At 38.4% G+C, this 57,671-nt stretch carries 49 protein-coding genes, 4 tRNA genes and 2 pseudogenes (1 of these 55 running past the window's edge); 35 read left to right on the top strand and 20 right to left on the bottom strand.

The genetic code is table 11. The features are described from left to right. The 3 genes in view from H5092_RS17295 to H5092_RS17285 are tightly spaced (at most 2 nt apart) and all read right to left on the bottom strand, a layout consistent with a single transcriptional unit that may run on beyond the window. A protein-coding gene (locus H5092_RS17295; RefSeq protein WP_182716761.1) for a class I SAM-dependent methyltransferase crosses the window boundary here: on the bottom strand, window positions 1–228 show its beginning. The gene continues 711 nt to the left of window position 1, outside the view; 228 of the gene's 939 nt are visible here — the first part of the coding sequence; its start codon is at window positions 226–228; its stop codon lies off the left edge, out of view. Between the two features lie 2 nt (window positions 229–230). Continuing rightward, entirely contained in the window at window positions 231–2,225 is a 1,995-nt protein-coding gene (uvrB, locus tag H5092_RS17290; protein WP_039487290.1) for an excinuclease ABC subunit UvrB, read from the bottom strand. After that, a complete protein-coding gene (locus H5092_RS17285; protein ID WP_138489356.1) occupies window positions 2,222–3,601 on the bottom strand; it encodes an MATE family efflux transporter in 1,380 nt (459 codons plus the stop codon). Before H5092_RS17285 ends, uvrB begins: the two co-directional genes overlap by 4 nt. A gap of 1,051 nt (window positions 3,602–4,652) precedes the next feature. Here H5092_RS17285 and H5092_RS17280 point away from each other — a divergent pair. From H5092_RS17280 to nth, 12 genes are all read left to right on the top strand, one after another. Then, window positions 4,653–4,729, top strand: a tRNA-Asn gene (locus H5092_RS17280). A gap of 21 nt (window positions 4,730–4,750) precedes the next feature. Then, window positions 4,751–4,827: transfer RNA gene (locus H5092_RS17275), tRNA-Asn, on the top strand. A gap of 21 nt (window positions 4,828–4,848) precedes the next feature. Next, window positions 4,849–4,925 (top strand) — tRNA-Asn (locus H5092_RS17270). 29 nt (window positions 4,926–4,954) lie between these two features. Beyond that, a tRNA-Asn gene (locus H5092_RS17265) sits at window positions 4,955–5,031 on the top strand. Window positions 5,032–5,179: 148 nt separating this feature from the next. Next, the gene (locus tag H5092_RS17260) at window positions 5,180–7,123 is read left to right on the top strand and encodes an EAL domain-containing protein (protein ID WP_182696126.1); all 1,944 of its coding nucleotides are present in this window, start codon (window positions 5,180–5,182) and stop codon (window positions 7,121–7,123) included. Window positions 7,124–7,335: 212 nt separating this feature from the next. Beyond that, complete coding sequence (gene rsxA / locus H5092_RS17255) at window positions 7,336–7,917, top strand: electron transport complex subunit RsxA (protein ID WP_008172491.1); 582 nt, start codon at window positions 7,336–7,338, stop codon at window positions 7,915–7,917. A gap of 1 nt (window position 7,918) precedes the next feature. Continuing rightward, entirely contained in the window at window positions 7,919–8,473 is a 555-nt protein-coding gene (rsxB, locus tag H5092_RS17250) for an electron transport complex subunit RsxB (RefSeq protein ID WP_007585357.1), read from the top strand. A gap of 8 nt (window positions 8,474–8,481) precedes the next feature. Next, a complete protein-coding gene (gene rsxC, locus H5092_RS17245; protein ID WP_182734220.1) occupies window positions 8,482–11,064 on the top strand; it encodes an electron transport complex subunit RsxC in 2,583 nt (860 codons plus the stop codon). After that, window positions 11,061–12,119, top strand: coding sequence for an electron transport complex subunit RsxD (rsxD, locus tag H5092_RS17240; RefSeq protein WP_182734218.1), 1,059 nt, complete (start codon window positions 11,061–11,063; stop codon window positions 12,117–12,119). Before rsxC ends, rsxD begins: the two co-directional genes overlap by 4 nt. Further along, window positions 12,116–12,757 (top strand): electron transport complex subunit RsxG, encoded by a 642-nt coding sequence (gene rsxG, locus H5092_RS17235; RefSeq protein WP_182721257.1) that lies wholly within the window; start codon window positions 12,116–12,118, stop codon window positions 12,755–12,757. Before rsxD ends, rsxG begins: the two co-directional genes overlap by 4 nt. Next, window positions 12,754–13,452, top strand: a complete 699-nt coding sequence (locus H5092_RS17230) for an electron transport complex subunit E (protein ID WP_182721258.1) — start codon at window positions 12,754–12,756, stop codon at window positions 13,450–13,452. Before rsxG ends, H5092_RS17230 begins: the two co-directional genes overlap by 4 nt. Before the next feature lie 49 nt (window positions 13,453–13,501). Next, window positions 13,502–14,164 (top strand): endonuclease III, encoded by a 663-nt coding sequence (gene nth, locus H5092_RS17225; protein WP_182734216.1) that lies wholly within the window; start codon window positions 13,502–13,504, stop codon window positions 14,162–14,164. 461 nt (window positions 14,165–14,625) lie between these two features. On the opposite strand, the gene H5092_RS17220 is transcribed toward nth, so the two are convergent. From H5092_RS17220 to H5092_RS17205, 4 genes are all read right to left on the bottom strand, one after another. Further along, window positions 14,626–17,826: an efflux RND transporter permease subunit gene (locus H5092_RS17220; RefSeq protein WP_004588883.1), complete on the bottom strand. Its 3,201-nt coding sequence runs from the start codon at window positions 17,824–17,826 to the stop codon at window positions 14,626–14,628. Window positions 17,827–17,837: 11 nt separating this feature from the next. Continuing rightward, complete coding sequence (locus H5092_RS17215; protein ID WP_010388432.1) at window positions 17,838–19,094, bottom strand: efflux RND transporter periplasmic adaptor subunit; 1,257 nt, start codon at window positions 19,092–19,094, stop codon at window positions 17,838–17,840. A 64-nt stretch (window positions 19,095–19,158) separates the two neighbouring features. Beyond that, on the bottom strand, window positions 19,159–20,376 hold the full coding sequence (locus H5092_RS17210; protein WP_010388430.1) for a TolC family protein: 1,218 nt from the start codon (window positions 20,374–20,376) through the stop codon (window positions 19,159–19,161). Window positions 20,377–20,457: 81 nt separating this feature from the next. Beyond that, complete coding sequence (locus tag H5092_RS17205; RefSeq protein ID WP_227006932.1) at window positions 20,458–20,817, bottom strand: hypothetical protein; 360 nt, start codon at window positions 20,815–20,817, stop codon at window positions 20,458–20,460. A 156-nt stretch (window positions 20,818–20,973) separates the two neighbouring features. Between H5092_RS17205 and H5092_RS17200 the strand changes: the two genes are divergently transcribed. The 5 genes from H5092_RS17200 (at window position 20,974) to H5092_RS17180 (ending at window position 27,727) form a co-directional block, all read left to right on the top strand. After that, entirely contained in the window at window positions 20,974–21,873 is a 900-nt protein-coding gene (locus H5092_RS17200; RefSeq protein ID WP_002962256.1) for a cation transporter, read from the top strand. Window positions 21,874–21,958: 85 nt separating this feature from the next. Then, window positions 21,959–22,255: a hypothetical protein gene (locus H5092_RS17195; RefSeq protein ID WP_232007049.1), complete on the top strand. Its 297-nt coding sequence runs from the start codon at window positions 21,959–21,961 to the stop codon at window positions 22,253–22,255. Between the two features lie 73 nt (window positions 22,256–22,328). Continuing rightward, the gene (locus H5092_RS17190; protein WP_182734214.1) at window positions 22,329–23,621 is read left to right on the top strand and encodes a TolC family protein; all 1,293 of its coding nucleotides are present in this window, start codon (window positions 22,329–22,331) and stop codon (window positions 23,619–23,621) included. A gap of 70 nt (window positions 23,622–23,691) precedes the next feature. Beyond that, a complete protein-coding gene (locus tag H5092_RS17185) occupies window positions 23,692–24,588 on the top strand; it encodes an efflux RND transporter periplasmic adaptor subunit (RefSeq protein ID WP_002962254.1) in 897 nt (298 codons plus the stop codon). Between the two features lie 10 nt (window positions 24,589–24,598). Beyond that, the gene (locus H5092_RS17180) at window positions 24,599–27,727 is read left to right on the top strand and encodes an efflux RND transporter permease subunit (RefSeq protein WP_002962253.1); all 3,129 of its coding nucleotides are present in this window, start codon (window positions 24,599–24,601) and stop codon (window positions 27,725–27,727) included. 84 nt (window positions 27,728–27,811) lie between these two features. On the opposite strand, the gene H5092_RS17175 is transcribed toward H5092_RS17180, so the two are convergent. Both H5092_RS17175 and H5092_RS17170 read right to left on the bottom strand, forming a co-directional pair. Further along, the gene (locus H5092_RS17175) at window positions 27,812–28,699 is read right to left on the bottom strand and encodes a cation diffusion facilitator family transporter (RefSeq protein ID WP_002962252.1); all 888 of its coding nucleotides are present in this window, start codon (window positions 28,697–28,699) and stop codon (window positions 27,812–27,814) included. Then, window positions 28,686–29,416 (bottom strand): annotated as a pseudogene (locus H5092_RS17170) (transglutaminase family protein). The gene H5092_RS17175 and the pseudogene H5092_RS17170 overlap by 14 nt, the downstream one beginning before the upstream one ends. A 78-nt stretch (window positions 29,417–29,494) precedes the next feature. On the opposite strand from H5092_RS17170, the gene cadR reads away from it, so the two are divergent. The 3 genes from cadR (at window position 29,495) to H5092_RS20895 (ending at window position 30,649) form a co-directional block, all read left to right on the top strand. Then, complete coding sequence (gene cadR, locus H5092_RS17165; RefSeq protein WP_002962247.1) at window positions 29,495–29,884, top strand: Cd(II)/Pb(II)-responsive transcriptional regulator; 390 nt, start codon at window positions 29,495–29,497, stop codon at window positions 29,882–29,884. 51 nt (window positions 29,885–29,935) lie between these two features. Next, a complete protein-coding gene (locus H5092_RS17160; protein WP_028834999.1) occupies window positions 29,936–30,304 on the top strand; it encodes a MerR family transcriptional regulator in 369 nt (122 codons plus the stop codon). Window positions 30,305–30,406: 102 nt separating this feature from the next. Continuing rightward, window positions 30,407–30,649: a MerC family mercury resistance protein gene (locus H5092_RS20895; protein WP_327077832.1), complete on the top strand. Its 243-nt coding sequence runs from the start codon at window positions 30,407–30,409 to the stop codon at window positions 30,647–30,649. Window positions 30,650–30,878: 229 nt separating this feature from the next. Here the strand turns inward: H5092_RS20895 and H5092_RS17155 are convergent, their stop codons facing one another. From H5092_RS17155 to H5092_RS17145, 3 genes are all read right to left on the bottom strand, one after another. After that, window positions 30,879–31,247 (bottom strand): hypothetical protein, encoded by a 369-nt coding sequence (locus tag H5092_RS17155; protein ID WP_182734212.1) that lies wholly within the window; start codon window positions 31,245–31,247, stop codon window positions 30,879–30,881. Between the two features lie 357 nt (window positions 31,248–31,604). Then, the gene (locus H5092_RS17150; protein ID WP_182734210.1) at window positions 31,605–33,323 is read right to left on the bottom strand and encodes an AIPR family protein; all 1,719 of its coding nucleotides are present in this window, start codon (window positions 33,321–33,323) and stop codon (window positions 31,605–31,607) included. 103 nt (window positions 33,324–33,426) lie between these two features. Next, entirely contained in the window at window positions 33,427–34,317 is an 891-nt protein-coding gene (locus H5092_RS17145) for a hypothetical protein (RefSeq protein WP_182734207.1), read from the bottom strand. A gap of 544 nt (window positions 34,318–34,861) precedes the next feature. Between H5092_RS17145 and H5092_RS17140 the strand changes: the two genes are divergently transcribed. Beyond that, window positions 34,862–35,671 (top strand): toll/interleukin-1 receptor domain-containing protein, encoded by an 810-nt coding sequence (locus H5092_RS17140; protein WP_002962239.1) that lies wholly within the window; start codon window positions 34,862–34,864, stop codon window positions 35,669–35,671. 142 nt (window positions 35,672–35,813) lie between these two features. On the opposite strand, the gene H5092_RS17135 is transcribed toward H5092_RS17140, so the two are convergent. Together H5092_RS17135 and H5092_RS17130 are read right to left on the bottom strand one after the other, a co-directional pair. Beyond that, on the bottom strand, window positions 35,814–37,211 hold the full coding sequence (locus H5092_RS17135; RefSeq protein ID WP_010388405.1) for a heavy metal sensor histidine kinase: 1,398 nt from the start codon (window positions 37,209–37,211) through the stop codon (window positions 35,814–35,816). Next, on the bottom strand, window positions 37,201–37,887 hold the full coding sequence (locus H5092_RS17130; RefSeq protein ID WP_010388408.1) for a heavy metal response regulator transcription factor: 687 nt from the start codon (window positions 37,885–37,887) through the stop codon (window positions 37,201–37,203). Before H5092_RS17130 ends, H5092_RS17135 begins: the two co-directional genes overlap by 11 nt. A gap of 166 nt (window positions 37,888–38,053) precedes the next feature. On the opposite strand from H5092_RS17130, the gene H5092_RS17125 reads away from it, so the two are divergent. From H5092_RS17125 to H5092_RS17085, 9 genes are all read left to right on the top strand, one after another. Beyond that, on the top strand, window positions 38,054–39,877 hold the full coding sequence (locus H5092_RS17125; protein ID WP_010388409.1) for a copper resistance system multicopper oxidase: 1,824 nt from the start codon (window positions 38,054–38,056) through the stop codon (window positions 39,875–39,877). Beyond that, window positions 39,874–40,737: a copper resistance protein B gene (locus H5092_RS17120; protein ID WP_002963237.1), complete on the top strand. Its 864-nt coding sequence runs from the start codon at window positions 39,874–39,876 to the stop codon at window positions 40,735–40,737. Before H5092_RS17125 ends, H5092_RS17120 begins: the two co-directional genes overlap by 4 nt. 22 nt (window positions 40,738–40,759) lie before the next feature. After that, window positions 40,760–41,167, top strand: a complete 408-nt coding sequence (locus H5092_RS17115) for a copper resistance CopC family protein (RefSeq protein WP_010388411.1) — start codon at window positions 40,760–40,762, stop codon at window positions 41,165–41,167. An 11-nt stretch (window positions 41,168–41,178) separates the two neighbouring features. Beyond that, a complete protein-coding gene (locus tag H5092_RS17110) occupies window positions 41,179–42,087 on the top strand; it encodes a copper resistance D family protein (RefSeq protein WP_010388414.1) in 909 nt (302 codons plus the stop codon). A 23-nt stretch (window positions 42,088–42,110) separates the two neighbouring features. After that, on the top strand, window positions 42,111–42,599 hold the full coding sequence (locus H5092_RS17105; RefSeq protein ID WP_002963057.1) for a DUF4440 domain-containing protein: 489 nt from the start codon (window positions 42,111–42,113) through the stop codon (window positions 42,597–42,599). A gap of 10 nt (window positions 42,600–42,609) precedes the next feature. After that, window positions 42,610–43,128: a DUF411 domain-containing protein gene (locus tag H5092_RS17100; RefSeq protein ID WP_002963058.1), complete on the top strand. Its 519-nt coding sequence runs from the start codon at window positions 42,610–42,612 to the stop codon at window positions 43,126–43,128. Between the two features lie 133 nt (window positions 43,129–43,261). After that, entirely contained in the window at window positions 43,262–43,774 is a 513-nt protein-coding gene (locus tag H5092_RS17095; RefSeq protein WP_010388415.1) for a DUF305 domain-containing protein, read from the top strand. Between the two features lie 28 nt (window positions 43,775–43,802). Then, window positions 43,803–44,534, top strand: a complete 732-nt coding sequence (locus H5092_RS17090; protein ID WP_002963060.1) for a MauE/DoxX family redox-associated membrane protein — start codon at window positions 43,803–43,805, stop codon at window positions 44,532–44,534. A gap of 566 nt (window positions 44,535–45,100) precedes the next feature. Then, window positions 45,101–45,508, top strand: a complete 408-nt coding sequence (locus tag H5092_RS17085; protein ID WP_024598543.1) for an energy transducer TonB — start codon at window positions 45,101–45,103, stop codon at window positions 45,506–45,508. A 672-nt stretch (window positions 45,509–46,180) separates the two neighbouring features. Here the strand turns inward: H5092_RS17085 and H5092_RS17080 are convergent. Next, the gene (locus tag H5092_RS17080; RefSeq protein ID WP_002963063.1) at window positions 46,181–46,378 is read right to left on the bottom strand and encodes a hypothetical protein; all 198 of its coding nucleotides are present in this window, start codon (window positions 46,376–46,378) and stop codon (window positions 46,181–46,183) included. Between the two features lie 807 nt (window positions 46,379–47,185). Between H5092_RS17080 and H5092_RS17075 the strand changes: the two genes are divergently transcribed. Next, a complete protein-coding gene (locus H5092_RS17075; protein ID WP_002962291.1) occupies window positions 47,186–48,064 on the top strand; it encodes a hypothetical protein in 879 nt (292 codons plus the stop codon). 35 nt (window positions 48,065–48,099) lie between these two features. Here the strand turns inward: H5092_RS17075 and H5092_RS17070 are convergent, their stop codons facing one another. The 3 genes from H5092_RS17070 to H5092_RS17060 form a co-directional block, all read right to left on the bottom strand. Then, window positions 48,100–49,053 carry a replication initiation protein gene (locus tag H5092_RS17070; RefSeq protein WP_002962290.1) on the bottom strand — a complete coding sequence of 318 codons (954 nt, stop codon included), beginning with the start codon at window positions 49,051–49,053 and terminating at the stop codon, window positions 48,100–48,102. Between the two features lie 714 nt (window positions 49,054–49,767). After that, the gene (locus H5092_RS17065; RefSeq protein WP_002962289.1) at window positions 49,768–50,052 is read right to left on the bottom strand and encodes a hypothetical protein; all 285 of its coding nucleotides are present in this window, start codon (window positions 50,050–50,052) and stop codon (window positions 49,768–49,770) included. A gap of 129 nt (window positions 50,053–50,181) precedes the next feature. Beyond that, window positions 50,182–50,574: a hypothetical protein gene (locus tag H5092_RS17060; protein ID WP_010558040.1), complete on the bottom strand. Its 393-nt coding sequence runs from the start codon at window positions 50,572–50,574 to the stop codon at window positions 50,182–50,184. 567 nt (window positions 50,575–51,141) lie between these two features. On the opposite strand from H5092_RS17060, the gene H5092_RS17055 reads away from it, so the two are divergent. Continuing rightward, window positions 51,142–51,345: a hypothetical protein gene (locus tag H5092_RS17055; RefSeq protein ID WP_002962287.1), complete on the top strand. Its 204-nt coding sequence runs from the start codon at window positions 51,142–51,144 to the stop codon at window positions 51,343–51,345. Between the two features lie 77 nt (window positions 51,346–51,422). Here the strand turns inward: H5092_RS17055 and H5092_RS17050 are convergent, their stop codons facing one another. Further along, window positions 51,423–53,084 (bottom strand): recombinase family protein, encoded by a 1,662-nt coding sequence (locus H5092_RS17050; protein WP_002962286.1) that lies wholly within the window; start codon window positions 53,082–53,084, stop codon window positions 51,423–51,425. Between the two features lie 67 nt (window positions 53,085–53,151). Here H5092_RS17050 and H5092_RS17045 point away from each other — a divergent pair. Then, window positions 53,152–53,400: pseudogene (locus H5092_RS17045) on the top strand (endonuclease III); the annotation flags it as partial. A gap of 319 nt (window positions 53,401–53,719) precedes the next feature. Here H5092_RS17045 and H5092_RS17040 read toward each other — a convergent pair. Further along, window positions 53,720–54,322 (bottom strand): glutathione S-transferase family protein, encoded by a 603-nt coding sequence (locus H5092_RS17040; protein WP_182734205.1) that lies wholly within the window; start codon window positions 54,320–54,322, stop codon window positions 53,720–53,722. Between the two features lie 136 nt (window positions 54,323–54,458). Here H5092_RS17040 and H5092_RS17035 point away from each other — a divergent pair, with 136 nt between their 5' ends. Further along, window positions 54,459–55,193, top strand: a complete 735-nt coding sequence (locus H5092_RS17035) for a YafY family protein (RefSeq protein WP_182734203.1) — start codon at window positions 54,459–54,461, stop codon at window positions 55,191–55,193. A 392-nt stretch (window positions 55,194–55,585) separates the two neighbouring features. Next, on the top strand, window positions 55,586–57,496 hold the full coding sequence (locus H5092_RS17030; RefSeq protein ID WP_033021837.1) for an aminotransferase class V-fold PLP-dependent enzyme: 1,911 nt from the start codon (window positions 55,586–55,588) through the stop codon (window positions 57,494–57,496). Window positions 57,497–57,671 lie beyond the last annotated feature (175 nt).

Below are 57,671 nucleotides of genomic sequence, written 5' to 3'. Positions count from 1 at the left end.
CTGGTTTTCTTGTGCCCACTGCCACACAACATTGGTGAGCTCGCTTAGTGTTTGCTCGTCAATTTCATCGTACGAAACCAAAAATAAACTGGGCGGGTAAAAGTCTAAATTAACATGGCTTAATGCTTCGACACTGTGGCCTCGGCCATGAAAAACACGACACAGTTCATTTTTTAAAATTGGTGCGTCTTCAAGCGCAGTAATAAGAGGTGTAAAGTTTGCTGTCATTTTTAATTAATCAACTGTTGTTGTAGTTCATGTATTTCATCGCGAACAGAGCCCGCTTTTTCAAATTCTAGGTCGCTTGCGTATGCATGCATTTTGGTTTCAAGCTGCTTAATTTGCACGGCAATTTCTTTCGCACTAAGAACCTTTTTAGACTCTTTACGTATAAGTTTAAGGTTGTCTTTAGGAGCCGCTTCCTCGCCTACATCCATTACATCAAGTATTTTTTTAGCCAGAGCATGAGGCTCTATACCGTGCTCAACGTTGTATGCATGCTGAATTTCGCGCCTGCGTGCTGTTTCGTCCATGGCTTTTGCCATTGATTTTGTAATTCTGTCACCATATAAAATAGCGCGGCCATCTAAGTGACGCGCAGCACGGCCAATGGTTTGTATCAGCGAGCGAGCCGAGCGTAAAAAACCCTCTTTGTCAGCATCAAGTATGGCAACAAGTGCCACTTCTGGCATATCAAGGCCTTCTCGCAGTAAGTTAATACCCACTAACACATCAAACACGCCTGCTCGTAAGTCACGAATTATTTCTACGCGCTCAACGGTATCAATGTCTGAATGTAAGTAACGTACTTTTACATTATGCTCGCTTAGGTAGTCTGTTAAATCCTCAGACATACGTTTAGTAAGTGTAGTTACCAGTACGCGTTCGCCCTTCTCCACACTTTTGTATATTTCTGAGAGTAAATCATCAACCTGATCGCCCACAGGACGTACTTCTATAAGTGGGTCGAGCAGCCCTGTTGGGCGAATTACTTGCTCTGCTATTTCGCCCGCGCAGCGCTCTAACTCAAAGTCGCCAGGCGTTGCCGATACATAAATAGTTTGTGGTGCTATGGCTTCAAATTCTTCAAAACGCAGTGGCCTATTATCCATTGCTGAGGGCATTCTAAAACCATACTCAACAAGGTTTTCTTTACGGCTTCTGTCGCCTTTATACATTGCACCAATTTGCGATACGGTTACATGCGATTCATCAATAATCATTAATGCGTCATCAGGTAGGTAATCAAGCAATGTTGGCGGCGGATCGCCTGGTGTACGACCCGATAAATAACGGCTGTAGTTTTCTATACCCGAGCAATAACCAAGCTCGGTCATCATTTCTATATCGTATTGCGTTCGCTGAGCTACACGTTGCTCTTCTACTAATTTGTTTGCACTGAGTAACTGGGCGCGTCGCTCTTTTAGTTCTTCTTTTATTTTTTCGATAGCGCCAAGTATTTTTTCACGCGGGGTAACATAGTGCGTTTTAGGATAAATAGTAGCGCGCACTATGTGCTTTTCAATTGCACCGGTAAGCGGGTCAAAAATACTTAAGCGCTCTATTTCATCATCAAACATTTCTACACGTACAGCAAAAGTGTCTGATTCTGCTGGGAATATATCAACTACTTCGCCACGTACGCGGTATGTACCTCGGCTAAAATCTATATCATTGCGGGTATATTGTATTTCAGCAAGGCGGCGTAGCATGTCGCGTTGATCTACTTTTTCGCCCACTTTTAAAAGCAGCATCATTTTCATGTACGATTTAGGGTCACCCAAACCATAAATAGCCGATACCGATGCCACAATAATGGTGTCGCGACGCTCAAGCAATGCTTTGGTCGCACTTAAACGCATTTGCTCTATGTGCTCATTTATCGAAGCATCTTTTTCAATAAATGTGTCGCTAGATACAACATAGGCTTCTGGCTGGTAGTAATCGTAATACGATACAAAGTATTCAACCGCGTTTTTAGGAAAAAACTCTTTCATCTCGCCGTATAGCTGCGCAGCCAATGTTTTATTGTGCGCCATTATTATTGTTGGACGGTTTAAATCGCTAATAATATTGGCCATGGTAAAGGTTTTACCTGTACCGGTGGCACCTAATAACGTTTGGTGTGCAAGCCCCGCTTCTAACCCTTCGCATAGCTGTTTAATGGCGGTAGGCTGATCGCCTGCTGGTTTGAAATGTGATTTTAACTGAAAATGGTCGCTCAATTATTGCACTCCTGTAACGATTCGCCGCTCAGCGCTTCTAGTTTTTTCATAAACCATTTATATGCCACTATTGCTGTAAATAAATTACCTATGGCAGCGCCTATAAATAACCCTAATAATCCGGCTATTTCGTTGCCGATATAAGCAAATGGTACATAAAATATGAATAAACGAATAACGCTTAGTACCAATGCGTTCATTGGTTTGTGTAAAGCATTAAACGATGAGTTTGATAATATGATCACCCCTTGTAAGCCATAGCTTAGTGGGATGGTATAAATAAAGAGCTTAATTACATCTATTACGGCTTGTTCTTTACCAAATAATTGGCTTATAACACCTGAAAATGCAATTAGTAATACGTAAATGGCAAATTGCCATACCATCACAAATTTTAGTGTGCCGGTATACGCTTCTTTGACACGGCATAATTTGCCAGCCCCAAAGTTTTGACTCACAAATGGCGGTAATGTCATCGATAGCGCAAGCACTAATATACTTGCAATAGATTCTATCCGGCTTCCTACTCCAAATGCGGCCACGGCTTCTGGCCCATGATGCGCTACTAAGGCGGTCATTACAGCCATTGCAACGGGTGTAAGCATGTTTGCACCTGCAGCAGGTAAACCAATTTTTAATATTTTACGAATAGCGCCAGTTACAGTTTGCTTGCCCGCTTTGAGACTCAACAAACGTTTTTTAACCGCTAATATATATAAAATAATAACCACAGCGACCGACCATGCAACAACACTTGCTATGGCAGCGCCTTGAATTCCTAACGCGGGTACCGGCCCAAAGCCAAATATAAGTATTGGGTCAAGTACGGCGTTTATCAGCCCGGCTCCGCCCATTACTATACTTGGCGTTTTGGTATCACCACTGGCACGCAGTACCGAATTACCAATCATTGGGGTTATTAAAAATACGCTACCGATAAACCATACATTCATGTATTCGTGTATTAACGGCAATACTTGCGCGCCCGCTCCTAGCAAAGTAAATATGGGGTCAATCAGTAAATATCCAACAGATGACAACACAATAACCAAAACCACACCAACCATTAAAGAAATACTGGCATCAAAACGTGCTTCATCAATTTTATTACTGCCGAGCGCTTTCGCTATTACTGCTGATGTACCGATCCCCAGCCCTATTGCTAAGCTGATAACGGTAAAAGTAACTGGAAATGTAAAGCTCACGGCAGCTAATGGTTCGGTGCCAAGTAAACTTATAAAAAAGGTGTCTACAATGTTGAACATCATTAGTGTGATCATGCCGAATATCATCGGTATGGTCATCGTCTTTAATGTAGGCAAGATAGGATCGTTTAGTAAATCTGGGCGAGTCTGAGATTTTGAAATTGCGCGCATGAAATAAATAGGCCTCTTTTACTGAACGAATCATTTTAAAGCATCAAGACAGTTCAAGCCACGGATTTATCACTACAATTGATGTAATTACGTAAGTAAATATTCTAAAAAATAGTAAAACTTGGTTTTTACATCTTTTTGTTAAAATAGAGCCTAAACACGCCAAAAAACAATTAAAACACATTTTTATAACTTTTATTACAAACACCCTGTGTTATCTGATGCTTTTTTACACAAAGCAACTACTTGGTTTATCGTTACGAAAAAATTCATTCATGGAGTTACATCTATTAGCCACCAAAACATAACCTACTGTTTTACAATAAATAAAAAATAGTGATTTAAAAGCTTGAAATCGTTGTAGCACCCTAAAACATTGGTGCCGATGATGTTCTTAAAGTTTCATAAACAGAGTTATCCACAGAAACCGTGGATAACTCATTCAAAGCCGCATTTATAAAGGCCTTGAGAGACTCGCAATTTTCGCTGAGGTCCAACCAATTGTTGATTTGCTAATTGTGGCATTTTTATAAACTCACACTGAAAACGCAAGCTTGCCGATTTTTCTTCTTAACATAGTTATACGTTAATAAATAAAAAACGTTTAATACAAAGTTAAGTTATTGATTGTTCTATTTTTGAGCGAAGATAATAAATGCTCAATTTATAGATAAAAATTGGATCACTATTAAGGGGAAAAATACTTTTATGACTATTCGTGCAGGTATATTTTTAGAAAATTAAAATAAAAAAGTAAATAAATACGAAGAATACCCCAAAGTAAAAAATGAAATTTTATGTTTTTGAGTTGTTTTTTAATTACAAGTGGCTTTAATGGCGTGTTTAATTTAACCAATTTAAAGACTCAACAATAATAAAACTCGCATTAGTATTCTTAAATTCTTAAAAAAACAGCTTTAATAGAGCTATAAATCACGCAGATCGAACACAAAAACAACGAATAAACCTCTTTTTTCAATTTATGACTTTTATATGTTGACACTTTGCGGCTCGGTCATTAATATTTCGCCCCGTTGAAAGGCAAGACGCTTCCCCCTTAGCTCAGTTGGTTAGAGCGACGGACTGTTAATCCGCAGGTCCCCCGTTCGAGTCGGGGAGGGGGAGCCAAGTTTTTCAACCATAAACGATTCCCCCTTAGCTCAGTTGGTTAGAGCGACGGACTGTTAATCCGCAGGTCCCCCGTTCGAGTCGGGGAGGGGGAGCCAAGTTTATGTTTATGATGTAGTTCCCCCTTAGCTCAGTTGGTTAGAGCGACGGACTGTTAATCCGCAGGTCCCCCGTTCGAGTCGGGGAGGGGGAGCCAAATCATCATAATAATATCAGTACTTTAGTTCCCCCTTAGCTCAGTTGGTTAGAGCGACGGACTGTTAATCCGCAGGTCCCCCGTTCGAGTCGGGGAGGGGGAGCCAATTCTAAGAATTTCATAGACATTCCAAGCTATTTCCACTACTCTTCCTTATATAACTAAAGCATTAGTTTAATTCTTTAATGCGCTGTACTTAGTTTATTAATCAAGGACTTGATTCCTTCCCTTTTGATTATTAAAAGACTGAAAACATGGCTGGATTTAAAAAACTTATTTTTATACAAATTATCTCTTGGTTATTGTGTGTTGCAGCAGGAAGCTACTTCATATCTATAAGCTTTGATACTGCGGTAAGTGATGCACAAAAAAATGCACAAACAACTGTTACTAAGTATATTAATGACCTTTCTTTAGACGATATTTCTGCTCAAAATTTAAAACAATCAATTGCAGATGGTAATACGTTTTCAAGCTTTACCCTAAGAGATTACCAAGGTGCTGAAGTATTTAGCATTAACCCCCCTACTCAATTACCAATGTTTGCTGATTTTGTACTCTCTAACTTTAACTCTGTACGCCCACAGTTTGCTGTAAACGATGCCGCAGATATAAAAGTTGAATTTGTACTTAACATTGAGCATTTAGCATCGCAGCTACAAACTTCCCTTTTTATTGTTATTTTGATTTCTGCCATTTTAGTTATTATTCCAATAATTCTAATGAAATCTATTTTTTATCATTTAAATAAAAATATAAGTACAACAGTTGCTGACATTATCGATATTTATATCAATCAAAACCAAGTTGATAATGATTTAGAAACAGCATTAGATGGCACTCGATTGAAAAAAATGGGAAAAGATTTAGTACCTAGCTTTAATCGGTTATCACATTTTTTAAAAAACAAGAACGAAGACATACAAAGCGCTGCTATGACTATCAAGCATGAAGCGTACAAAGATGTAATTACCTCGCTTGGTAATCGTAATATGTTTGTTGAGTACTACGAAAAAAATATTGAAAACACTGAGCAAAGTACATTTGGCTCTTTAGCTATGGTTCGTTGTAGCGAACTACAAGCTATAAACCAAAGCCGTGGTTATCAAAAAGGTGACGAGTACGTTAAAGGCGTTGCCGATATTATTAAGCACATAAGCGGCACTTACACGGGTAGCCAAGTATTTAGATTAAACAGCTCTGATTTTGCGGTAGTACTCCCCCACATTCCTTTAAAAGAAGCTGAGCGCTTTGGTGAAAACCTGCAATCGCGCTTCACGCAGTACCAACAAAACCAAGAGTTAAGCTCGGTAGCTAATACGGGTATTGTAGGTTACGAAAAAGGTAAACCGTTAGGCGAACTGCTTTCTGTTGTTGATAACGCGATGAGCATGGCGCAGTCAAAGCAAGTTAATGCATGGCACGTACAACGCGAAACCGATTTAGTTAATAACGTAAGTGCGGGGTTTGGTAATCAAAACTGGCGTAAGGTTATTAAGGAAGTTATAGAATCTAAGCGTGTGCATTTAGTGATGCAAAACATTATGCCGCTTGGTAAAAGCATAAAAGCCTACGCTGAAGTACAAGTTCGATTTAAAACAGAAGACAATCAAGTACTGCCTACCGCTTCTTTTTTAGCAATGGCCGAAAAACTTGATATGGCAATAGAAATTGATCGCCTGATCATCGACTCTTCTCTTGAAAAAGTTAAAAGCCGTAATTTATCTGAAAAGTTTTTTGGTTTAAACGTAACAGCCTCAAGTGCACACAACGATCAGTTTGTAATTTGGCTAGAGCGCCGATTATTGAAAGATACGCATATTGCATCTAAACTAGTATTTGAGGTAAGCGAGTTTGGTTTACAGCAAAACATCAAAGCTAGTAAGCGCTTTATCGACATGGTTCACCGTGTTGGCGCACGCGTTACAGTTGAACGTTTTGGTGTTGGCTTAACTTCATTTAAGTTTTTCCGCGATTTAAAACCTGATTTTATTAAAATGGATGCAAGTTATACTCGCGGCCTAGAAGATGATAAAAATAATCAGTACTTTATGCGCTTAATGGTCGATTTAGCCCACCGCATTGGTGTTAGCGTATTTGCTGAAGGCGTTGAGAGCCAAGAAGAGAAACACATTATAGAAACGTTGTGTTTAGATGGCGTTCAAGGTTATTACATAGAAAAACCTAAAGACATTTAATTAGTTTTCAATTAATACAAAAAAGAGCATTCGTTGCTCTTTTTTTGTTTCTGCTATTTGACTAATTCCTTACATCAAAATCACATTAATTTTACAGCCTTGTGATCAATATGTTTGTCCTTGCGTTTATTTAACTGATAACGACTCGCAAATGTTGTTTATCGGGGCAGAAAAAAGGATAATAAGCAGGACTTTAATAGCGTGAGGCACACATGACAGAATATGTCTTGTTATTGATTGGAACTGTTCTGGTTAATAACTTTGTATTAGTACAATTTTTAGGCTTATGTCCGTTTATGGGCGTATCAGGTAAGCTTGATACGGCGATTGGTATGTCTTTGGCAACCACGTTTGTGCTTACCCTTGCCTCTGTAACTAGCTATTTAGTTAATCAATATATTTTAATCCCTCTGGATATCGCCTTTTTACGCACCATGAGCTTTATTTTAGTGATTGCCGTTGTAGTGCAATTTACCGAAATGGTTGTGCGTAAAACCAGCCCTACCCTATATCGTTTATTAGGCATATTTTTACCGCTGATCACCACTAACTGTGCTGTATTAGGTGTGGCTTTATTAAATATCAAAGAAGATCATTCGTTTTTACAATCTGCGGTATATGGTTTTGGTGCTGCGGTTGGTTTTTCTTTAGTGCTTGTATTGTTTGCAGCACTACGAGAGCGTTTAGCAGCTGCTGACGTTCCTACGCCTTTTAAAGGCGCCTCTATTGCAATGATCACTGCAGGCTTAATGTCGATGGCGTTTATGGGTTTTACTGGATTAGTGAAGTTTTAATATGACCTTGTTTTATGCCTTGATAGCGATTGGTTCGCTAGCACTCATTTTTGGACTTATTTTAGGGTTTGCAGCAATTCGCTTTCGCGTTGAAGGTAACCCTATTGTTGAGCAAATTGATACTATTTTACCGCAAACTCAATGCGGACAATGTGGCTACCCGGGTTGTCGCCCTTACGCCGAAGCCATAGCTAATGGCGATGAAATAAATAAATGCCCACCAGGCGGAGAATCTACCATGAAAAAGCTTGCCGGCTTAATGGGGGTTGATGAAAAACCACTTGCCGGTGGCGAGCAAGCAGAACCTATAAAAACAGTGGCTTATATTCGCGAAGATGAATGTATTGGCTGTACCAAATGTATTCAAGCCTGCCCAGTTGACGCTATTTTAGGCGCAACTCGTCAAATGCATACCGTGTTAATTGATGAATGTACTGGCTGTGATTTATGTGTTGAGCCTTGCCCTGTAGATTGCATTGATATGCTACCTGTAGCCGAAACTAAACAAAACTGGAAATGGCAGCTAGACGCTATTCCTGTTACACAAATAGATTAGAGGTTTGAGTGGACAAGTTACTTGAACAAATAAAAAAAGGCACCGTGTGGGCATTTCCTGGCGGCATACACCCACCACAACAAAAATCACTCTCTAATAGTGCGAGTATCACTCGCCTACCTTTGCCCGATAAACTCATTGTTGCGCTTAAGCAACACATAGGCGCAAACGGTAAGTTACTTGTAGAAAAAGGCCAACACGTATTAAAAGGCCAACCACTAACAGAGCCTGCTGCTAACTGGTCGGTACCTGTGCATGCGCCAAGCTCTGGTGTGGTTACTGATATTGCACCTATGCCATCAGCACATCCATCGGCCCTGCCAGAACTAAGTGTTATTATTGAACCAGACGGCAAAGACGAATGGGTAGCTCTAAATAAAAATAAAAATCCTGCTGAGCTTAGTCATGACGATCTTATAAATATTATTCACCAAGCCGGTATTAGCGGTATGGGTGGTGCTGGTTTTCCTACTTATGTAAAAGCAGATACTAAGCAACCTATCGAATTTTTGATTGTAAATGCTGTTGAGTGCGAACCTTATATTACTGCCGATGACGTTTTAATGCGCGAACACGCTAAAGAAGTTATCCAAGGCATTGAAATAATCCAGCAACTTTTAAACCCAACACTGTGCATTGTGGGTATAGAAGATAACAAGCCTGAAGCTATTGCAGCAATGAAGCAAGCAGCTGAGCATAACTCAAAAATTATTATTCAAACGGTGCCAACTATTTATCCATCTGGCGGTGAAAAGCAATTAATTAAATTACTTACTAACCGTGAAGTTCCTAGCATTGGTATTCCAGCCGATATTGGTATTTTAGTGCATAACACGGGTACTTTGTTTGCCGTACAACAAGCCGTTTATGAAGGCAAACCGCTAATTGAGCGTATAGTTACGGTAACAGGTAACACTATTCATAAACCTGGAAATGTATGGGCACTGCTTGGTACTGAAATAAAGCATTTACTAGATTGCCAAGGTTTCTCTCCTGTACCGCAGCAAAGTGTTGTGATGGGCGGCCCAATGATGGGCTTTACGCTACCCACAGTACGTATTGGCATAGTTAAAACAACTAACTGTATTTTTGCGCCTGATCATAAAGAGCTAGCGGAACCCGGCCCTGAAAAAGCCTGTATACGTTGTAGCGCCTGTGCCGATGCCTGCCCTGCTTCTTTATTGCCACAACAATTGCAGTGGTTTGCTAAATCAAAAGAGTACGACAAACTACAAGAGCACAATTTATTTGATTGTATTGAATGTGGTGCTTGTGCATACGTGTGCCCAAGCGAAATCCCTCTTGTACAGTACTACCGTATAGCCAAAGTTGAAATTAAAGAACAACAAGCTGACAAAATTAAAGCCGACAGAGCAAAAGAGCGTTTTGATGCCCGAAAAGAACGTTTAGAGCGTGAGCAAGAAGAACGCCAAAACCGCCATAAACGTAAACCTGCTGCTAAGTCTGCTGACGAAAAGCAAAAAGTAGCTGAGGCACTAGCCCGTGTTAAAAATAAATCAGATAACGGCGATGAAAAATCAGCTGTTGCAGCCGCTATTGCACGCGCTAAAGCTAAAAAGCTAGGCGATCAATCTGCTGAATTAGAACCTGACAACAGCGAAGTAGCAAAAGAGCGCGCACTACGTAAAGAACAAGCGCGTAAATATAAAGAGCAAAAATCTCAAACAGATGAATCGGCCGCTGCTGCGCCCGTTGATGATAAAAAATCAGCAGTTGCTGCAGCCATTGCTCGCGCTAAAGCTAAAAAAGCAGCACAAGCATTAGATAACGCTGAACAAGCAGCAAGTGAAGAGCCACAAAACGATGCCCCTGTTGATGATAAAAAAGCAGCAGTAGCTGCAGCCATTGCTCGCGCTAAAGCTAAAAAAGCGGCTAAAGCATTAGAAGAAGCTGAGCAACCCGTAAGTGAAGAGTCACCAAGTGATGCCCCTGATGATGACAAAAAAGCAGCGGTAGCGGCAGCTATTGCACGTGCAAAAGCTAAAAAAGCGGCTAAAGCACTTGAAGAAGCTGAGCAAACAGCAATTGAAGAGCCAAAAACTGATGCCCCTGTTGATGACAAAAAGGCAGCAGTAGCGGCGGCCATAGCTCGTGCAAAAGCTAAAAAAGCGGCTAAAGCATTAGAAGAAGCTGAGCAAACCGTGAGTGAAGAGCCACAAAGTGATGCCCCTGTTGATGATAAAAAAGCAGCGGTAGCGGCGGCCATTGCTCGTGCTAAAGCTAAAAAAGCGGCTAAAGCATTAGAAGAAGCCGAGCAAACCACAAGTGAAGAACCACAAACTGATACCCCTGTTGATGACAAAAAAGCAGCGGTAGCGGCGGCTATTGCCCGCGCTAAAGCTAAAAAAGCGGCTAAAGCACTAGAAGATACCGAACAAACTCAGCCCCAAGAGCTACAAGTTGAGAGCGCAGCACCTAAGAGTGCAGAAAGTAACACCGATGACTCATCCAATTCTACTGAAGCAGATAAACCTAAATCAGCCGACGATAAGAAAAAAGCCGCCGTGGCTGCTGCAATTGCGAGAGCAAAAGCTAAAAAGTTACAAAAAGAAGGAAATAATCAGTCATGAAATTAACCATGGCCAGTTCGCCGCATAATCACAGCCATAAATCGTTAACGCGATTAATGCTTAGCGTTATTGCTGCGTGTATTCCTGGGCTAATTGCTCAAGTTTTCTTTTTTGGTACCGGGGTGCTTATTCAGCTAGTACTAGCCCTTGTTGCTGTAAGTGTATTTGAAGCTGCAATAATGCTAATACGAAAGCGCCCTGTTTGGCCTGCATTAAGTGATGGCAGTGCGTGGCTTACTGCCGTGTTATTGGCATTGAGTATTCCACCACTTGCGCCTTGGTGGATAATCGTTATTGGCTGTTTATTTTCTATTGTTATAGTTAAACAGCTTTATGGCGGCCTTGGGTTTAACTTATTCAATCCAGCAATGGCGGCTTATGTACTGCTTTTAGTTTCGTTTCCGGTACAAATGACCGCATGGTTGCCTGTTACCGATTTAATAAATACGCCAATAGGCTTTGCTGATCAGCTAAGGCTAATATTCACCGATTTTACGGCCTCTGGGTTTAGTCTAGATCAAGTACGTGCAGGGGTTGATGGCCTAACAATGGCAACACCGCTGGATACTGTTAAGACAGACATAGCACACGGTTTAACCGTTACCGAAAGCATGCAAAAGCCAATATTTAACGAATGGGCTGGCCTTGGTTGGGCCTGGGTTAACTTAGGCTTTTTAGCCGGTGGTTTATACTTATTAAAAGCAAAAATAATTAACTGGCATATTCCTGTCAGTTTTATCGCAAGTTTAGCTGTATGTAGTGCTATTGGTTATATCGCATCACCTGGTACAGAGCCGGGCACCCTATTTCACTTATTAAGTGGTGCCACTATGATGGGGGCCTTTTTTATAGCAACCGATCCGGTATCTGCAGCAACAACTAACAAAGGGCGCTTAATTTATGGCGCGCTAATTGGCTTACTAATTTATTTAATTCGTACCTTTGGCGGTTTTCCTGATGCCATCGCATTTAGCGTATTATTGATTAATATTGCAGTGCCGCTAATAGACTACTACACACAGCCACGTACTTATGGCCATGGAGCAGTAAAATGATCATTTCGTCAATGGCTAAAAATGGTGCTATTTTAACTGCGTTTGCGTTAGCAACAACGGGCTTAGTTGCCTCTATCAACGCGCTTACTGCCGATAAAATTGCAGAGCAAGAACAGCTACAACTTACTGCGCAGCTACAAGAAGTGCTCGACCCAAAATCGTACGACAATCAATTATCACAAGATTGCGTAATTATTACTGACGAAAAACTAGGCCCACACACAAACCAAGTAATTTACCGTGCTCGTAAAAACAATAAACCAGTCGCTGTTGTTATTAGGCATGTTACGCCAAACGGCTACAGTGGCGATATTAACTTATTAACAGCTGTATTGAGCGATGGCACTATTGCTGGCGTGCGTACGACTAAACACGAAGAAACTCCTGGTTTAGGCGACAAAGTAGAAGTTAAAAAATCACTTTGGATCACAACATTTAAAAGCTTAACGGTTGAAGGCGAAGAAGACGCTCGCTGGGCTGTAAAAAAAGATGGCGGCCAGTTTGATCAATTTACAGGCGCGACCATAACGCCACGTGCTGTTGTGGGCTCTGTTAAAAATGCCGTATTATTCGCACAAACTAATTTTGATGATATTTTTGCAGCACCTAATGCCGAATGTATGGAGGTAGCTAAATGAGTGAGTTAAAAACATTATACAAAGAAGGTGTATGGGTAAATAACCCTGCCCTTGTGCAGCTTTTAGGTTTATGTCCACTGCTTGCCGTTACCTCAACTGTAACAAATGCCTTAGGTTTGGGCTTAGCAACTTTACTCGTACTAATAGGCTCAAATGTTACCGTATCAATTGTGCGTAACTGGGTGCCAAAAGATATCCGTATACCTGTATTTGTAATGATCATCGCGGGCTTTGTAACAATAGTTCAATTACTTATGAACGCTTATACCTTTGGTTTATATCAATCATTGGGAATTTTTATCCCGTTGATTGTAACTAACTGCGCCATTATTGGCCGCGCCGAAGCATACGCCTCTAAAAATCCTGTTCATTTATCAGCATTTGACGGCTTAATGATGGGCTTAGGCTTTATGGCTGTATTGTTAGTATTAGGAGCTATGCGTGAACTCATTGGCCAAGGTACGCTGTTTGACGGAGCCGATTTATTACTTGGCCCATGGGCACAGAGCATGCGCATAGAAGTATTTAACTTTGATAACCAATTTTTACTGGCAATTTTACCACCGGGTGCCTTTTTAGGTCTTGGACTACTTATTGCTGCTAAAAACGTAATTGACGCACAAATAAAATCAAAGCAAATTGCACCGCCAGAGGCTGAAAAAGGCCCTCGAGCACGTGTTACTAGCTTAACTTAAGGGGAAAACGTATTAGAGCAACAATTAGCACTAATACGTTTTAAGTTGCATGAATAAAGAAAAACGTCACCAAATACTGTCGCGCCTACGCGACGATAATCCACATCCAGTTACAGAGCTTGAATATTCAAGCCCATTTGAGTTACTAGTAGCAGTAACTCTTTCAGCACAAGCAACTGATGTAGGCGTTAATAAAGCCACTCGAAAGTTGTTCCCTGTTGCTAATACACCACAAGCCATTTTAGATATAGGCCACGATACACTGCGTGATTATATAAAAACCATCGGCTTATTTAACTCTAAAGCTGCCAACGTGTACAAAATGTGCCAAATTTTGGTGGATGAATATAACAGCATCGTGCCAGAAAATCGTGAAGCCCTAGAAGCCCTACCAGGCGTTGGCCGTAAAACCGCTAATGTTGTACTCAACACAGCCTTTGGCTGGCTAAAAGATAATGAAGGTAGATACTTTTTAGCAGTAGATACTCACATCCAACGTCTTGCAAACCGTACTGGTTACGCTAAGGGTAAGACTGTTGAGCAGACTGAACAGGCTATAATTAAAAATACGCCAAATAAGAAAGAATTTATGTTTAACCTCCATCATTGGTTTATTTTACATGGGCGCTATACGTGTACAGCGAGAAAACCAAAATGTGGAAGTTGTATAATTGAGGATTTGTGTGACTATAAAGAGAAAACTGAGTCATAGTTAAGAGTAGTTATTTTTTAATTAGCATAAACCTTTTAACGGTCACATCTTTAGTTTCTATTTAAGAAGCTGGCGATTTGATTCTCATATGAGCCTTTATTCGGCCAGCACCAATTAAATTGAAAATTTGCGTTAACTTCAGAATAGTTTGAATTTAAGCGAGGTGTTGCAAATAGATTATGATTTATTAATTAGAGCCCAGCTAAAACCTAAAATTTAAATACGGAGTTAATTGGAAGCTATTTCCGGTTTGTGCCATAAGCCGACCTTGAGACACATAAAGATTAAGACTGCAAAGATACGAAAGCGGAAGTTAGCTTTGGCCTGTTTAACGACAAATATTCCGACAAAGCAGTCATGACTATTAGTTTATTGTTAAATCTAATCTTTCTTTTCGTTCATCTACTCAATAACCCCACGCTAAACGTGACTTTAGCGTGGGGTTAGAGTTCACAGTCATTTTATCTGGATAGCTCTTTTATTTTTTTCTCTGAAAACCAGCGATATAAAACAGGTAAAACAAATAATGTTAACAGTGTTGCAGTTACCAAGCCGCCAACAATAACACTCGCTAAGGGGCGCTGTATTTCTGCACCAACACCATTAGACATTAACATCGGTATCAAACCTAAAGCTGATGTTATAGCAGTCATAAGTACAGGTCTTAATCTTGAAGTAGCGCCTTCAAAAACGGCTTTAGATGCTTCTAGACCGTCTTTAATACGTTGGTTGATACTTTCTACCATAACGACCCCATTCAATACCGCTACACCAAATAAGGTAATAAAGCCAACGGAGCTTGGTACAGACAAGTATTGTCCAGATAAATATAAGGAGAAAACTCCGCCAATTACAGCAAGCGGCACGTTGACCAATATCAGCATAGCTTGACCAACAGAACCAAAGGCAAAGTAAAGTAGTAGTGCGATTAGTGCTAACGATAAAGGTACAACTATAGCTAACCTATTTTGAGCACGTTTTTGACTTTCGAACTGGCCGCCAATCGAAACAGAATAACCTGAAGGTAAGTCAACCTTTTCAGCAATTACCGTTCTGATATCGGCAACCACGCTTCCCATATCTCGATTTTGTACATTTGCTTGGATAACGACTCTTCGTTGTACATCATCGCGTCTAACTTGTGGTGGGCCTGACTCAAATGAGACTGAGGCTACGTCACCCAGTCGCACCCAAGCACCAGTAGGTGATTGAAGCCGAATATCAGCAATAGCTTCTTTGTTACTTCGGTACTCTTCCTCTATGCGAACGTAAATATCATAACGTTCATTACCATTGATTATTTGTCCGGCTTCAACACCACCAATACCATCACGCACAACCTCCATTATGTCACTCACAGACAATCCAAAGCGCGATAGTTCTTGCCTGTTAGGACTTATCACCAATTGCGCTTCACCAGCAATTTGCTCCAATGCAACATCCCTTGCACCTTCAATGTTTTTAATTGCTGTTTCTATTTCTTGACCTTTAGCCGCCAGTACCTCAAGTTCAGGCCCAAACAACTTTATCGCCAACTGAGCCTTAACACCAGATAGTAGCTCATCGACACGAGTCGCAATAGGTTGAGAAAAGTTGAGTAGCAACCCAGGGAATTCTTCTAAAGATCTCTCCATTTTTCCTTGAAGTTCATATCGATTAGATGCACTGGTCCACTCAGAAACAGGCTTCAACCCTATGTAAATTTCGATGTTATTCACAGGCTCTGGGTCTCCACCTATTTCTGCTCGACCAATTCGGCTTAATGCATAGGTTACTTCAGGGAAAGCCATTAGTTTTTCTTCTAGAATTGGTGCCACAGTGAGCGCGGTATCTAAACTGGAAGAAGGTGCAAGCGTTGCTCTTAAGTTTATCGTCCCTTCTTCTAACTCAGGTACAAATTCAGTACCAATTAATGGAACTAATGCAAAGGCAGAGAAAACTAATATAAGTGCGGCTGAAATGACTAATTTGGTGCGTTTTAGTGCGAATGTAAGCCCTTTTCTGTAGAGTTTGTCTAATGGCCTAAGAACAAAGCTTTCCCTCTCTTTTACACCTGACTTAAATAAATAAGTAGCTAAAGCGGGTACAACAAACAACGCAACCACAATAGCAGATATAACAGCTAAAATGATGCTTATTGCCATAGGTTGAAATAACTTTGCCTCAACACCTTCAAAGCTAAATAAAGGCGTAAATACGACTAAAATAATAGAAGCTGCAAAAAATACGGGACGAGCCACTTCTTTACCCGCATTTTGAAGACGTAACTTAATACCATGCTCATCTTGTTCTACATCATGTGGATCAGTATCAGCACTAGGCACTCTTTCTTTTACAGTTTTTAAATGGGTAGAGTCTGGTCTATTTAAATGCTTAAACATGTTTTCAACCATCACGACTGAACCATCAACTAGCATACCAATGGCTACGGCAATGCCACCCAATGACATAAGGTTTGCAGAAATGCCCCACCAAGCCATGATCATTAACGCGATACCAATTGAAATTGGAATAGATATTAGGACAAGGAAGGTTGCACGTATATTCATTAAAAATAGTGCTAATACAATACAGATGAAAATAAATGCTAGTAATAGTGCATCAACTACTGTATCAACGGCTTTTTCAATCAAATCAGCCTGATCATAAAATGGTTCAAAGCGAACACCTTTAGGCAATGCTTGATTAATTAATGGGATTCTTGCATTGATACCATCAATGGTGGCTTTAGTATTAGACCCCATGCGTTTTAAGACAATGCCAGAGACAACTTCACCTAAATTTTCGACTTTACCGTCTTCGGTTTTGCGCGTCATTGTGACAGCACCTTGACGAATTTCACTGCCCATTTCAACTTTAGCAATATCCGAAACCGTCACAACTGTCCCATCAACTGTTTTGACGGGAACTTGTTTGATATTACTAATACCAGCGTCACCACTTTCAAACCAACCTGCACCTCTAATAACAAGCTGCTCTTGCCCACGGTTCATATACCATCCGCCAACATTGGCATTGTTGTTATCTAGGGCACCAACAACGTCTTCTTGCGTTAGGTTATAAGAAAGAAGCTTAGATGGATCTACATTTACTTGGTACTGCCTAACAATACCTCCAAAGGAGAGTACATCAGTAACACCATCGACAGGCATAACGAGTAATTTTACTACCCAATCATTGAGACTCCTGAGTGCCATAGCATCATAGCCTGCATCTTTATCTGAAATAAGAAGGTACTGAAATACTTGGCCTAGCCCTGAGGTGTTTGGCCCCATTTCGGGTGTGCCGACACCTTCTGGTATCAGTTCTTTTGCGGCTTGAAGACGCTCAAATACAAGTTGTCTTGCAAAGTAAATGTCGGTGCCTTCTTTGAAAACAACCGTGACGCCAGACAAGCCTGTTTTAGAAATTGAGCGCACTTGTTCTACATCAGGTAAGGCATACATGACCGCTTCAATGGGGTACGTAATGAGTTGTTCAACTTCTTCAGCAGCTAGTCCTGGCGCTTCAGTATTTACAGCAACTTGAACATTAGTAACATCAGGAAAGGCATCTAAATTTAGTTTTGGTATAACCATAATTGCGCCGACAATTGTGGCAAACAGCGCAATCAAAATCAGGAGTCTATTATTAACAGACCAATCTATTATTTTATTAAACATAGTCTTGCTCCTTAGTGGTTATGCGGATCAAATCCGCCTTTAGCGATTTCAGAAGCAACAAAAAATGCGCCTTTGGTTACAATTCGCGTCCCACTATCAAGGCCAATGATTTCCCTAAAATCACCTAAGGCTCGGCCTAGTTCTACTTCTACAGCTTTAAATTCTCCAGGGTGGTCTTCGACAAATACGGTCCAATCACCATCTGCGCTGCGGATCAATGCTTCTTCTGGCACAGCCATCACTTTCTGCTTTGTGGCAAACTGAAAGTAAACTTTTACAAACATACCTGAATGAAGGTTATCATCAGCATTCTGTACCCCCAATCTAATAATTCTTGTACGAGTTACGGGATCAATTGTATGGGCTTCTTGGATAACTTTGGCATTGTAACTCTGGCCTTCTAATTTAAGTACCGCAGGAGAATCAATTGATAAATTTAGCTTTTTATTTGGAGAAACTTTTGCTTCAACCCATAGTTGTTTTTCATCAGCTAACAACATGACTGAATCCCCAGCATCAACACGTTGCCCTTGGATAAAGTCGTCTTGAAGCACGACACCTTCACGGTGCGCCGTTAATGCATATTGCCCAAATGCTTTAATGTCTTTGTTAGAAATACCATTTATTGCTTTTTCAGTTAACCCTAAAGCAATGAGCTTGCCATAGCTCGCATTGTATGTTGTTTCAGCTTGTAATAATCGACTTTCACTCACCGTCTTATTACCCAGCTTTTTTACACGTTGCCATTCGGTTGAAGCGATTAAATAGTCAGCTTGTGCTTGTGCCATTGCTTCACTAAATAATGTAACTAACTTCTGACCTATTTCTACATACTCGCCAAGCGCTGCATGGCGACTGATAATGACTGACTCTGTACGTGGTGATACCACATAACTTTTATAGCCATTAGCTTTTATTTCGCCAGGTGCATATACGGAGCTAAATTGATATTCAGGCTTAACACTTTCCACTTTAATTTTAGCAAGCGACATCTTCTTTGGATCAATAGTGATACCTTCTTCATGTTCTTCTTCTCCCTCTTTATTACCACCTTCATGGCCGTGCTCGTCATGGTCACCTTTATCTTCTTCATGTCCCTTTTCGTGTTCATGCTCATCTTGATGTTCTTTTTCTTCTTGTTTCGAAACGTTTGTGACAGAACCAGTTCCATCTGACGACTGTGCAAAAGCATCATGATTTGTAGTAAACCCAACTAACAGGCTGCTAATTACTACGGCTAAAAATTTTTTACTAATTACTGTATTCATTTTTGTAACCTATATTTTTAATAAATTTAAGATTTCGTTTTTCGCTACTGAAAAAACAAAGCGCTCAAATCTCAAATTTGGATAACTGACCCATACTTAAAATGAAGGATATTTCTGCAAGCTTGAATTGATTTTCCAAACGTATTCCTGCATGAAGCCCTTCCGCACGTTGATTTAATGCAAGTAAGTAGTCAGAAGTATTAATATCACCAGCTTGCCAGCGCTTATTTAATAAGTTTTCGCTGCTATCTAATCTGCCTTTTGTCAGTTTTTGCCATTGCTCATAATATTTTCTACTGACATTAAGCGATTCATAATTAGCTTTTGCTTCAAAAGACTGCTTTCGATATACCGACTGAAAATTCGCCTCGGCTGCAATGGCTTCTGAATAAGCGGCTTTAACATTATCTGTATAGTTATTTCTGATGTTTAAAGGCATTGAAAAAGTCACACCAACCAAGTCTTCATCTCCACTTTTCCCTGCGCTAACGCCAATGGTTGGATTAGCTTTAGATTCCATAGTGGTTAGTTGAGCTTTAGATTGTTGTCCCTTCCATTTCGCTCTAGCAAGTTTAACTTTTGGATGTTCCTCAACCCACTGGGAGTTAAATGAGTAGCTTGTTGCTCCAAAAGTAAATGAAAACAAATTGGTAGTATTAGGCGTCCAATCAGGCAATAACTCCTGAACCTTTACCTCTGCATTTTTCAAAGCAATTTGAGACTCAGATATTTCACTAAAAATTTGCGACAAGTTTAAATAGACTAGCTCAGCGTCAAGTGGCTCTAGAAGTCCAGCTTTTCGTTTGTCTTCAACAATTCCAACGAGCGTTTGCAATTGCTCTTCTCTTTCTGAAAGTAACTGAGCAGCTTTTTTTGCTGCTTGCCAATTAACTAATGCAGTTAAGGCATTAGCCTTTTTAGAATCGAGTAGAGATAACAATTGTTGCTGGTTTGCATAAACATCAATTTCACCAATGGTTTTATTTGTTGATTGCTTATCCCAAAAATCTATCGTTTGACTGATACCAATAGAGTAATTATCAAAATCACCTTCTTTTTCATAGCTTGCTTCAAGCTCTGGGTTATATACGGCTTGAGTTAAGCTTTTGGCTCTATGATTACTTGCATTAAGTAACTCTTTAGCCGCAACAACTTCGGGATCTTTATTTATTTGACTATCTAGCCATGAAATACTTTTCTGTTTGCCATAAGTGGCAACTGAAAAACTCACAGCCATGCATAAAGACAGGGTTAAACCTGTATTTTTTAAAAATATATACATAAAACTTCTTAATTTTTTAATTTATAAACACGAACCCTTTATCCTTCTCATGGACAAATAGGTCATTAAAAATCAATCTAATTAAGAAATGGGTGGGCGAAGTATCGCTTCAAGGTAAGTATTTGTTTGATCAATTTGATAAGGCGTTTTATTGATAATGTTTAGTTTGCCCGTGGTATTTGAATTACTGACTAAAATCCAAGATAAGTGGCTGCCACTGCAATGACCGCAGTGATGACAATCTTTTTCATTATGCTGCTCATCACCTACATTATCATTTGAGACATTTCGATCATCTGCATGATCATGTTGAGTTTGAAGGTGCTCTATATCTATTTGGTGATTCTCAGATGTTGAGGATGCTACAGCAGTTAACGATTGTAAAACAATCGAAATAACCAAGAGCATTTTTAGTACAACATTAAGGTTCAAAGTTATCACCAGTTAAATATAGTATTTAAAATACTAGCAGAAACTATTTTCTTAAACTAGCTTTTCAATTCAGTTTCCACGCTTTTACATTAAATAATTTTTTATTTGACTCTATAGCCACTATAGATTTTATACTTATTTTAATATTATTACGGAGTGTTAAATATGTCAGAAAAATGTAGTGGTCAGTGTCAATCATCTTCTACCAATGAAGATGTAAAAATTGATACACAATTAGATAACTATAGTGGCGCGTTTGTCAGTACATTTAAAGTACCTCAAATGGACTGTCCTTCAGAAGAGAGATTGATTAGGTTAGCACTTGACTCAATTGAGCCTTCAGTTGGGTTGCAATTTGATATTCCTAGCCGTTTAGTCAAGGTTTTTCATGATGAAAATTTAGATGAGATAACAAAAAAATTACAACAACTCAATCTCGGTGCAGAGTTGGCATCAACTAAAGAAAGTTGCAGCACCGAAGCTGCAAAAGCAAAAGATCTAGCCCAAAAAAATGAGATGAAAGAAGCATCAACGCTAAAATGGTTGTTAGCCATTAATGGAGTCATGTTTTTTATAGAAGTAATTGCTGGGATTATTGCGCAATCTGCTGGCCTTATTGCCGACTCATTAGATATGTTTGCTGATGCTGCTGTTTATGGTTTAGCTATATATGCTGTCGGTAAAAGCATAAGCATGAAACTTAGAGCGGCACATATATCTGGTGTACTTCAAATTATTCTAGCGCTAGGTGCTTTGAGTGAAGTCGTAAGACGCTTTATTTACGGTAGTGAACCTATCTCTTCTTTAATGATGATATTTGGTGGAATAGCACTAATCGCTAACATTGCTTGTCTGTTTTTAATATTTGGCAACAAAGAAGACGGCGCTCATATGAAAGCGAGTTGGATTTTTTCCGCAAATGACGTAATCGCAAACGTAGGTGTAATCTTAGCTGGCTTATTAGTTACAGTAACTAGCAGCCGTTATCCAGATTTAGTGATTGGTTTGATTATTGCTGTTGTCGTTTTAAACGGTGCTCGCCGCATCTTACAGCTAAAGTCTTAAGTAGAAAGTAGTTAAAAGAATGCACCCGTCATATTTTAAACCATATATATCATACGTGATAATGATTTTAATCGCGGTGCAGTCTGTGTTTTTTTCGCAAGAAGAGATTGAAGGAAACTTAATTGAAAGTTCTTTTAATATATCACTAACTGAGTCTATTACCCCGCTAAAAGCTCCTGAAAGCTCTAATTTATTTGAGGAGGGTAATAGCCAAACTTTAATTGATAATTGTAATTTTTGTTGCTGCTGTCAGTTATTTTTAAATACAGATTCTTCTTGTAATATTTTACAAGCAATAGAATATTTCCCTACCTACGCCTTAGTTTCCCCTGAGCTAAAAGGCTATATCTCGGTGCCATTCCGCCCACCTAAATACGCCTAAATTTTATAGAAAATTAAGAAAGGTCAAATGTTAATGACCTAAATATCACATATAAATTTATAGGAAAGTATACATGGCACTTAATACCTGTGTGCATCGCAAGATAACAATTTTAAGGTGTGTAACACCTCGGCTTAAATATATCGCGTTTCTCGCTTTGTCACTTTTTACATTTAATGTTTATGCCTTTGAGAAGCAGTTAAACCTTCAAGAGGCAATTCAGTGGACGCTTAAACAAAATCCAGAACTTAAAATATTTGATTTCAAGCAAACGGCATTAATTGGACGAGAACAAATCGCAAGTTTAAATCCTGCTTATGAACTAGAGCTTGAAGCTGAGAACTTTGCAGGCTCAGGTGAATTTAATACATTCGACAGTGCTGAATTAACAGTCGCTCTATCTTCGGTTATCGAAATGGGAGATAAACGCTCAGCGCGGATTGGAATTGTTTCAAAATCAAGAACACTACTCACTGCTGAAAAAGAAGTCTCTGCGCTTAATTTAATGGCTCAAGTCACTGAGAAGTACGTGGAAGTACTTGCAGCCCAACAAAGAGTTATATTGGCAGAAAATGCTTTGAGCTTAGCACAAGAAACCTTAGAGATTGTATCTCAGCGTAACCGCGCAGGTGCTACTCCTGAGGCTGAAGTGAAACGCTCAAAAGCAGTTATTGCTCAGGCTAACCTCACCCTTCAATCTGAACAAAAGCGCTTGGAATATCTAAAGCTTTCTTTATCAGCTTACTGGGGAGAAACATCAGTGTCATTCTCTAGAGTAACTGGAGATCTGTTTCAGTTTGGCAATGATAGTGATTTTAGTAGTCTCTTTGCGAAATTAGAGAAAAACCCTGCTATTCAAGTTTATGCAAGTGAGCAGCGACTAAAAGAGGCCGAGTTACAGTTTGCTAAAACAGAGTCAACGGCCAATATCAAATGGTCTGTTGGTGTTAGGCGCTCTCAAGAAGCCAATGATACGGCACTGGTCGCTGGCTTTAGCTTACCTTTGTTTGCTGAAAAGCGAAATTCTGGCGCAATCGCTAGTGCGCTAGCAGAGCGTGACCAAGTTGCCATAGAGAAAGAGGCGACTAAGTTAAGATTTAGAAATCACTTACTACGAGCATACTCCAATAGAAAACAAGCCATATTAACAGCTAATTCATTAAAGCAGTCGGTTATCCCAATGCTTGAAGATGCACTGGAAGATACTCAAGACGCCTATCAAAAAGGTCGATATGGATATCTTGATTATGTATCGGCTAGACAAGAGCTGTTAAATGCTCGGCGAACCCTTATTGACGCGGCATCTGCTGCCCTAATTTATGGCGCAGAGATAGAAAAACTAACAAACGAAGCGCTGTCACTCTAAATAAACATCACTTTAAGTTTAATAACAATTTATTGATTCAGTGATTAACTGAATCGTTTAGGAATTCAAAATGAAAAACTATTTACTCGCACTATTGATTTTTATTGGGTATCTATCACCCATTCAAAGTGTTTTCGCTAGTGAAGATGAACATGAAGGCGAAGAAGGCATAAGCAAAATCGACAATAACATGGCAAAAAAGGTTGGTGTTGAAACAGCCTATTTAGCTTCAAAAACGTTGAACCAAACTATCCCTGTATACGGCTCTACGACGATAGGCGCTGAACAATTATTTCAAGTTAGCGCTAGATATAACGGCGTTATAAAGACAATAAACTTCACTGTTGGTGATACGGTAAAAAAAGGCGATCTATTAGCCGTTATTGAATCTAATGAGAGCTTAAATACTTATAAAATAACATCGCCTGTTTCTGGGACTGTTTTACAGCGAAATGGAAATATTGGCGGTATCACGCAAAACACTAGCTTGTTTGAAATCGTCAAATTTGACACCTTGTGGGCTGAATTTAAGGTGTTTACCAGCCAATATAATCAAATCAAAGTCGGTCAGCATGTTGATATTGAGCAAGGTGAACACGCATTCAGTTCAGTCATCACTAATATTATTCCAGCTAAAGATCAGCCTTATGTTTTAGCACGGGTACGATTAAACAACACTGAGTTAAAGCTAACGTCAGGTCAATTATTAAAAGGCAACGTAAAGATAAACCAATTTGAGGTGGATTTAGCGGTCGAGAAAGTTGCCATACAAGAGCTAGGTGGACAATTAGGTGTCTTTGTAAAAGAAAATGAAGAGTACGAGTTTGCACCACTTGTCCTTGGTCGTTCAGACAAAAACTATATCGAGGTCATTGATGGCCTCAGTAAAGACGCTGAATATGTAAACAAAAACAGTTATCTGATTAAAGCAGATATCTTGAAATCTGAAGTAGAAGACGACGATTAGGAGACGCAATATGATTGAATCAATTTTGCGTCTTGCAATAAATAGGCGCTATTTAGTATTAAGCTTGCTGATGGTAATCATCGGCGTTGGTATGTGGAGTTATCAAAAACTTCCCATTGATGCTGTTCCAGATATAACAAACGTACAGGTACAAATAAATACCTCTGCCCCCGGTTATTCACCTTTAGAAGCGGAGCAAAGGGTAACTTTTCCAGTAGAAAACGCATTAGCTGGACTACCAAAGCTGTCTCACACCCGCTCTCTTTCAAGATATGGTTTATCCCAGGTGACCGTTATCTTTGAAGAGGGAACCGATATTTATTTCGCACGCAACTTAATCAATGCAAGATTAGCTGCGATAAAAGGCGTTATTCCCTCTGGCTTAGAGCCAGAGATGGGTCCTATTTCCACAGGGCTTGGTGAAATATTTATGTATACCGTACAAGCTTCTCCTGACGCTAAAATGCCTAATGGAGAGCCTTATACCGCTATTGCCTTAAGAGAAATACAAGACTGGATCATTAAACCGCAATTGGCTCAAGTTAAAGGCGTCATTGAGGTCAACAGCATCGGCGGCTATAACAAGCAGTATCATATAACGCCGAAACCCGAAAAATTACTTTTTCATCAGGTAAGCTTTGAAGACGTTTCTGATGCATTACGTAAAAATAATGATAACCGTGGCGCGGGTTATATTGAGCAAAACGGACAACAAGTGTTAGTGCGCTCCATCGGGCAACTTGCGACAATGGATGAAATCCTCAATGTCATCATCAAAAAGAACGATGGTATTCCTGTAAAAATAAGTGATGTTGCCAATGTTGCTATAGGCAAAGAACTTAGAACAGGGGCTGCTACTCGTAATGGCATTGAGACAGTGCTTGGTACAACCATGATGCTGATTGGTGAGAATTCTCGCACCGTTGCTTTAGAAGTGGAACATAAGCTCAGCGAAATACAAAAATCTCTGCCAAAGGGCATTACCGCAGAGCCTGTTTACGACAGAACAACGTTAGTAGATAAAGCGATTGCAACCGTTACCAAAAACCTCGTTGAAGGTGCGCTTTTAGTTATTGTTGTGTTATTTATTCTACTTGGAAATTTACGTGCAGCTCTCATTACCGCTGCTGTTATCCCTATTTCCATGTTAATGACAATCACAGGTATGGTGCAAGCAGGAGTATCTGCCAATTTAATGAGTCTCGGCGCATTGGACTTTGGCTTGATAGTGGACGGGGCTGTAATCATCGTTGAAAACTCTGTCCGTAGGTTAGCACAGGCCCAACACAACGGTCATAGGCAAGACTTAAGAGAACGCCTAAATACCGTTTTTGAAGCCACTTCAGAAGTGATACGTCCAAGCTTGTTTGGTGTGGCAATTATCACTGTTGTTTACATCCCCATTTTCACGCTAACTGGCGTTGAAGGGAAAATGTTCCACCCTATGGCGGCAACTGTCGTTATGGCGTTAATTTCCGCAATGATCCTTTCAGTTACACTGGTTCCTGCTGCTGTAGCTGTGTTTATGAAAGGTAAAATCAGCGAAAAAGAAAGTGTAGTTATTCGTTCAACCAAGTCTATTTATGAACCATTGTTAAAAATGGCGATGAAATTTCGTTGGATTATTGTTTCATTCTCAACGCTGTTAATGGGGTATAGCCTTTGGTTAGCAACTACGCTTGGGACAGAATTTGTTCCTCAATTAAATGAAGGTGATATTGCACTACAGGCATTAAGAATTCCATCGACTGGCCTAGAGCAATCAGTAGAAATGCAAGAAGTACTTGAGCAACGTATTAAAGCGTTTCCTGAAGTTGATAAAGTATTCTCGCGCATTGGCACACCAGAAGTAGCAACCGACCCAATGCCACCGAGTATTGCTGATATCTTTGTTATTTTAAAACCACGTAAAGAATGGGCCGAACCTTCAAAACCAAAAAGTGAATTAGTTGAAGAAATGGAAAAAGTACTGAAAAACATTCCAGGCAACAACTATGAATTCACTCAGCCTATTCAAATGCGTTTCAATGAATTGATTTCTGGCGTTAGAGCTGATGTCGGCATCAAAATATTTGGTGATGATTTGGATCGGTTATTACTTACCGCAAAAGATATTCTAAATATTGTGAAAACCGTGGATGGTGCCGCTGATGCTCGAATAGAACAGGTCACAGGTGTTCCATCTTTATCAGTAATTCCTAAACGAGAAGCGCTTGGTAGGTATGGATTGAACGTTACCGAATTGCAAGACTGGGTTGCCACTGCGATTGGCGGTGAATCTGCGGGGATCATTTATGAAGGTGACAGACGGTTTGAGTTAGTTGTTCGCCTACCAGAGCAAATAAGAACGGATATCGATAGCTTGAAGCATCTGCCGCTTCCACTTGAGAATGGTAACTATGTGCCAATTGAAGAAGTTGCAGAGCTTAAATCAGAGTCTTTACCCGCGCAGATTAGCCGAGAGAACGGAAAAAGAAGAGTTGTGGTTACCGTCAATGTTCGTGGTAGAGATTTAGGCGGTTTTGTAAAAGAAGTTAAAGCTAAAATTAATCAGGAAGGAGAAATTCCAGCAGGATACTGGCTTGATTATGGTGGAACGTTTGAACAACTAGAATCAGCAAGTAAGCGATTAAGCCTAGTTGTACCGATAACATTGGTTGTTATCCTAGGTATTTTGATTATAGCATTTGGTTCATTAAAAGATGCATTAATCATTTTCAGTGGCGTGCCTTTAGCATTAACAGGGGGCGTATTTTCACTTTATTTAAGAGACATGCCCTTATCAATTTCGGCAGGTGTCGGCTTCATTGCATTGTCAGGTGTCGCAGTATTAAATGGCTTGGTTATGTTGGCTTTTATTCGAGATCTTTGGCATGAAAAAGGCGACCTATACGTAGCGATCATTGAAGGTGCCATCATTCGTTTAAGACCTATTTTAATGACGGCACTGGTCGCAAGTTTAGGTTTTATTCCAATGGCGTTAAACACTGGAATTGGTGCAGAAGTACAACGACCACTAGCAACAGTTGTTATCGGCGGTATTGTATCTTCTACCATTTTAACTTTGTTTGTATTGCCTATTTTATATCAATGGGCGCATGGCGCTGAGAGTAACAAACAGCAATCCGACGAAATCTAAAAGCAAAAAAGCAGCTTAATTACTAAGTTATGCCTAATTAAGCTGCTTTTTATATTGTATGCTCCAAAATTTTATTGATAAAACTTACTCTGCTTCATCCCTACAATTTTCATTTAAAAACTCAAACTCTATCGTCGTATGCGATAAATGATAGGAAGATAATTTAGCTGCAACCTCTTGTTTAAGCTTAATTAATTCTTTAACGTCAAAGTTGTCACTCAGCTCAAGGTGCGCTGTTAAAACGTGACTTTCACCATCCAGTGACCAAAAATGCATATGGTGTATACCATTTACTTCAGGAAATTCAATTAATGACTGCTTAATACGCTCTTGGGTCTCTTTATCGGGTGCAGCTTGAAGAAAAAGCACCAATGTTGATTTAAGATTTTTGAAAACGTTAAATAAGATAAACAGCGTAAACCCTATTGATAATAGAGGATCTAATATCGGCAGTTCAACGAACAACAATACAATAGAGACTATAAGAACGGCAACCCAACCGAGTACATCTTCAAGTAGGTGCCATGTCAGCACTTTTTCATTTAGTGTTTCACCCGCTTTTAATTTGAATACCGCATAACCATTTACGGCAACACCGAGTATGGCTAGCCCTAACATCCCCTCAACTACAGGCATTTCAGGATTGGACAGCTTAGGTATTGCTTCAAATAAAACCCAAATAGAGCCGATAATCAAAACAATACTATTTACCAATGCACCAAAAAGTGTAAGTCGGCGATAACCATAGCTGAATTTGTCTGATGCTTCTTTATCTGAAAAACGACTTAAAATCCACGCAAAACCTATTGAAAGACTATCACCAAGATCGTGAACGGCATCCGCCATTATCGCCGTACTGTTTGTGAGCCAACCACCTATAAATTCGATAATGGTAAATATCACATTAAGGAAAAATGCCCAACCAATCCGGTCGTCTTTACCATGCTGATGACTGTGACTATGGTTGTGCATTTTGTACCTCCAGTACTTTTTTATTTCTTATTTTTGATACATTCATATTAATCAAATGTCGGATCACTCGTTGATACAACCAACGTTTTACACCTGATAGATTAGTACCTTTTTCGAGATAGAACTTATCTGGTGAATCATAAAGCCCAAAGTCGTCATGAATACCTTCTTTTTGAATATAGGTATCCTCTCCACGCCAATCCGTACCGGGTGAAGATAAGCACTTTGTTGCAACACCATAACCACAAAACTCATCTTTTGCTTGGCTAAATTTCTGCTGTAGTGAGCTTAAGTATTGCTCATCCAATATAAAGCCCTCTAAGTTTATCCAACGCCCTTCAAAGTAAACTTCTACCCAACTATGAATGATGTATTTAGGTGCTAACCAAAATACAAGCTTAGGATAGCACCTTTTTATAGTTGCTGATCAATGGTAAAACCTTGGAAACGACACTGGATACCTAGTCCACGCAATAGTGCCATTAACAGATTACCCTTAGTATTACATTGTCCATAACCATCTGCTAGCACATCGCTTGCTGAAATATCATCACTCTTGTTATAGCCAAACATTATTTCATCTTTTACAAACTGATAAGCGGCACCAATTTTGTTGAAATTATCCAAATTTTTCCACCCTCGTTGATCGATCAGGGATTGGATATCTTTGTGTTCAAAATTAACGATATTCGTATTGTTTAAATATTTCTCAGTCATTTTTATATATCCCTTTCGTTGCATACCTATACTATAGATCCTATAGTAACTATAGAGTCAAATGTCTGGGGGAAATTGATGAAAATAGGCGAATTGTCAAAAAAATCGGGCTGTTCAATACAAACGATTAGATATTATGAAAGAGAAGGATTACTGTTAAATCCAAACCGTTCAGAAGGTAATTTCAGGCTGTATGATAGTAAAGCACTTAAACAATTGGAATTCGTAAAGCATTGTCGCAGCCTAGATATATCACTCAATGATATTAAACGTCTTATCGAATTAAAAAATAAGCCAGAAGAAAGCTGCTCTAGCGTTAATGCATTAATTGATCAGCAACTTGCACTAGTGAATAAACGTATGAAAGAATTAAGGGCGCTTAAAGCTGAATTACAACAGATGGCAAGTGCTTGTGGTTCAGACAATACAATTGAAGCGTGCGGCATCATCAAATCATTGGATAGCTAAACTAAATATAACTTTAGATTAGTAGTATTCACAAAGGCAATAATGTAAACCATTGGCAAATTAGCACAATCATTAAATTTAAATGTAGAAACCATTCGTTTTTATGAACGAGAAGGGCTGATTACACAACCTGAAAAACCAATATCTGGTTATAGACAATATGACGAAACAATAGCAGGACAACTTAGGTTTATCACAAAAGCCAAAGCGCTCGGCTTTACGTTAAGAGAAATAAAATCGCTAATGTCTATGGACAGCAACTGCACTCAAGTTGAGCTATTAAGCCGACAAAAGTTAGCAATCATTCGAGACAAAATTAATGACCTTCAACGTTTAGAGAAAGTAATTGTGGATATGACAAATACCTGTATGCAAAACGAAGATCCAACACATTGCCCCATAATTGATTCATTAAAATGATTGACTCCGTACTTATATACGGAGTTTAGAATGATGGTAATATCAACCAATAGACTTTCAAATGATAAATAAAATATTAGACAGAGTAGGCTCTAGTGGCGTTTGGCTAGCGGCACGGCCTGCTTCCCTGCATTAAGGTCACTTGCATCGGCATTAGGACTAGGCTTCTTCTCTCACTTCGAAGGAATAGCTGTAAATACGCTTTTACCTATTTTTGCATCTTTGGAACTATTGGTAAACTTATACAACTGGCACAAAAATAAAAACCATACCAGAGCTGTCTTCAGCATTCTAGGGCCTGTAGCAGTGCTATTAACGCTTTATCCTCTTTGGCTATATGATTGAAGCACATACCTATTTTACTTTGGTATTTGCTTAATGGTCGTTATGTCGGTTTTGGATATCGTAAAACCAGTAAGGGAGCAAACATGCAACGTATGGCTAATTGCCGTCGTTGAAACGATTAACGGTCAATGTCTGCTTTTCGCTCTTTGCCGAAGTTCGGCTCAGTGCCATAAGCAGTCATTGGTAATACCTACATAAACCGCGCGACTAAAGGGAGCTAATGTACTTGTTATGTTTCAATTCTATCCGCAGACACTACAGTCTGCGGTGCCAATATCACCTCTAATTCAAAGTCAGCCTTAGAGTGATATATCGCATTTTTTTTGTCCAAACAAGTTCTAACCACGATACCTTGCAGCATGTCACTGTAGGTTTCTTGGGCAAACCTTTTGGCTACATCAAGATTAGTTGTCCAAGATTGTCCAAACTGACCACTATTGAGTTCAGCTTCAGACATACCGCGGTAAATTGACATACCTTCAGTCAATACCTCTACGTCTGACTCTGAAACATCCTCTGGACGGAGCGTTACAATCGGGCCTTGCCATTCAGCTTGCCTGCCCTTGAAAAGCCCGAAACGGCCGCCATCTTTGAACATCCTGATGTAATTAAAGATGACATAGGCGTGGTTATATATTTCACTGTCATCTGAGGTCCCGTGTTGTCTGAAGTGCGAATTAAAATCTTCAGCTTCAAAACTACTTGATGCTTTCCCCCAAAGCTGACTATCAATGTATCTATTAAATTAACACCATCATGGAAGCGTGATGACAAGTCGGCCTGATACAAATCAGGTTCTATGCCCATTTGAATTAGATACTACCTAGATTCATCACTTAAATTCAATGCTCTCTCCTTGAAACATAACGCAGCACTAAGCGGACTAAAACTGCAGGTTCAGATATGTAGCAAAGCTAAAAATAACCCACAGTTTTATCTTTGTTTAAATGCCTTATTATATTTTCTCGCCTGCATACGCATTTAAAATTTGCTCAGTCATTGCTTTGGACTTCAAAGCTTGTTTATCTTCAATAGGAGCACCAGATCTCTCAATAATTGAAACAGCCGCTGTAAATAAGTTTTTATAATCATCATAATTATTTAATTTATCAATAATAGGATTACAATATTTCTCAACTTTTTTCTGACTATTTAAAGGGGGGAAATTATCACTAGAAGCCAACATTGGTACTAACATGGTTAAATAAAATTTAACCTTTCGATATTTTTTATCTATTTCTCCTGAATTGAATAAGGAATCTAATCGGTAATATGCAAGACCTGCTAGATAATATGGTGCAAACTGATGATCTTCTTCGAAAATACCACTACCAGATTTACCCATACTTTTTACTAAGTTACCAAAGTATGTTGTGACCATATGAGGGTTTTTATTAAACATTGAAGAGAATGACTTAAGCTGTATTGGTATTGTAATTACTTTTCTTTTAATCACATTTCGATCAGAGTTAAATTCCTTAGCCCGTCTTTCATAGTATAACTTTCCATCTCCATCAATTGCAGAGTAATAATGTTGCAAGTTTTTTTGAAAATCTGACATTGCAGATAATTGCTCTTTCTTAATGGCTGTTTGATTGTTTGTTGATACTGTAATTTTGGATTTTATATCCTCATTTTTAGTACCTATAAGCCTGAGCGGTATGAATATTTCACCAACTGATGGATTACTTCTATTTTCATATAAAACATTACTAGTTTGGCAGCCATTTACAATTTGATAGTCAATAATTGTGATTGTATTACCTGATGATTTTATTGAATCCGCAACTATTGTTATTCCGTTATTTAATACACTGAATAGGTTTGGTGAATCACCTTGAATTGTTTCTTGAATATTAGTGTTAACAATATTATTAGCGCCTTGAAAATCTCGAACATTATCATCAAAAACACTGCGAATATTACCATTTTCATCAACTAATATTTTTTCAAATTCAGCAAAAGGAATTACCCCATAGAATGATTCATCAATACCGTCTACTTCCGGCAATGTTACTTTATTAGGAAAAGAGAACCTTGAGCTAACAGGGTCCTTTGTTTTTCGATAAAGCTTACCTAATTCATTAGCGCCTAAGACATTAAGCTCAATAGATTCAAACAAATTATAACTTCTTAAATCTTCTTTAGCTGAATCAACAACAGCAGAAATATTAGCGTCTTCGTTAACAACCCCTGTAGTTACATAGTAAGTCCTACATTTAGGGTTTTCTTTAAAGTCAGATGCATAATCAAGTAAATAATCTGAAATTTCAGCAGCTTTAATTATATCTATATTTCTAGGTAACTTAGGGTTTTCAGAGAAAAAATCATTTACCCCGAAATAAAAAGCATGCATTTCTTTAGTATCAAATTTGCTTGATGTTTTAGCTTGAACAAATAAGTAGGTTACGTCTAAATAGCCGTTGCTGGATAATAGATCGTCAATTTCATCAGTATCTTCTACAAGGTGGCCGTTAACAATAATTGCTAATCCATCAATTCCTGTATCTGCACCTGCGCCGACGGTAATGGTTTTACTATCAAATGTTTTATTATATTCATTCGATAGTGCAACATAATTACAAAAAATTTCAAAGTCATCAGGTTCATTAGTCTCTTTTAATTCCTGTCCTCGTAGAAAGTCTTGTAATAATTTTTTAGTAATGCGATCCATTTATTTTGATTCCATACTCGAATTTGATTAAAAATATTTATCATCCCTATCTTTTAGGGATGTGATGTTTATAAAAGCGTCATTGAAATTATGTGTGTGAAATTCATTTCATATAATATGTAGCAGCATCTTTTACATAATTGGCAAAACAATTGAAGTGGGATAAAGGTATTTCATAATACTCTTGATTCCGTGAGCGTGGAGAACGATTTGGTAAATTAAAAGGAATACATAGCGGATCTGATTGCATTTGTGACAAAGCTTTATTCTCTGCGCTTTGGATATCATTTGTACCAAAAACACGGCACTCATGACCTAACTTGATATCCTCGGCTGTGATGGCACGAGTTGGATCTTTTTTTTCAGTCAGTCCTAATTTAACAACGATATATCCAGATCTATTTGCAGAGTATTTAGTTTCTTTTGCATAAACAACTCCTTTTTTAGTACTCTTCGTAGTCTTTAGGTTGAGTAATCCACTAGGTTTTTTAAGTTTAGCTAAATAGTCTTGAAAACTATCAATATCGCAATTAGAGAACTCTTCTAATATTTCTTTACCTTTATTTCTTGGCCAATTAGGAATATCAGATGGAGTTATCTTTTTTTCATGCAATTTATAAACTGAGAGAAGATCAACATACCTAAGTAATTTTTTATTGTCTCCATCATTCGGAAAAAATTTTGCTAAGCTACTTCCAATTTTTAACTGATTTGAATCAATTATTTTGAAAGCTTTTTGGAGCAAGTTCGAACGGTTATCTTTAGTACCGCTTTTGGGTTTACATTCATTAAACTTCAAGTTTAGTTCTTTAGCGGTCGTTTTTATAGAAATTGGTAAACGATTAATTAAACTTTCATTGATTTCTGCACGTTCCGTATTTCTACAAAACTCATAAAACTCACCAGGGCTAACCACCCCACTAAAGTAATTTGACTTAATATATTCATCAAACGCAGTAATTACAAAGTTCTCATTTTGAATTTGATTCCTCATACACTTCCTTTTGTCTCTAGATGATGATTCCCCCCTAAATACAGGGTTAATATAACAATTTAATAGTGCGCTCATCATGCGTATTTCTGCCGATACAAAGCCCATTCACTACTTTATATAGTTTTAGCAAATAACCTAAGGTATTACTATCATTAAGTTTTCTAAAACTTTAAAGAAAAGATAAATAGAGCAATATGCGCGCGTCGCTTATTTTCATGAATATATGCGCAAAGAGCAGTTTAACCAATCTATTAACAACGATATTTAGCCAATCTCAATGTCTGCTTATCGCTCTTTGCCGAAGTTCGCCTAAGTGCCATGAGCGGGCATTAAAGCGTAACTCGTTTCTGCCCCAAAACGTGTTGAGGCGAATGCCTCAAAAGAGCGATTACCGGCCATTGAGGTTGGTTAAATACAATGGAAAACTGTGATAGTAATATCTAAAGTTATTTGTTAAAACTATATAGATTATAAAGGCGAGCTTTACATCCGCTCAGATGTGCCCTTCGAACACTAAGAAATGTTAAGCATTTAAGGAATAAATTTGAAACATCCCAAATATAAAGGTGTTAACTTTCTAGATGCAGAAATACGAAAACTTGAACAAAATGTAATTACTAGAGAGATAGAGTTCGAGTGGGCAGTAAAAAAATTAAAAAATGCAGATCCTTATGACGATATACATAAATTAAGGAAGGCCTTAAAAAGTAAAGAAAAGTCTGTTATTAAAGCTAGACGACAAGTTAAGTCAAAAATAGCTCAAAAAACCAGAAAGTTAGCTGAGCGAAATAAAGAAAAATTTGGTGGTAAAGTTCAAAAAAGAAAGAATATTGCACTTAATCAATCATTAAATGAAGAATTAAAAATTCAGGGAAACATATTGTCTCAATTAAAAAATATGCCGATCAGTTTTGCTAAGGATTTAACTAAGCAAGATGGTAAAGCAAGCGACTTATTTATTTCACACGCCTCTGAAGATAAAGCTGATTTTGTGAAATCATTAGCAGATGAGCTCATAAAACAGGGAGTTTCAGTTTGGTATGATGAATACGCACTAAGAATTGGTGATAGTTTAAGGAAGTCCATTGATAAAGGCCTTTCTCAATCTAGGTTTGGTTTAATTATTTTATCTAAAAGTTTTTTCGAAAAAAACTGGACACAATATGAACTAAATGGATTAGTCGCAAAAGAGATGGAGGGTGAAAAAGTCATTCTTCCTATTTGGCATAATATTAGTAAAGATGAGATTATGAAGTTGAGTCCTACGCTTGTGGATAAGTTTGCTCTTAATTCAGCAACTAATACGGTATATGAAATTGCAGAAAAAGTTGCAGATGCCGTAAACAACGCGTGAAAGCTAATTAATTAGAAAATCCCTAAGAGAGAATAAGAGCAAATTTTGGCTCATGAATCTCATTATCGAACGTCTGCAACTGGCACTTAGCTGAACTTCGCCAAAGAGCTACAAGCAAACATTGAGTTATTGGTTTTAATAATTAGCTTTTAACTAAATTTAAATAAACTTTAAAGCTGGTAGTTTGATTATTTGAACTGACCTCTATATCTCCACCGTTTGCTTGCGCTAGAGCTTTAACTATTGCAAGCCCTAAACCTGCTCCGTCACTGTGTCGTTGCCGCGACTTATCAGGTCGATAAAAGCGGTCAAATAAATAAGGTAAATGCTCAGAAGGTATTCTCTCCCCTGTATTAATCACTGAAATGCATATTTTTTCAGCGGTGGTCATTTCACTGTTTACAGTGATTGATGAGCCTTTTGGAGCGTACCTAATTGCATTGGATAGTAAGTTTGATAATAATTGACGAAAGTGTAATTTGTCACAATAAAAACAAAGGTTTTGACCTTTTTTATTAAATGCAATCAATGAGTCTTCAGCCAAAGCGTCAAAATACTCAAATAACACTTCAATTTCATCATGGCTTTTTAGAGTGTTTTGAACTGGTTTAATTAGCCCGTTTTGAGTTTTGGCGAGCCAAAGCATATCACTAACCATTTTCGTTAATCGCTCGAGTTCTTCTAAGTTAGAAAATAATAATTCTTGATACTCTTCCAACTGCCTTTTTTTAGATAATCCAACCTGTGTTTGAGTAATTATATTCGTTAGTGGAGTTCGTAGTTCATGAGCAATATCACTAGAAAAATTTGATAAGCGAATAAATTCACCCTGGAGCCTGTCGAGCATTGAGTTAAACGACTGCACCATATTAACAAGCTCAATAGGCACTTTATTTTCATCGAGCCTTACATCCATTTTATTAGTTTGGATATCGTGTATTTTCTGACTTAAACCTCGTAAAGGGTTTAATCCTTGATGTACAGCAAACCAAGCCACCAATGAAATGAGTACCGCTGAGCCAAACATAATGGCCCAAAGGCTTTGTTGAAATTGATTGAGAAAGTGTAAATGAAAGCTCATGTCTATCGCTGTAGTAATTTTGTATTGCTGTTGCTCAGTACTTAAATTACTCACCAGAGCTCGGTAGGTGTGGGTATCATTTTGCCATGAGGTAATGTTGTTACGGTTAAAGCCAGTTGAAGCCTTAGCACTCATTACAAAATCACTAAAATCTCGTTCAGAGCTTTGAAAAATGAGATCTCCTTTTGCGGTATTTACCTGATAGTAAACACCGTGATGACCCGCTACAGCGTTAGATAATTCATTTTTAAATTTCAGGTTTGATTTATAGTGTTGTCTTAAAACTAATTCAATAGATTGATTAATAACATGCAGTTCACTACTATCTTGCTGGAAAAAATGATGTTTTATCGAACTATTTATTAAGGTGGCAACTAAAGTTAAGCACGCAATAACGGTTACAGCCACAAACAACACAACACGCATCGTAAGTGATAAAGGCCGTGACTTAATAGCCATCAGTTTCAACCTCTAATTTATAGCCCATACCGCGAACTGTATGAATTAATTTAATAGTAAAGTCATCATCAACTTTTGCTCTTAGCCTACGAATGGCAACATCAATCACATTGGTGTCGCTATCAAAATTCATATCCCATACTTGAGAAGCAATTAACGAACGTGGCAGTACTTCACCTTCGCGCCGTAACAATAGTTCAAGTAAGCTAAACTCTTTATTACTCAATAAAATACGCTTGCCTGCACGTTGTATTTTTCGCTTTGGAATATCCATTTCTAAATCAGCAACGATCAGTATATCGTCAACTGTTTGTACTGCACCACGGCGAATAAGAGTGCGTACTCTTGCTAAAACTTCAGCAAAAGCAAAAGGCTTTATTAAATAGTCATCAGCACCAAGTTCGAGCCCCTTTACTCTATCGTCTATGCTATCGCGAGCAGATAAAAATAGTACTGGGGTTTTGTTATCTGCTTCACGTAGCGACTGTAAAATTTTCCAACCGGATACGTCAGGTAACATGACATCAAGTATTATTACATCAAATAATTCGGTCATTGCTAGGTGATGACCGTCAAGACCATTGCGCGCCAAAGAAACCTGAAAACCAGCTTCACTTAGTCCCTGTTTTAAATAATCTCCCGTTTTTGCTTCATCTTCAACAACTAATAAGCGCATACAATTCCTTCATTAAAGTCCTAACAACTACCTCTGCAAATATTATGCAGTATCTGTCACTACAGCAACATGACACCAAGATTACAACTTTGTAATGTTCGCGTCATGTTGAAGACAGGTCTATTTTCTATACTCAATACATATTCTGCTATGAAGGAGTAAGGAAATGGGGTTTAAAAAGTCATCACAACAGGTTAGCACACCACGAAGACGATTTGTTCAAGGCTTAATTGCAGGAGGTGTACTTGCTGCTTTTCCGAGTGTATTACATGCTGCATCATCTTTAGTAGCAGGAACAATAACAGGCACTGTGCCCGAACTTAGCGGCGAAGTAATTGATCTGGTTATAGATGAATCGCCGGTTAACTTTACTGGCGTAGTACGTATGGCGACAACTATCAATGGATCTATACCCGCTCCTACCTTGCGCCTCAAAGAAGGCGATGACGTTACTATTAGAGTAACAAATAAGTTATCAGTACCGAGTTCAATTCATTGGCATGGCATTATTTTACCGTATCAAATGGATGGCGTACCAGGTATCAGCTTTAAAGGCATTATGCCGGGCGAAACCTTTGTTTATAAATTTAAACTGCAACAAAGCGGTACATATTGGTATCACTCACATAGTGGCTTTCAAGAAATGACAGGCATGTACGGTGCATTAATTATTGAACCGCGAGAAAACGATATTATTAGTGCAGATAACGAGCATGTTATTCAATTATCTGATTGGACTGATGATGACCCAATGGCGCTGTTCCGTAAATTAAAAGTACAGAGTGATGTATTTAATTTCAATCAACCCACTGTCCCAGAGTTTTTCGATGACGTTTCAAGCAGCAGTATTTCAAATGCTCTACAGCGCCGAAAAATGTGGAATCAGATGCGAATGAATCCTACAGATTTAGCTGATTTATCTGCATCAGCAATGACTTTTTTAATGAACGGTAGTACTCCAATGGCAAACTGGCGTGGATTATTTAAAGTCGGTGAAAAGCTTAGGTTAAGGTTTATTAATGGCTCTAGTAATAGCTTTTTTGACGTGCGTATCCCCGAGTTAAAACTAACGGTTGTACAAGCAGATGGGCAAAACGTTGAACCAGTGACAGTTGATGAATTTAGATTCGGCCCTGGTGAAACCTACGACGTAATTGTTGAGCCTAAAAATGATGCCTATACGATTTTTGCTCAAAGTATGGATCGCTCTGGTTACGCAAAAGGAACTTTATCAAGCTCGCCTAATATTGATGCGCCAGTACCTGCACTTGACCCTGTTGAATGGTTAACGATGACCGATATGATGGGCAATATGACCCACGGCGGTGAGCACTCTGCAATGGCTGGTATGGCAGGCATGTCAGGTATGAACTCTAAAGAAATGGATCATAGCGCTATGGGCCACGGTGCAATGGCGATGGATCATAGCAAACATGGTATGTCTGAAAACCCATTAGCGGTTGCCAGCTCTAAAGTGCGTCATGCAAAAACGGAGTATGGAGCTTCAGTTGATATGCGCGTTGATATGCCTAGAACAAATCTTGATGATCCTGGTATTGGTTTACGTAAAAATGGTCGTCGTGTTTTAACACTTGCAGATTTACACTCACTTGAAGGGATCACTAACCAGCAAGAGCCAGAAGCTGAAATTGAGCTGCATTTAACCGGAAACATGGAGCGTTATAGCTGGTCATTTGATGGCTTAGAATTTGGTAAAAGCACGCCAGTGCATATGAAGCATAACCAACGTTTAAGAGTTATTTTACAAAACGATACCATGATGACGCACCCTATGCATTTGCATGGTATGTGGAGTGATTTAGAAAACGAGCAAGGTGATGTGCAAGTGCGACGTCATACGATACCTGTTCAACCCGCACAAAGAATCAGCTTTTTAACCACCCCTCACGATGTAGGTCGCTGGGCTTGGCATTGCCATTTATTATTCCATATGGATGCCGGTATGTTTAGAGAGGTAGTCGTATCATGAAACAATTAAAACTATCTAAATCATTAGGTTTATTAATGTTAACAGGGGCTTCATTAATTAGTTTCCCTTTATTAGCGCAAAGTGAAATGGCACAAATGAATAGCGCTAAGATGCAACCACAAGGAGGAAGTGCACCTAAAGATGCAAGAGACCCCCATGCTTACTCTGCGGGAACAACTTTAACAGAAGGCCCATATGCGCTTGAGGGCAATGAGCGATTAACACTCGCTGATGAGCATCCATTTTACGCATTACTAGGCGATCGTCTTGAATATAACGAGCAAGCAAACGCAGGTGTATTTGACTTACAAGCATGGTACGGCACTACCTTTGATCGATTGGTAATTAAAACCGAGGGTGATTTCAGCGAAGGAAGTATTGAAGAAAACCAAACCGATATTTTATGGGGTCACGCCGTATCAGCATATTGGGATACTCAAGCAGGTGTTCGTCTTGATTACAATAAAGAAGGTGAAAATCGGCAATGGTTGGCTTTTGGCTTACAAGGTTTAGCCCCTTATTGGTTTGAACTTGATATGACAGCATACGTAGGTGAGCGAGGCAATACCGCATTTACGTTAGAGGCAGAGTACGAACTATTACTCACGCAAAAGCTAATTATACAACCGCGAGCCGAAATTACACTTTATGGCAAAAACGATAAACAAAACGAACTTGGAAGTGGCCTATCAAGCAGCGCGATTGGCTTTAGGGTTCGTTATGAATTTACACGCCAGTTTGCGCCCTATATTGGCGTTGAATGGAGCAATAAATTTGGCAATACCGCCGACTATGCCACATCAAGTGGACAAAGTAGCAACAACACCGCATTTGTTACGGGTATTAAATTTTGGTTTTAATCATTTTAAATAAGAGGTAATTATGAAGTTTTTTAATTCTGCAGTAGCTATTTTAGGTTTAGTACTTACATTTTCCGCATCAGCGCATATATCACTCAAGCAATCAACACCTGCGCAAGAAGCCATGTTAATGAAAAGCCCAGAGCAACTTTCGTTAACTTTTGGTGGTGAAGTAAGGCTAGCAAAAGTCATCATCAAAGATGAAAAAAATAAATCAATAAACTTTGATTTCAAACCAAGCTCTACCCCAAGCACAGACTTTAGTTGGTCATTGCCGAGCTTAGTCCAAGGCACTTACACGGTTAAATGGACAGCACTGGGTGGTGATGGACATAAAATGACCGACACGTTTAGATTTATGGTACACAAAAGTGAATCGCATAAGATGATGCAAGTACAATCTAATACCCACAGCAAACATAATCATTAAGTAGCAACATAATGCAATTAAGTGAATGGTCAGTACTCTTACTATTATTAAAACTAGCAAGCTATATCGCAATTTCAGGGCTTGCGGGCACTTTATTAATGCGCTTTATGTGTGGCAACAGCAATGTTGCAGGGCATCACTTAATTAGCTTTTATCAGTTCTTAAAACGTTGGCAAATTACGTGTGTAGTTACAGGTAGTATTGCTGCACTTTTACAAGTACCAATAGAAGCTGGAGCAATGGCTGAATCAGGCTTTATGGGAATGTTTGACCCCTTTATGCTTGAAATTGTTTGGCAATCAGTCATAGGTGACCAAGCAACGTTTAGAATACCAGCGCTTATTATTGCTCTAATTAGCGCATGTATGTGGAGTGTGGAATCAGATGATAACGTAGCAGGTTATAAAAACGTTGCCGTTATACTAATCATGCTTGGGTTTATCGCTTATAGCTTCACTTTTACTGGGCACAGTGCAAATGAAAATGGGTTAGTGAAAAGTATTTTAACCTTTCACCTTATTGCCATTGCGAGCTGGTTAGGGTCATTGTGGCCGCTTTACAAAAGCTGCACTTTACTACCTACCAGTGAAGTAAAGCGGTTAATGCATTACTTTGGTCAACTCGCTATTGTTATTGTATTTGTACTACTTATTTCGGGCTTAACTCTGCTCCTGCAGTACCTAGAGTCATTTTCTGCATTGTTTACATCAAATTATGGGCAACTAATTTTATTAAAGCTGTTACTCGTCAGCGCGATGCTGTTACTAGGTGCATGGCATAAGCTTTTTTTAGTCCCGCAAATCACTCAACAACACCATATAAGTATATTAAAACGCTCGATCACTGTTGAAATATTAATTGCCCTATTTGTACTTATTACAACAAGTGTATTTACAACACTTGTTGGTCCGCCTATTTAACGATTAATAAAAAAGGAAAATGTATGTTAATTAAATCCTCTAATTTAAAAATTTTATTGCTACTAATTTTTAGCGCTGTTAGTTCTTTTGCTGTGAACGCACACACCCATGAAGAGCACACAAAAAAAGGCTGGGTCTTTGTTAATGTTGATAGCGAAGCTGCAAAGGCAGTTAGCTTATTTCATGCATCCCTAAAACAAGGCGATGCCAAAGGTGCCCGTAAATTACTGGCCGACGATGTCGTCATTTTTGAAGGCGGAATTGTTGAGCGTTCTGCAGATGTATACGCGAACCATCATATGATAGCGGATATGAAATTCTTAAGTGCAGTTGATAGTGAACTGCTAGAGCATCAAGTTCACACAAATGGAGACATAGCTTACTCAATTTCAAGAAGTAAAACTCAAGGAAAGTATAAAGGGAAAGATATTAAGTCTACGGGAATGGAATCAATCACATTAAAAAACACCGATAAAGGTTGGAAAATCACTCATATTCACTGGTCTAATTAAGGAGTTAACAATGCGAGTAATCTACATTACCTCAGCGTTTTTTTTATCATTAACTATGTCATTTTCGGCAATGAGTATCGAAAAACAGCATAAAACATCAATAATCTATGAAAATTCAGAAAAACCTGAAATTGAGCTTACCGTTTATAAAAGTAAAAATTGTGGATGTTGTAATAAGTGGATTGCTCATTTGAGTGAAAACAATATTCAAACAAAAGCAATTAACGTTAATGACATGGGGTCGATTAAATCTCAGTATCAAATAAAACCTAATATGCGCTCATGCCATACAGCCGTGTCAGCCGATGGATTTGTATTTGAAGGTCATGTTCCCGTTAAACATATAAAACAGTTTTTATCTGGGCAACACGCTCCGCACATTACAGGCTTAAGTGTACCAGCCATGCCTATTGGCACTCCCGGAATGGAAATGGAGGGTATATTTCACAAATATAATATTGAACTACTCACTGACAACTCAAATGAAGAAACCTACAGATACATAAGTAAATCCAGCGAGCAATTTTAGCCTAACGGCATAATTCTTGAGTTAATTATTAAATACCCATTTTACACAACAGGAAACACTGATTTGTGAGCTTGATAGTGTAAAAATTACTCACATGTAAAAACAAAATACAAAACTTTTAAGGAGCAATACAATGTCACACTATTCAAAATTTTTTTTAATGATAGCAACATCCACAATAACCATGTTTGTATTGATGTATTTGAACACCTACCAACTTAGTCATGTTTATTTTAGTGAAACTCGTACTTATATGGCGCTTTATATGGGAGCCACGATGGCAGTGATAATGCTACTTTTCATGCTCAATATGTATAAAGATAAAAAGAAAAATATAACAGTACTCATTGCTAGTGTTGCCGTATTTGCAGGAAGTTTATTTTTAGTTCGCTCACAAGTGACTGTTGATGATAGCTCATGGATGTCGGCGATGATCCCACATCATTCAATTGCCATACTCACCAGTGACAGGGCAAAAATCAAAGATAAACGCGTTCAAAAGCTTGCTACAAATATAATTGAAGCCCAAGAGCGAGAAATAAAAGAAATGCAATGGCTCCTAAAAGATATAGAGCAAAACGGCATTGCACAAACCAATGCTCAAGCACAATTAAGAGCTGTTCCAGATTTCAATTCAAATAAATAAATAAACCGCATAACATAAGGAGTAAAGCATGAGTAAATCAGCCCAACTTTTTAGAATGGCAACAGATGAGCATATTTGTCCGTTTGGTTTAAAATCAAAAGACCTACTAGAGCGAGAGGGATATACAGTTGATGATCAGCTTTTAACTTCTCGAGAGCAAACAGATGAATTTAAAAAACAACACAGTGTAGAAACTACACCTCAAGCATTTATTGATAATAAACGTATAGGTGGCTACGACGATTTACGTGATTACTTTAATAAGCCACAAGCAGCCCAAGAAGGTACAACTTACACGCCCGTGATTGCGATTTTTTCGGTTAGTTTTTTGCTTAGTGTGGCATTTAGTTTTGCATCGGATAATAGCTTATTATCAATGCAAACCGCTGAACTGTTTGTAGCCCTAACAATGGCAGTGTTAGCAATACAAAAGCTTCAAGACTTATTTAGCTTTACTAATTCATTTATAACCTATGACTTAGTCGCTATGAAAGTAGTCAGGTACGCTTATGTTTACCCATTTTTAGAAGCATTTGTTGGCATTGGAATGATAGCCGGGTTACCAGCCTATATTATTGCCCCTATTTCATTATTCATAGGTGGGGTTGGTGCTGTTTCAGTGATAAAAGCAGTCTATATAGATAAACGAGAGTTAAAATGTGCGTGTGTAGGCGGTGACAGTAACGTACCACTAGGGTTTATCTCTCTAACAGAAAACTTATTTATGATAGCTGCCGGTATTTGGATGTTTGTTAGGTAAATAACAGCTTTAATTTAAAAATATGATGACGAGCTTATTTATAGCACGAACCAGATTCAGTAGTTGAGTCTGGTTCTGCCTGAACTTAAAATGCCATCAATTTGCTCTGGCTTCTCTAAGGTATCTTGAAGTTACAACGAGACTAAAGTTTTTTATCAATTGCATGATTTAAAAAAGCACTAGCCCTCTAATTTTATTAAATAGATCTAATCTAAATTTGATTCCAGAATTCTTTTGGCAATAAATTTTTAATCATCCTAGTGTTTAAGAATTTATAAATTTAATTAATAAATTTTGTGAAATTTTTCTAGTCCGCTTAGAGCGATAAGCGGTCGTTAGCAGTTACTTTTCAATTTCGTCAAAATATATATTGCCTGCATAGTCAAGAAAACGACCGAATCGCTCGTTTTTGTCCTGAAGTAAAAACCAGAACTACTGTATTTTGGTAGTGCTGGCAAATAGTTAAGAAGTTTGTTACAAGTGGGTAATTAAGATAAACGAGCGACGCTGTGGTAGAAGAACGTGCGATTCGCTCGCTATAAACATCCTATATGCTCTAGGAAATTATGAAATATCTAGTCAAACTTTATCTTGTTTTGCTCATGGTGGGCTGCACTTCAACTATTCAGCATGAATTACCTGGAGAAAAAATTTCAACTAGAAAGGCTGCAGATTTTAATGAAAAATCTGATGTTCCAAAGTGGGTCAGTAAGAATAAGAGCCTAATTGAATCACATTTATTTGTTTGCGAAACTTGTTTCGGTCACAAAGTGCAAGTGCATATAAATATTGATGATAATGGTTATCTAAAGTTTTCTAAAATCGTGCGTTCTACGGGCCAAAAAGAGCTAGAAAAAGAAGCGTTAAAAGCCATTAAATCTTCGGAACCGTTTGATATTTCGTACCTAAGTGAAGCAGACAAGAAAGTAGTACAAAATATAATATTTACCTTCGCCCCAGAAAAGAACACTTAACAAGTGACTAAGGTTATGAGTGTCCGCTTATGGCACTCTCCAGCCACTCGATAAAATAATAATTGATAAAGTGTTTTTCTCCGCCTGATGGCTCTTAGCTTATCCGACCTACTCTGGCACTAACTGAAAATACTCTTACTCTAAATTTAAAGTTAAGCTCTAATCAAAAAATATCAATTTTTGTGCCCTACTTTGCTTCAAATTGTAGTTATTATTCTCAATCTGTGACTCAAAATCAGCTTAAGTGATGGTACCCACAAACCCAAACCCGATATCTTATATTTCATAATTTATACGTTGATATTTGTCGAATTAAAATATTTTAACTAGCTTAAAGGCTGGCTGGTCAGTAACTTACATACATATAAAACTAAAAAGCACCCTGATTAACTCAGAGCGCTTTGCGTTTAGGACAAATAAACAAGGGTTATACAAATTTAATAAGGAGATGCTTAAGCATGACCTTCATGCTTGGGGTGTTACTTTTTCGATAATATTCGTAGTTATAGATACCTGTTATCATTCTAGTGCAAAAAAAACTTAGAGCGATAAACCAAGCGAAGTTTTCAGTGGATTGGAACTGTAAACACAATATAGCTGAGCCACTAAATGCGATAATCGAATAGGTAATTTCTATTCGATATTGGCTAAAAGCCTTTAAAATTTTGGACATTAAAAACCGTCATCAAAAGCATCAAAAGAATCATGTTCTATAGAGTCACCTATCGACTCTTCAATTTCATAAACAGTCATTACCCTGTCTGGCTGGCCCACCACATTGCCACCAACATCTACGATATTAGTACTGGCATTTGTGATAGGTAGTCCTGTTGTTGGATTAATAGCAATATCATTAGCGTCGTTTTTCATTTTTAAACCTTAATAATCATTAATTAATGCTTTCAAATTTAATGATTTCGTGATAAAAAACAAACTTGTTTGACTGCGCAGCTCAGCAACAAACAGTTTGAATAAGGCATTCACTTTTCTTCTATTTTCACTTAATTTTTTTAGTAAAAACCCTCTCCTCTTTATCTAAAAAGTTTATTAATAAGTTTAATTTGAAGGCGGCTTTTGTCTGCAAGACAGGTTTTTAGATCGCATTTTTCGGCACGAAAAACTGCAAAATAGCGCCTCAGAATGAGGCCAACAAGCGCGTAATGTGGTGTAGGCGAAGCCGTAGACACATGGAGAAAGCGCGAATGTACAGCTGGTCTGTACTGACCGCGATAGTGTTTCGCATCAGCGAAATTCGATTAAAATTTGGCACAAATTGATATCGAACCATAATTTTCGTCAGAAAATAAAAGCGAAGAAAAATGCGGATAATGGGGCACCCATCGCATTGTCTGAAGCGGCAGTATGGCGGTCAGTACAGAGCGTAGCTCGGTGCATTCGCGCTGGGTATAAAACGCTAGCGCGATAGCGCGTTGAGCCAGCTCGTTGCGGAGCAACACCAGAGCTGACGGGCGTTTTAGACCTATGGTTGAGTAGCGAAGCGACGAGGCCATCCGCTGAAAGCGGCTTTTGTTGCGATAATTATCGCGACAATCATTCCGTACATGCTGCCAGAGCATCTCGGAATGAAAAACGGCAATATAATTATAAAATGATGATAATTTTTGTGTTGCGGTGCTAGTTAATTTTAATAATTAACTCACCAAAAGGATTTTTGAATTGACTCAGCAACCATCAAAAGATTTAGAAACGAAAAACCCGCTTCATACTCACTACCCTCGCTATTTTGATATTAATATGCGGTATTATCTAGGCGAAAATAACCACCAAAAAGGGGTTAACAGAACCAAGGTCTCGGTGCTTATTGCAATTCGGTTTTCTATTGTTACACCAGGCATTGTGCGTTGGCTCTACGGCATTAATCATCGCCTCGCGTTGGAACACCTAAACAGGCTAGAAAAAGATGGTTTACTGCGTGTAGTAAAAACACACCGCAGTCCAGATGGTCGCGTCTATGTGCCTACCTATACTGCTGCCAAATTTGCCGAGGAGTTAATGGGCATCGACGTGTATTTTAGGAGTAATAAAAACCCTGCTCTGCAGTTCAACCAAAATAATGTAGCACACAACCTTATAAACGCATTTGTAATGTTGCGCGGTATACATAATTATCACAGTGATGAAACGTACGCCCCAATGTGGAGTGGATTCATTACCGAGCCTGAATTTAAACGTATTAATAACCTATCTGATGCACGAACTGTGGATGGTGCTGTGCGACTCCTAGATGGCTCTGTTGCAGCAGTTGAAATTGAGCATTCATTTAAAAATAAAACGGCACGACAGGTCATTTTACTAAAATATTTGGCCTCGTTAAAAAAAAACGATTACAGTAAGATTTTTTTATTCTCTCAATCGGTCAAAATTTTTGATGACATTAAACGACTCCACGAACAACTATTTGAGGAAATGCCGCAACGTTTTGACAAGAAGACACGAGCACCACTTCTCAGTGAGAGCGATGCTGAGCTGCTGCGTGCCTCAATAATATACCGAACTAAATTGTGCTCTGAAATTGAAAAAATGTTTTACTCGTAATGCAGTAGTATCAACATTGAGACATCATGATTATTTTATTTATTCAATTGTTTAGAGTAAAAAATCTTAGCTTCATCGTCACCAATGATTTTTGCATACGTTATACAGCGCCTTATATCTGCTTTTGCCAATCTAAAAGCGGGGTTTTCGTTTTGGTTTGATAGCTCATAATTTCCTAATCGATTGAGGTTTCCCCGAGCCCACACACCCTCAGCATGCGACCCCTTATTGACTTTAGGGCGACGAGATAGTCTTGGCCTAGCAAACTCTTCACTTTCACTAGAGCATTGAGTAAAATAGGAAAATTCAATGGCAGTAATACAGTTACCCATTTTTTTAGGCTTAAACGTTACGCGTACATCTGTGTGGGCATTAATTTTTTCAATAGCAGGTAACAGGATGCGGTTTTTAAAATCGCGCCATGCTCCATATGATTCAGATAAAAATAATTTTTGTTTCATCTCTGGCAACTGAAAATTCACAACTACCGCGCCCTGTCGTTTGTAATTTTTATAATTTCGCACCTCGTTTAGGAGTGCATACAACCGAAATGATGCTAGGCTGTTTAATTTTACTGTGTTATGAAAAAATAACCTTGTGAAATTTTTCTCTATATTAAAAATATACGGCTCGATTTCTTCTGAAAACTCAAGTGTAATGAAAGACCCTTGATTTTTCACCTTTTCGTATGAAGCGCTACTCACCCAAGGAATTGAAAGCGACTGCCCGCTATCGTCTAAAATGCTTACAGATTTATCTCTGAGTGACTCTGCGGCAGAACTCAGCTGCTCATAAACGCTGTACTTACTCAGGCCGAAACACTTGGCATATTCCGTTGGATAAATCAGAATTTTTCCTGGGTTAGACTTTTTGGAGTTTACTTTAGACAGCGCGAGATTTATTAATCGCTGCTCATTAATATCGAGCGAATAACCCGCATGTAACAGCTTATTGCCGAAAACAATTCTTGGAGAATTTTTACTACTCATTTCTCTACCTCATTTCTAGTTTATGCTGTTATGCTAACCGCGGCTCAACGAATAAAAGAAATTTCGGTAAGTTTTTTGGTAAAAAAAGTTTTATTTATTTACAGTGAAAATGGCCCCCTAAACCGTATAAATTGCCTACTCATTTCGTATAAAATGCCACAATAAACATATAAATTGCCCACCAAAACAGTAAATATTTTATTTAATTTCAATAAGATAACCCCCTCTAAAAGTATTAAAATAGAAAAAATAAAAATACAGGCACATTTGCAACTTTTATAAATTTATTAATTCATTTCTGACGGTTAAAAAATAAATTAATTATTTTTTTATTTTTTATTTTTTATTTTTTTACCCCGCCACTATCATTTGTAATAAAACTACTGAGTGAACTGACTTACTGAAATACGCAAAAGGGAGATAGACATAAATCTACCTCCCTTGTGCATTTGACCTATGGCCTTGCCAAACATGATTACAATGACCTCGCTTTTGAGGCATCGTAACGAAACCCTGTATTTGCGCAGGACCCCCTCCCAGGTTTGATACTCAGTAACTGAGTAAAATGCCCTATTAAACGCTATTGCAGTTAGGGCAACGAATCAGCAAATAATGATTCAGGCATATTTTGGGAGATATGATTAGGCTGTTATTTTGATTTTGAAAATAACCATTATGACCTCAGTTTCAATCGTTAATTTTTTCAATTAGACCCTAGGGATAAACATCATCCTCGAAGTCACACGGCAGCTCCACACGCTCTACTGGGTGGCTAATTAGGCTGTGCATGAGCTCATAAGCAAGTTTTCGCATAGCAAACTCATTTAGTGTTTTATTCGCTGTAATTTCAGGGCCAATAACCTCCCACAGCTCATCTAAATTCGCATTATCACTGCGTAATTCTAATAAGTTTATCTGGTGGTCATTAGCGGTGATTACTCGGCTAAATGAGTGTAATAAATTTAAAAAATCCAATGTTGATACGTATGTATGTTTCATTTTTTCACTATCCTTGTGTGTTTTGTTATCAAAATCGATAACGTATTAGTAAATAAAATCAGGCATGGGTATTTAAAACGGTTTACGAAAAATATTTTTAAAAAAGCGAACAAATGTTCGCTTAGGGGGTTATGCATTGTCGATAATATCGACCCAATCACTTTCTGTTGCTGCAAAAAATGTAGTTGGCGTTTGCATAAATATTTGCTGGAACTCTTCAGAGAACAGCTCACAAAACTGTGTTATTTGCTCTATGTAGATAAGTAAAAAAAGCGTCATGTCGTGCCCTTCTAAATACCTATTCTCAAAACTTGGATTTTTTTCCAACATACTATTTGAAATACTAATGCCAAGTATTTTTCCAACGCTATCTCTATGTAAATAGATGTAATTATTGAAATTTAACTCTAATGTTTGTTCATTAACTACATCTGCTAACAATAAAATTGTAGAGCAGTCATCCCACGGAGATCTACTGGCTCGAACGTATTGGCGAATAAATTGAGATTTAATATTTTTCATGATTTGTCCTCGTTAATTGTCCTGAAATTAACTAGGGCCATGCAATGGGTAAAAGTGAAGAATTGCGTTTTGTTGGTTTAATTTGCAAAAATAATAAAAATCATTAATGTTGGAATATCACTGTACAACCTTGAGGATGAATAATATGGCGGAATATATTTGGTTATTACCTGCGACCGTATTAACAATAGTTTTAGTCGTGGTTATTAAAAAGTCCAGAAAGTAAACCTATATTTTAAGTGCTTAGACAATTCAGCGTGAAGAGTAACTTGAGCCTACCTATCAGTAATAAGTATTGAACAATTAATAAACCAACTTCAATAATTTCCTGATAAATATACAAAACACATTACTTAATTCTCTATTTATCTAAAAAATTTTTTGTGTTTTTCTCTGAATTTTAATCAAGATGCAATCTAACTCCCCATTTAGCGGAGGGATTCAGAAAAATATCCAAAACATCCCTAAATTTTGAAAAATTTTGAAAATAGTTATCATAGTACTGTTAGTTTGATTAATTAAGCCTTCAAGCTAACCAATTCTTTTATTAATAACTTAAAGGTTTCTATGCAAATTATTTCTTCTAATAATAATGGACTGCAAATGCAAAAAGGATATGCGCTAGCGATAATAACCAATAAAGGTAAGATTATTCAGTCAGGTATGGTTGTTGAGTTAATGGTCTTTGAAGCAATGCTAGATCATATTATTAAAACCTTTTGTGCCAGGTTTACAAGTATTGATCCTAATTATTTTAAAGAACCTAAATAACTAAGCCCTTCAACTAAATAATATTGAATATGGCCTGTTGCAAGGGTAAACTTGCGTCAGGCCACTTCGTAATTACGTCAAAAGTCATAACCACTAACTAGCTCACCAGTATGTTTATGCAGACGCAACAAACGCTTCTTATCATTATGAAATTCCAGTAAAAGCTCAAAGTAGTCAGCATTTGAGGCACCTAATAGGTGCTCAAAAACATTATTGAGGCCACCTTTATCGCCGCTAAATGTATTTAGCTGTAAACTGATGCTTTTAAAAGTATCTTTAACTAGCTGGCGAATAGCTAAACGTTCGTCATTGGAAAGTTTTACAAGGTTTTTAGTAAGCGATAACCAGCGGTCTGTTACTTCATCACGAAAAGAGTGGTCAATTTTAGCAAGCTTGTTTTTACTGGTATCTATTTGGGTTTGAATGTCACGCGCTTGTGTTTCAAGGGCTGATATTTTATTAGCTATCGCCTGTGGTGGCGTGCCCTCAAGTATTAAAAGCGTTTCTGTAAGTGAGTTTATATCGTCATTAATTTTTTCAAGCTGCGCAACCAGTGCTGATTCTTCAGTATTAATTAATTCGCGGTCGCTGCCCCCTAGCAATATACGTTGCAGGTTTACTTTATCCTGGCAAAACTTAACAACAGCACTTTCAACCATTTCAATTTGCACTGTAGAACTCATTGTACAGTTATTATTGCGCCTAGCTTCAACACAACCATAGCGCTTATGGCTACTTTTTACTTCATCAATACACTTTTTACGATAAACAACATGCGAACCGACCGATTTACCACAACAACCACATTTAAATACACCAACGCCCGATAAAATCCCCACAAACTTTTGTGTGTGTTTCGTAGCACCTCGTTTAGATGAATCTGCGACTAAAAAATCAAACTCAACTTTACTCATTAATGGCGGGTAATAACCTTCAAGAACGTAATCAGCATCGCCTACTTTTACATTCAGCTCACCAATTAACGAACGGCGCTTTACCTCTTTATAAACATTAGCCCCAGTGTGGTGAACAGTACCCGCACCAAACTCTGCATTAATAAGCTCAGCTATTTTTATACCGCCGTGCCCTTTTTTAAATAATTCAAGCTTACGCAGCATAATAGCTTTATTGTGCGGATCGAAGTCGAATAACTTTTTATCATCATTCCACACTACCCAGCTAGGCGGCTTACCACACTTAACCCTAAAACCACGTTTGCCGGCTAACCAATCATCACATTGCTTAGTCAACGCAGAACGAACCCGCAGAGATTTAGTTTCACTTTCCTCATTGGCCCGTATCAACACCAGGATAATATAAACCAAATCCATCGGATTCTTTTTAATGGTTTCTTTATTATACTCTTTACGGTCAGCCGCCGTGATCACCGTAATATCAGCATTAATAATTTGTGCAATAATGCCCTGACTTTCAAGCGGCGCAGCACGAGAAATGCGGTCCAAACTTTCAAGCACTAAAATAGAACCCGCCGGTACCTTACCCTGCTCTACCGCCGCTAAAAATATACCCAAAGCGCCCCGGGTAATATTGGTTTTATGAAACGCACTTAACCCCATATCACGCATTGATAATGAGTCATCAAGCTCAAGCCCTTTTTCCTTAGCAACCTCTTTAGCAAAACTAAGCTGCCGATTTAAAGACTGCCCCTTAGCCTGTTCGATTGTAGAAAAGCGTATATAACTATAGAGTAATGGTTTTAAAGTAGTATGCTTATTCATGTTTTTGATTCACCTCTGTTGTTATATACAGTGTAAATCAATACAATATAAGTATCTACTATTATTATCCTTTTGCTGGCCTGTAATAGCCGTAGATACACATATATTTCGTGTATCTAACCGTACAAAGCTTGCTATGGGTAAAGATGTTGTCGCAGTAGAACAAAAGCTTGAAAAGGTTGTACCAAAAGAATTTAAAGTAGACGTGCATCATTGGCTGATTCTTCACGGACGTTACACCTGCGTAGCACGTAAACCCAAGTGTGGCAGCTGTATTGTTGAAGACTTGTGTGAATTTAAAGATAAAACAGAGTAACTACAGGCAGCCTTGAGCGATGAGCGGTCAGTCGAGCCATCTCAATCTTAAAGTATCTTTGAACAGATAGCTCTAGATATGACGATGGCTGATTTTAATATATAGCGAACATCTTACGCGCATACTTCAAGCTTTAATCTCTTCGGGTTTAATTCCCCGCCGCTTGCGGCGTAAAGGTTTTTGACCTCATGCTAATTAAGATACCCCTCTTCGCGAAGCGAGTTTGAACCTAAGCGAAAAGCCTTGGCGCGGGGTAGTTCATTGCGCCAAGGTTCTCCTCTCCCATCGAAACATAATAATTACTTATACAGAGACGCGACTATGACATCGGTTCATCGAAATACTTATGAGTTTCTTTATATGCAGGTCTCTGTTGGATTCTAGAAATATATGCAGCTACCTTAGGTGATGGGGCAAGCATTCCAAAAGTAACCGCAGAATCTAGCAGTCCGCCGAAAACGATGTCTGCTGCTGTAAACTCATCTCCTAAAGCCCAACCACTTTGGGGAGTCATCGCTTCGATAGTCGCTACTACTCGCGTTTTATCACCCCACCCAGCTGTTGCTGAATTAGGATGCTCGATGTTTGAAGCCGCCAAGGTTAATGCCGGCTCAATGGTATTTCCAGCAATGAATAGGTATCGATAATATTTCGCTCTTTGATTAGACCCAATAGCAGGGGCGAGCTTCTTATCCAAATATTTATCAGAAAGATACGCACATATCGCAGCTGTTTCTGTAATAACGCTTTCGCCATCTACCAGTGTTGGCAATTTACCCATTGGATTGATAGTTTGCAGATCGCGCAATTCAGGTGAATCTTCAGAAAAATTAATATTGATTTGTTCATGTTGTACGTCTAGCTCTTTTAACATCCAATCAGTTGTAACTGATCTGCTCATTGAATTGTAATAGTGCTTCATCTTGTAATGTTCCTTTCTGTATAAGTTCAATTGTCAAAATACGGGTGAAATTGGTTAAGTGCTTCTAAAAAGTTTAGACTCTAGCCACTGATCTGAAGTATATTTATAAATATGTCACTTACTGGCACATTAAATTATGGCGAAGACAAATTTTAAAGATCGTGTTGCAAGGCGAAGTCGTTTGCTTGGGATGCTTCGTTCTGAACAACATTGGACAACATCTGATTTACGAGAACACTTAGATGTTAGTCAACGAACCTTGATGCGCGAGTTGGCAAGCTTAAAAGAAGAGGGATACCCAATCGAGTCAGATAGAGGTCGGGGAGGAGGTGTTCGTTTAGCAGGTCGATGGGGTATTGAGCGGCTAATGTTAAGCCATAAGGAGGTGATTGAATTATTACTGGCGCTCTCAATTGTTGAATCACTAAATTTACCCTTCATGACAAACAATTTGGAAGTAATCAAGCAGAAGTTATATCAAGCATTTCCTGCAAATCAGCGTTCTAGAGTAAGCAGAATTCGAAAACGGATATTTGTAAGCACACATGTTAGGAGCACTGCACCGTATCAATCATCAGATGATCACATTGATATATCACAGACTATATGTGAATCCTTTCTGGAGCAACGTTGTTTAAATATTAATTATATTTCGGAAAACAAGAGATGCTCTTCGAGAACTATAGAGTCTCATTATCTTATGCTCGCTTGGCCTGTTTGGTACATTGTTGCTTGGGATCACCTTAGAAATGCACCTAGAATCTTTCGTATAGATAGGATAAAAAATGCTGAAATAGCATCAAAGAGTTTTAAACTTCGACCGGAATTAATTGCGAACGACCCCTATGCCCATCATTTCTCATCAATTTAATCTGTTTTAATGTATTAAGTAAATATCTGCTATTGGCACTCTCCAGCCACTCGACAACATAAAATGCTGATAATAATTGGTAAGGTATTTTACTGTGTCGGATGGCGTTTCGCTTATTCGACCTACACTGGCACAAAACTGCCCATCAAATAAGTATGATTTTTATACTTTAGTGGTATAAAACTTAAAGGGAGGTATATTGTCGTTGATAATAATCAAAATCTTTATGCTTACGATGCAAACAGAAAACACATGAATTTCATTGCGCCTCTTATTTGTAGTAGCCAATGAAATAGAATAATTATTAGAACATTATCAAAGTATTAATTTCACAAGTTACACTCCTTTGGTTATGCTAGTGAGCATTATAAAATTATATTGCGAAACCCTCTATGCTACCTCTACTTCGTATCTTGATAATTGAGCAAGACCCAGCCACTTTACAAGGGCTTTCAACGAACCTATCAAAGACCATTCCTAACTTTGAGCGAGACGATATTCATATCGATATTATTGAATGCCTCGAGCTTAAACACGCGCTGGAATGTGTAGAGGAAGATGGTGATATTCAAGCCGTGGTTCTAAGCTGGGATATGCACAACAAAGTGGGTGAGCGGATGTATAGCCGCTTTATCGAGGATTTAAAGGCAATTCGTCTTGAGTTACCGGTTTATGTTATTGGCGACGACACTAAAGGGCTGGAAATCGTTAACGAATCAGAAGAAATCGAATCATTCTTTTTTAAAGATGAAGTGATTTCTGACCCAGAAGCTATTTTAGGCTATATGATCAACGATTTTGACGACCGCTCTGAAACGCCATTTTGGACGGCGTATCGTCGTTACGTTGGTGAAGCAAACGACTCTTGGCATACACCGGGTCATAGTGGGGGTTCTAGCTTTAGAAACTCACCTTACATTAAAGATTTTTATCAGTTTTACGGCCGCAATGTATTTGTTGGCGACCTGTCGGTTTCGGTAGACTCGCTAGGTTCATTATCAGACAGCACTAATACTATTGGTCGCGCCCAAGAATCAGCCGCGGCGACGTTTGAAGTTAAACACACCTACTTTGTTACAAATGGTTCATCCACCTCAAATAAAATCATCTTGCAGACACTGCTGCGCAAGGGAGATAAAGTAATTGTCGACCGTAATTGCCATAAGTCAGTACACTATGGCATCTTGCAATCAGCCAGTTACCCTATTTATTTGGCGAGTATCTTAAACCCAAAATATGGCATTTTCGCGCCACCATCGTTGGCCGACATCAAGTTAGCAATTGAAAACAATACTGATGCTAAATTACTAGTGCTTACCGGTTGTACTTACGATGGCTTACTTAGCGACCTAAAACAAGTCGTAGATTATGCTCATCAATATGGTATTAAGGTATTTATAGATGAAGCTTGGTTTGCATACTCTTTGTTTCATCCTAGCTTTCGTCATTATTCTGCGATACATGCAGGGGCTGACTACATTACGCATTCGGCGCATAAAGTAGTATCGGCGTTTTCTCAAGCGTCTTATATTCATATTAACGACCCCGATTTTGATGCCGATTTCTTTCGAGAGATTTATAGTATCTACGCTAGTACATCGCCTAAATATCAGCTTATTGCATCGCTTGACGTGTGCCAAAAGCAATTAGAGATGGAAGGCTATAAGCTGCTCAATGCGCTGCTAAATCATGTTGAGGAGTTTAAACAACAGATGGCCTCGCTTAAGCAAATTAAAGTATTAGCTAAGCAAGACTTTATGGAAATATTCCCGCATTTTAGTGGTGATAATATGGGCCACGACCCATTAAAGATCCTTATTGATATTAGTGAGCTACCTTACTCATTAAAAGATATTCATAAATATCTACTGGATGAAATTGGGCTAGAGATAGAAAAATACACACACAGCACCATTTTGGTTTTACTGACGCTTGGCGGCACACGCTCAAAAATAATTCGTTTGTACAATGCATTGAAAAAGCTAGACAGCGGTAAAGTAAAACTATCGAAATCGACGCGTAGAGCTCGCTTACCTGAAAATTTACCAGCCATAGACTTGGCGTGTATTCCAAGCGATGCTTTTTATGGCGACCGCGAATCTGTGCCTATTAGCAAAAGTAACAACCGTATTTGTGCAGGTTTAGTTACTCCATACCCACCGGGCATTCCGCTTTTAGTCCCAGGCCAGCATATCACTGATGATCATGTTGAATATTTGCAAGAGTTGGCAAGCCAAGGACTGACGATACAAGGCAGTTTCGATGGTGAAATTTATGTTCTTAAGGGTAAGGTTAAGAAGTAACGGTATTGGTTTAATACTATCTCGATAATAATACCAACCTGCTTATATACGGGGTCTATTTAACGTTAAGAAAATTACGCTAGAACTAGGCAAAAATTTTTGTATCTAGTTGTTCTAAATAAAAAATTTTTAACGACGTTATAGTGCAATTTAATTCGTTAAATTGATCAAAGAT

Origin of the sequence: Pseudoalteromonas sp. SR41-7 (assembly GCF_014163935.1) — a bacterium.
GTDB lineage: Bacteria > Pseudomonadota > Gammaproteobacteria > Enterobacterales > Alteromonadaceae > Pseudoalteromonas > Pseudoalteromonas distincta.
Note: the sequence above shows the minus strand (reverse complement) of the source record. Positions and strands in the feature narration are given on the sequence as shown.

Excerpts from the sequence above, each read along its gene's own strand:
- H5092_RS17285 (WP_138489356.1), bottom strand. The coding sequence starts at position 3,601 with ATGCGCGCAATTTCAAAATCTCAGACTCGCCCAGATTTACTAAACGAT.
- H5092_RS17260 (WP_182696126.1), top strand. The coding sequence starts at position 5,180 with ATGGCTGGATTTAAAAAACTTATTTTTATACAAATTATCTCTTGGTTA.
- rsxA (WP_008172491.1), top strand. The coding sequence starts at position 7,336 with ATGACAGAATATGTCTTGTTATTGATTGGAACTGTTCTGGTTAATAAC.
- rsxB (WP_007585357.1), top strand. The coding sequence starts at position 7,919 with ATGACCTTGTTTTATGCCTTGATAGCGATTGGTTCGCTAGCACTCATT.
- rsxD (WP_182734218.1), top strand. The coding sequence starts at position 11,061 with ATGAAATTAACCATGGCCAGTTCGCCGCATAATCACAGCCATAAATCG.
- rsxG (WP_182721257.1), top strand. The coding sequence starts at position 12,116 with ATGATCATTTCGTCAATGGCTAAAAATGGTGCTATTTTAACTGCGTTT.
- H5092_RS17230 (WP_182721258.1), top strand. The coding sequence starts at position 12,754 with ATGAGTGAGTTAAAAACATTATACAAAGAAGGTGTATGGGTAAATAAC.
- nth (WP_182734216.1), top strand. The coding sequence starts at position 13,502 with ATGAATAAAGAAAAACGTCACCAAATACTGTCGCGCCTACGCGACGAT.
- H5092_RS17220 (WP_004588883.1), bottom strand. The coding sequence starts at position 17,826 with ATGTTTAATAAAATAATAGATTGGTCTGTTAATAATAGACTCCTGATT.
- H5092_RS17215 (WP_010388432.1), bottom strand. The coding sequence starts at position 19,094 with ATGAATACAGTAATTAGTAAAAAATTTTTAGCCGTAGTAATTAGCAGC.
- H5092_RS17210 (WP_010388430.1), bottom strand. The coding sequence starts at position 20,376 with ATGTATATATTTTTAAAAAATACAGGTTTAACCCTGTCTTTATGCATG.
- H5092_RS17200 (WP_002962256.1), top strand. The coding sequence starts at position 20,974 with ATGTCAGAAAAATGTAGTGGTCAGTGTCAATCATCTTCTACCAATGAA.
- H5092_RS17190 (WP_182734214.1), top strand. The coding sequence starts at position 22,329 with ATGGCACTTAATACCTGTGTGCATCGCAAGATAACAATTTTAAGGTGT.
- H5092_RS17185 (WP_002962254.1), top strand. The coding sequence starts at position 23,692 with ATGAAAAACTATTTACTCGCACTATTGATTTTTATTGGGTATCTATCA.
- H5092_RS17180 (WP_002962253.1), top strand. The coding sequence starts at position 24,599 with ATGATTGAATCAATTTTGCGTCTTGCAATAAATAGGCGCTATTTAGTA.
- H5092_RS17175 (WP_002962252.1), bottom strand. The coding sequence starts at position 28,699 with ATGCACAACCATAGTCACAGTCATCAGCATGGTAAAGACGACCGGATT.
- cadR (WP_002962247.1), top strand. The coding sequence starts at position 29,495 with ATGAAAATAGGCGAATTGTCAAAAAAATCGGGCTGTTCAATACAAACG.
- H5092_RS17155 (WP_182734212.1), bottom strand. The coding sequence starts at position 31,247 with ATGTTCAAAGATGGCGGCCGTTTCGGGCTTTTCAAGGGCAGGCAAGCT.
- H5092_RS17150 (WP_182734210.1), bottom strand. The coding sequence starts at position 33,323 with ATGGATCGCATTACTAAAAAATTATTACAAGACTTTCTACGAGGACAG.
- H5092_RS17145 (WP_182734207.1), bottom strand. The coding sequence starts at position 34,317 with ATGAGGAATCAAATTCAAAATGAGAACTTTGTAATTACTGCGTTTGAT.
- H5092_RS17135 (WP_010388405.1), bottom strand. The coding sequence starts at position 37,211 with ATGGCTATTAAGTCACGGCCTTTATCACTTACGATGCGTGTTGTGTTG.
- H5092_RS17130 (WP_010388408.1), bottom strand. The coding sequence starts at position 37,887 with ATGCGCTTATTAGTTGTTGAAGATGAAGCAAAAACGGGAGATTATTTA.
- H5092_RS17125 (WP_010388409.1), top strand. The coding sequence starts at position 38,054 with ATGGGGTTTAAAAAGTCATCACAACAGGTTAGCACACCACGAAGACGA.
- H5092_RS17120 (WP_002963237.1), top strand. The coding sequence starts at position 39,874 with ATGAAACAATTAAAACTATCTAAATCATTAGGTTTATTAATGTTAACA.
- H5092_RS17115 (WP_010388411.1), top strand. The coding sequence starts at position 40,760 with ATGAAGTTTTTTAATTCTGCAGTAGCTATTTTAGGTTTAGTACTTACA.
- H5092_RS17110 (WP_010388414.1), top strand. The coding sequence starts at position 41,179 with ATGCAATTAAGTGAATGGTCAGTACTCTTACTATTATTAAAACTAGCA.
- H5092_RS17105 (WP_002963057.1), top strand. The coding sequence starts at position 42,111 with ATGTTAATTAAATCCTCTAATTTAAAAATTTTATTGCTACTAATTTTT.
- H5092_RS17100 (WP_002963058.1), top strand. The coding sequence starts at position 42,610 with ATGCGAGTAATCTACATTACCTCAGCGTTTTTTTTATCATTAACTATG.
- H5092_RS17095 (WP_010388415.1), top strand. The coding sequence starts at position 43,262 with ATGTCACACTATTCAAAATTTTTTTTAATGATAGCAACATCCACAATA.
- H5092_RS17090 (WP_002963060.1), top strand. The coding sequence starts at position 43,803 with ATGAGTAAATCAGCCCAACTTTTTAGAATGGCAACAGATGAGCATATT.
- H5092_RS17085 (WP_024598543.1), top strand. The coding sequence starts at position 45,101 with ATGAAATATCTAGTCAAACTTTATCTTGTTTTGCTCATGGTGGGCTGC.
- H5092_RS17080 (WP_002963063.1), bottom strand. The coding sequence starts at position 46,378 with ATGAAAAACGACGCTAATGATATTGCTATTAATCCAACAACAGGACTA.
- H5092_RS17070 (WP_002962290.1), bottom strand. The coding sequence starts at position 49,053 with ATGAGTAGTAAAAATTCTCCAAGAATTGTTTTCGGCAATAAGCTGTTA.
- H5092_RS17065 (WP_002962289.1), bottom strand. The coding sequence starts at position 50,052 with ATGAAACATACATACGTATCAACATTGGATTTTTTAAATTTATTACAC.
- H5092_RS17060 (WP_010558040.1), bottom strand. The coding sequence starts at position 50,574 with ATGAAAAATATTAAATCTCAATTTATTCGCCAATACGTTCGAGCCAGT.
- H5092_RS17055 (WP_002962287.1), top strand. The coding sequence starts at position 51,142 with ATGCAAATTATTTCTTCTAATAATAATGGACTGCAAATGCAAAAAGGA.
- H5092_RS17050 (WP_002962286.1), bottom strand. The coding sequence starts at position 53,084 with ATGAATAAGCATACTACTTTAAAACCATTACTCTATAGTTATATACGC.
- H5092_RS17040 (WP_182734205.1), bottom strand. The coding sequence starts at position 54,322 with ATGAAGCACTATTACAATTCAATGAGCAGATCAGTTACAACTGATTGG.
- H5092_RS17035 (WP_182734203.1), top strand. The coding sequence starts at position 54,459 with ATGGCGAAGACAAATTTTAAAGATCGTGTTGCAAGGCGAAGTCGTTTG.
- H5092_RS17030 (WP_033021837.1), top strand. The coding sequence starts at position 55,586 with ATGCTACCTCTACTTCGTATCTTGATAATTGAGCAAGACCCAGCCACT.